Below are 56,807 nucleotides of genomic sequence, written 5' to 3' on the forward strand. Positions count from 1 at the left end.
CCCCTGTAATCTCTGCGATTTTCTTAGTCTTGTTTGGGCTTTCAATGATGATAAGAGTGTTGTTTAGTGGTTGCATTATGTATTCCTTTGTGTTATAATCTGATTGTCCATTTTGACTAAATGGTAGAAAAGGTTTAACGCCTATGTGGTGAAGTAAAAGCTCGGCTCTTTGCAGTCGGGCTTTTTTTTTGGCTGTTAAGTTGGGCGTGTGGGAGGAATTCACTTCATAGGAGTCCATAATGGATTCTCTCAACCTATTCATTTCGGTAATCGCAGTGATTATCACACTTTTTAGAGAGGAGATAAGAGAAACTCTATTCAATCTCAAAAGGTAGGTTACTGACTTCGTTAAATCTCTATCACAAGGATTAGTCGCCCTTGTGGTAGTTTTTAAAATTTGTTCCATTGTGATTCCTTTATTTAAATTTCTTTTTAATCTCTGCAACCAACCCAAAATGCAAGGCATAATTGCAATATTTTTTAGCCTCTCCTTGACTTTTTAGTGTTGTGATTCCTTTTAAATGGTATTTGTTCAAAAAAGCCTCCAAAGAATCTTTATCACTAAACAATCCAAGTGCTAAATACAAGATTTTCTCACTATTTTTAATCTCCAATACTTTTGATTTCATTTGCTCTCCTCTCTTTACTCTACTGAAGCGATTGCGTCTTTAGTTTTTTCGCCTTTTACGCTTTTCTTTCCGCTTTTCTTTCCGCTTTTCATTGCGCCCTCTATGGTTTTTGCACCGGGTAGATTTTTAGCCATTGCACCAAGTCCTCCTTTCATCATACCTGATGAGAAACTTCCACCTTGAGCTTTAGCTAACATTCCTCCTGCAATACCTCCTGCACCTCCTGTTGCTCCTATTACACCAGCTCCTGCCATTGTAGCGACACCCGTGCCTACACCTCCACTATTAAGCCCTTGCACTCCCATAACTTGTGATACCCAATTTGGAATTTGAAGTAAGAGGTAAATGCAGAGAACAGATAAAATTAGTCCTGATAAAAAATGGTATAAAATACTCCAAAATCCTGTGGCTATGGCTTCAAGCTCTGTGCTTGGTAATTCTAAGGTTTTTTGTATAACAGAAAGCGCAATACCTAAGATGATAAGAGCCAAAGGCGCATAAAGAGAATACGAAATATAAAGCTTTAGCCAAGAGAAAAAATAAGCTCGTAAATTTCTATTAAAAAGCAATGGAATCATCACGGGTGCAATGGATAAAACAATTAGGGCAATATAGCCTGAAACTTGAACGATGAGAATAATGCCAATCATTAAAAATGTAAAGGAAAGATAGAATAGTAAAAAAGGTAAAATTCCAAAAAAAGATAAAACTGCGTTAATTTTAAGATTAAAAAGTCCTTTTATTTCTAGGTATTTATAATTTTCCATTAAAGCCTTCCACAATCTCCCATTCAATTCAGCCAATTTTTTAAAGGTTTGTGTAACTATATCTACAATATTATCTCCCTCTATCAAACCACCTGTTGCATTTCTCAACCAATTTGCAGGGAGACTTAAAAGTTTGATAAACTCTATATATCCTGCATAGGAATAAAAAATAGCATAAATAAAGCAAACAAGCCCTACCCATTTTCCTGCTTCAAAGAGTTCCTCTCGTGTAGGATAACCTGTTTTTAAAAGCCTAAATAACCAAAAAATTACCACTAAAAGAATAATGGTATAAGAAGCTTGATGATAGAGTGTATTTTGCACTGCACTAAAAATCGGTTCATAGGAATGTTGAATCACTTTATGCAAAGCCCCCGCCACTTCATTAAGCAATTCTTTTACATTGATTTCCATTTTACCTCCTTCCTCTTACTACTTCTTGGCTTTTAACCACTCTTTTCAAAGATTGTTTATTTCCCAATGGAATAATCTCTATTGTTTGCGTAATTTCTATGTCTTGATTGTTAAAAGATTCTTGTTTTTTTAAAGAAATGATTTGATGTTCTTGTGTAGAATCCTCTATCAAAGAATCTTGTGTTTCAATTTTATATGGAATATTTGAATCTTTTTTATTGTCAATCTTTTTTGTTTTTGAATCCACTTTTGGATTGAATATCTCTAATCCTAAAAACTCAATTAATCCTAATAACATTTCTATTCCTTTTCTAAGACAACTTAAGGATAAGAATCCTTAAAGGGTTGTCTATGATTTATCTTAAAACAAACTTGCCTACTTACTTCCAAAGATTACAAACTTCTACCCATTTCTTGTTTGTTTTGCTCTCTGACTTGCGATTGAAGCTGGTTAAGACTTTGCCCTTTAATTGGAGTGTAGTCTAAACCTTTCATTTCTGCAGTCAAAAAGTTTTTCAAATGAATAGTCGTCTCTTTGTCTAATCCAAGATTATCCAAGTTTTTTGGTCTTAAGTCGTAATTGTTTTCCTTTTGTTTCGCACGAAACTCTTGCAAAGGCTCTAAATTACGCTCTTTTAACTTGCTAGTATCAAGACCTTCAAACTGACTTGGGTGGTAAAGAGTGATTGTTTCAAGTCGTGGTTCTTTTAAGAATATCTTTTCTTTTACAATCTCGGTAATTTCCTTTCCCTCTTTGTCAAGTTTAGGATTTCCCTCTTTATCTCGGACGATTCTTGTCATTTCCTTGCCCTTACTATCAAGTTTTGGAACATAGTCATATCTTTGTAAAAATGCGACTTTTACTCCTTGCTCGTAAGCGTCTTTACCATTTTTGGTAAGGGCTGGATTGCCATTCTCATCTAAGGCTCTCTTGAGCTTACCACCCATAAAATTGCCTTGTTGCATTGTTATAAATTGTGGTTCTTTATAACCTTTTAACTCGGCTTGTGTTCGTAAAAGCAAAGAATCTATACCGCTAAAGGTATGCCCTGTGGAAGCATTATAAGGAATAGAGTTGTCTAAGTCTTTTGCACTCTGTTCTTTATTCCAAATTTGCTTTTTTTCTTTGATACTATGTAAAAGAATGCTTTTAACATAGCCATTAAAGCTTTCCATTCGCTCCACATTGCTTTTTTGTTCCCAAGCAACATAATTGCTTTGCTCTGCAACTTGTGTTGCAACTTCTTGATTTTCTAATTTGTCTGCTTTTCTTGCCATAATTTATCCTTTTAAAAGTGAAGTTCTTAACTTGTGAATTGTCTAGCTCACAAGTGATTTTTTATTTTAAACTTAAGTAACAAATACATTATTCCACCACTTCATTTGGAAGCAGGAATGGATTGCCATTGACATTTTTATCAATATCAAGGTAATCGTATTTTTCCTCAATCAGTTTTGCTTCCTCTTGTGTTAATGGAATACTTGTATCCTCCGCCTCCAAGTAAGCATTGACTGCATTTTGTTCAGCTAATCGCTTAGCCTGTCTCTCTGCATTCTTTTTAGCTACTGCTTCAGATATTGTCATAGTCTCTCCTTTAGGAATCTTTCGGGTATATTGCTATACCCTAAGTTAAGCTTCTTAAAAAACCTAACTTAGAGTATAGAGAGAAAATCCTCACTCTATTTTTATGCCTAGAGATTTGTATTTCTCTTGCAACTCCTGCTTTTTATTGTCTTTTTGCGATATTTGCGTTGCGCTTCCTGTATTCGTGTGATTTTCACTCTCATTCTTTGATTTGTTTTCATATAAATGCTCTCCTCTATTTTGGATTCCATTATCCTCAAGAGAAGTTGATTTGTTTGAGGTGGTTGTGTGATTTGCACTTTCACTCTCATTCCTGTTTGTTGATAAATCATTGCTACTAGATTCATTTCCATTTGTCTTAAATCCATTATCACTATCCTCCGCTAGATTTGTGTTGTCCTTAACCTTGTAATCCACGACACATTTAAAATTCTTATCTTTTGGATTATTCCATTCTTTATTCTTAAACCAATAAGGCACTTTGCAAGGCACAGGTATTTTATAAAATCCTTTAATCAGCACAATTAAATCATCACTGCTTAGATTTTTTAAATCTTGTGGGCTAAGGAGTTTTTTAGCTTCTTTGGATTTACTCACATTGCTTTTAAAGAAATCAAAACTGCCTTGTGAGATACTCGCTTTCTCGTGGGTAAAGTCTCCGATTAAATCGGAAGTTGCCTTAGCGTCCTCCTCGCTATTGAGTGTAAAAATTACTTGATAGCCACTATTGTTTTTTAAAACTTTCATTCTTTCTTGTCCATAAGTAATAGCAATTTGCTCATAACTTTGTGAAATATAAACAGGCAAGATTCCATAACTTCTACAAAGAGCGGGAGCTTCTAATACAAAGTTCATTGCTCCAAATCGCACAAATTCATCTAAATACACATAGATAAATTTATTGGGGTTGGGGCATTCTGCACCACTCATTAGCTTAATAAAGGTGCTTTCTGTAAAGATTCTAATAAGAGGTTTTAGCACTTCTATATCCTCTGTTTGAATCACAACATAAAGAGAGATTTTTTTCTCTCGTAAATCCTCATAAGTAAAGCTCATTTTAGAGGTAGCATTTTTTACTTGTGGATTGGAAAAGACTTTCATATAAGTATCAAAGGTAGATTTTACACTTCCAATTTCTGTTCCACCTAGCATTCCTATATAAGCGTTTGCTTGGTTTCTCGTGTTCGTGTCTAAGGATTCGTCCTCGCTGACTTGTTGTAAAAAAAACTTCTCACAATTCACTTCATAATTTCTCTCTAGCTCTCCATTGTCTGGATTTTCAACCATTACTTGGTCAATCCATCTCTCCTCTAGCATACTAAAATAATCCATTTTAGGAGATTGGTAAATTTCATAAAGAGTAGTGTGTTTGTTCTTTTGCATATAATATTCCGCCCAAAACACAAACAAGGTTTTAGCACTCACAAGCCAATGGTCGCTTTCTTTGCCTTTTTCTCCTACAAAGATTAAAGTGGCTACTTGCTCTGCTAATTTCTTAATTAGCACATAGTCATAATCCTTGATAATCTTGTTATCAAAAGGATTGTAATAAAGCGTGTTATCCCAAGAAAAAGGTGAGAATTTTTGAATCTCATTCTTAAAGACTTCTTGTCTGTAACCTGCTGTTTTATCATAAAGCTCACCTTTAATATCAAAAACAATACAAGAATTAGGCACAACAAGCAGATTGGGGATAATAATCCCCGCAGTCTTTCCGCTTCCCGGACTTGCAATTACCAAAGTTGCTAAAGGCTTTCCTGCACGAATGAATTTGTATTTATCCTTTTCTATGAGCGTTCCTAGAATCAAGCCTTTATCGTGGCTAATTCCTAATTTCTCATAATCCTCTTTTTCTGCAAATCTTGCACTTCCATAATCCTCTGTTGAGCTTGGACGATTCATAAAAAACCAAATCACTACTAAAAGAAAGGGAGCAAAAAGCATAAACAATGCAAAATATGCCTTTAACTTTAAAGCTGGATTTCCAATATTGCTAAAAATTTGTAATGCCACTTTTGGAATGGCTAAAATATCGGGATTAAAAACAATTTTAACCATTAAAAAATACATTAAGATTCCTAGAGGAATCGTGCTTAAAAAGATGATAATCCATTTTTTAATTGTTATTTTTTGTTTATCCATTAGTTTTTCCTCTTTTTTAATAGATTTTCAATGGTTTTTTTATTGTCATTTAAAAGCTCTTTGACTTCATTCATCAAAGGAATAATGGTCTCTCCTGCTTGTTTAGTCGTGCTTATATCAGTGTTTAAATGGTAAGCAATTTGATTGAGGTTGCTTCCATATTTAGAAATTTGATAAAGTATTTCGCTTAAAATCTCATTGCTCTTTTGCAATTCTTGCAACACATTTTCATAGTTTTTAGCTAGGATTAGAATCCTTATCATTTGGCTTTCGCTTTTATTCTCTTTTTTTGCAAGGGCAACAAGCATAGAATTTGTTTCTTGTGTGAGGTGGATACATTTTGTGATTTCTACAATTCTCATATCTCATTCTCCTCCTCGTCCTCCTCTTTGATATAAGGAATCCCTAGCTTTTGGCTTAGCTCTTTTTTAACATTGACAACATCTATAATTACTCTTTGTTTTCCAATTCTTTTGATTTGAATAATGTATTTAATTGCAGTCTTAATCTGTCTAAGTAGCATATTGGTATCGGCATTACTTAATCCTCCACCTAAGATAATATTAGAAATAATCGCTTCAATCGCATCCTCTGGAGAGTTTGCGTGAATCGTGCTTAGATTCCCCGCGTGTCCTGTATTACAAATTCTAAGGAATGTAAAGGTATTTCTAATATCAATCTCACCTAAGAATAATCTATCGGGTCTTAAACGCATTGCATTATTAATTGCCTCTGCATAGGAATAGATTTCATTCTCCGTCTTTGGCACTGCAAGTTGGGTTTTATTTGGGTTTTTGATATGTAATTCTTGAGAATCCTCAATCGTTACGATTCTCTCATCTAATGGAATCTCACTCATTAAAGAATTTAAAAAACTCGTTTTTCCGCTTCCTGTTCCACCGCTTACAAGTGTGTTGCGCTTTTTTCTAACAATATTTCTAATTTTCTCATAAGTGATACCTTTTTCTAGGCATAACTGCCCTAAAGCAAAGCTTTCTAGCGGGAATTGTTCCTTGCTTGGAATCCTAATACACAAAGCAACCTCACTATTAAAGAGTGAGCTTTTGTGTTGGGCTTGGACACGATAACGCAAAAAGGGTGCTGGTAACTCACAAGAGAGATGACAATGCTTTTCATCAAAGAGTTGATTGCGCTTAATTGCCAATTCAATTAAGAAATTCTCCAAGAAGTTATAATCTAATCTCTCGTCCGTGATTGTCTCCCACTCTCCACCCTTATCTACAAAGATTTCTTTTGGTTTGTTAAAGATTAACTCGTTTGCTTCTAGGTTTAAATAGGGTTCTAGCACACTTAGGGCATTATTTAAAAGCAAGGAATTATTCATTGATTGCCTCTTGTGTCTCTTTTTGTTCTTGCTTTTGTTTTGCATTTTCAAAAGAATTTGCAAAGCTACTTAGCTTTTCTTTTTCGCTTAAAAGTTTCGTGAGCTTCACTCGCTCTTTTAAAAGCTCTCCCTCTGCCTTTTCCACCGCTTTAATCTGCTCTAAAATCTTTGCATTGAGCCTTTCCTCTTTTTGTTTGTTTTTTGCAAGGGTGGAATATTGACTTTTGATATTTAAAAATTCCTCTTGTGAAATAGTTTTTGTAACTTGTTCTTTTTGTTCTTTCATTTGTTCTCCTTTAATCTACAAAGTATTTCATCAACACTTCATTGTTTTTAGGCTTTGAAAACCACATATGATTGGTTGGCACAATAAAGATTCTACTACCACTTTTGATTTCAATCGTGGGTTGAATCTGCTGACTTCTTGAAATAATGTCTTGCACAATAGTGTTAATATCGCTTTTTGCTTGAGAATAGACTTCCTCTGAATAGCCATTATTGGCATTATCAATCTTACCTGCAACACTAAGTAAAAGCACATTCGTAAGTGTAGAGATTCCATAAGCAATCCCGTATCTTTCTAAAAATTTGTTATTCACGCTTCCTACTGCCCCACTCATTCCCATATTGTCTGCTACAATGGCATCGGTTAATAGGATATTCACTCCTTGAGGCGTGATAATCTCTCTCCATTTAATCTCTAAGCGTTTTTGTCCCATTTTCACTTCATTGTTGTAAAATCCTATTGCTTTGCTTCCTCTAGGAATCAATACTGCCTCTCCCATAGAAGCGTAAATATCTTGTTCAATTTGAGCGGTTATGATTCCGCTTAAATCACTAGAGATTGCGCTTGTTAAAAGAGCTGGGATTAATCGTCCTGCACGAATGCTTCTATAAAGCCTATGCTCATTGGTGCTAATATCTAGTGATTTTTGATTAGAAAAGCCATCGCTTCCAAATTGAGAGTTTTGATTGAAAGTGTTGATTTCTGAATTTCTCTCACTTAAAATAGATGCTCTTAAAAGTGCTTTTAATTTTTGCTCCTCTGTGAGTTGCACTTCTTTAGCGATTTGTTGATTCTGTGCCTTAAGCTTTTCCTCTTGTTCTTTGGTTTTTCTTAATTGTTCTTGCGCTTTTTCCTCCTCACTTTGCTCTTGTTCTTTTATTTCTTGGGTGTTGATTTGCTCTTTGACTTGTTCTTTTGCATTTTCATCTTCAATTAAAGAAAGGATTTCTTGCAACGCTTCCTTTTCGTTGGGTTGTCTTTTACCCGCTTTGTAAATGTAATCATCAACAGGAAATTTGGTATCAAAGAGGTGTTGCAAATTTTCTTTATGGATTTTAGAATCTTGAGAATCTTGCTTTTTAACCTCTTGTTCCTCTCGCATTTGTTTTATCACTTCTTTGGCTTGTTCTTTTGCGTTTTGGGATTCTAAAATATCCTCTGCTGCAAAGAGTGGTTGCAAGAGCAAAGAAAGGGATAAAAAACAAGGAATGAATGGTGTATTTTTCATTGAGGAAGTCCTAAAAGTTTTCTGTGGGTTTTAGAATATTTATGATTGGAATGACTATCAATCTTTGGTTCTAAATTTGCATTTGCTTCTTTTTCTTTTGTAGGTGTAGGCGATTCTACTCTCTCTACACACACATAAGAATCCCCGCTTTTAATGCTCCATTTAGGATTAATGCTCTCTGCAATGAGATAATCTCCTATGATTCTTGTTTCAATCGGGCTATCTTGTTTGTCAATCACCGCAAAAATACTTGGCACTTGAGGCATTTTGTCTTTGGAATATTTAAAGTAAGTAAATTTCTTATCACTAAAGATTTCCTCTGCTAGTAGCCATTCATTTTTCTTGAGGGCTTTTTGTCTAAAGTTTCTTTGAATCTCCTCTTTTTTCACTTTCACTTTAGCAATTCCCTCCTCTATTATGAGATAATCTCTCTCTAGTTCTATTTGCTTTTCTGCTTTCTGTGCTTTTGCGACTTCATCTTGAATATACACGATTAAATCGGGATTGCTTCTGTTTCTGTAATCCGTAGAAAAGAGATAGAAATTGTGGATTCTTTTGTCTTTGGTAAAAATCGTTAAACTTGTATCTACACCAATTAAGAGAGGTTTAATAGCAAGGGCATTGGCAATATTTGGAATTTCATCAATCTTAAAGCCTGTGCTATCTCCTAAGATATAACTTTCAATTTCATTTTCAAAAATTAATGTAGTTGCCATTGCAAAGCGGGTGCGGATTTTTTGTGTTTTGTTATTTTCAAATTCAATTTCTCTTGTGTTTTCAAATCCGCTATATTTTTTCTTGAAAAAGCTTTGCTGTAAGGCATTGAGATTTTGCGCTCTTAGGGAGGCTTTGAGTAAATTAAGTTGTTCCTCGCTTAATTCCCCATAGTTTTGCGCGGTTTGGTAATTGTCATTATAATATTGCGATTCGCTCTGCCTAATTCTTAGATGAGAATCTGCATAGTTTTTAGTAGTTTGGTCTTTCGTGGCTAAAACACTTTCGCCTGTGTTTGCACTATTAATCGTGGATTCTACATTATTCAAGAGAGATTCCTCCGCAGTGAGCATACAAGAAATTAGGCTTAAGGCTAAAAGTTTCTTTTTCATTATTGTTCCTTTGCTAAATTGGATTTTAAATCAATAGCTGTGAGGGCATAGTTTTTGACGATGAATCCTGTGGGATTCTTAATGGTTGTGTTGTAAGTATCTACCTTTGGTGCAAAATCAAATTCCAAAGAAGCACGATAATTAAAAAATTGCGTTTCTGTTCGTGTTTTATTGGTCTGCTCTATGGCAAAGTCAATGGTTGCTACATTTTTTGAAAGAAGCGTAACATTTAAGATTCTAATGTTGCGGTAGAGATTCTTTGTTGTATAAATGGAATTTTTTTGCGTTACAAGGCTTTGAAAAGCTTTCCAAACATTTAAATCGCTTTGAATCCTTGTAATCTCATATCTCTCCTCATCGTTGATACGATTAATGGTCTCGCGATTTAGCACATAACCACTAAGGATATTTTTCATCAAAGCTTCATCGCTTCTAATGGGATAATTTGCCTCTGTAACTTTGACAAAATTATTTTCTCCATTAGAAAAGAATACCAAATAGGGCTTGGTTTCTTTGAGTGGCATTAAAAAGATTAAAGACAGGGCTAAAAGAGTAGAAATCAAGGCTAAAATAAGAATGATATAAAGCATATAGGCTTTAAGGTTTCTCTCTAGCAAAAAGAGATAATTTGGGTCGGTTTTTTTCTCTTTAAAAAACATTGCTATCCCTCCATTTTTACTATTTCATAACAAGCACAAGGGCTAGTGGTTTCTATGTTTTTAGAGCCACAAGCACTAAAGCTTAAGGCTAAAATTCCGCAGACTAAAAAGATGATGATTTTTTTCATTGTTATTCCTTTTCCTCTTGGTTTTGTGAATCTGAATCTTGTTCTAAATCTTGGAGATGTTGTGTAACTTCCTCTTTTTCTTGAGCCTCTTTTAAGGCTTCCTCTCTTGCTTTTTTTGCAAGTTCTAGCTCTTGTTGTCTTTCATATTGCAATCTTAAATCCTCTTGCATTTTTTCTAGTGTTTGTGTGCTTGGTTCTTCCTTATCTGCTTCTTCGCTTCTTAGATAGAATTTGCGCCATTCATTTGGGTGTTCAATTTTAAGTTTTTTAATCAAATTTACATTATTGGAGCTACTAGAGAATACTTTTAAATGATTATTCAGCTTACTTAAATCCACATTTAAAATTGCACTCTCATTGCGCAAAGGCATTTTTAAAAGCACTTGCCTCGCGTTTTGCGGAGTGGTTTTTAAGAAATGCGCTTCGTGGTCTTGCAATCCGATTTTTTCTCTCATTTCCTCTATGGCGGATTCTGAATTTGTAGGGAATACAATGTAATTTGCGATATTGTCTAAAAATGCAGTCCCATTGTTTAGATTGTTAAAAAGCGATAAACTTTGGAATCCAAAGCACATTACTCCTCCTATTTTTCGCACTTCTAAAATCGCTTCTAGGATTTTTTCACTCATTACAGGGTCATTTAAATAATCCTTTAACTCATCAATAAAGCAAAAGAATCCTTTTTTCTCTGTATGATTTTTGGCTTGGTTTTTGAGTTTATGAAAGAGGTAAATCGCACTCAAAGAGGCTAGTTTTTTATTGTTTAAAATCCCGTCCATATTTAAAATAGAAAGCTGTCTATTAAAATTCAAAGCATCGTCTTGATTATCAAAAATGCTTTTTAAATAGGGTTGGAATTGCGCTTGAATCTCTTTGATTGGAATGGATTTTACAAAATCACTTAGTGTAATGATTTGTCCCTCTTGCTTATTCTCAAAGAATCTTTGCAAAGTGCTTTGCACCACATTGACTGCAACATAATCCTTATCAGGAATTTGTGCCATATCACAAAGAAAAGAGATGAGAAATTCCTTATTATCTTGCGTGGGTGGCAAAGAAAAAGGATTAAATTTAAATTCCTCACTAGAATCGTGATATTCTCCTGCTGTGTATTGCGTAAAAGCATACATTCCTCTTAGTTTATCCATTGAGAAAATATCAATGTTGTATTTAAAGAGGTTACACATTAAAAACTGCGCTAGTGTCGTCTTACCTGCGCCTGTTCCTCCAATAATCATTGTGTGTCCGCTAGGCTTATCTCCACTTGGTGTCCAATGGAAATTAAATAAATAGGGTGTGCCATTTAAATGTTTAAAATGCGTAACTGCACTATTACCCCAATCGTTTTGATTAAATCCGCTTACTTCATTTTCAAAGGTTGCAATGGTTGCAACATTAGAGATTTTTAAAGGTTTTAATCTTGCGTTAAGATTGCTTCGGCTTGGAGAAAAGCTAAAAAAGAGTGCTCTTTGATTCAGAGTTTCTCGGACAATACTTAATCCTTGAGATTCCAATAATCCTTTAAAAAGATTGCTTTTATCCTCTAGTTTTTCTAAGGAAGTATCGCTTAAAAGCATAGAATAAGAAACTTGCATAAGATTTTCTCTATCGGCTTCTACAAGTTCTAAAAGTTCGTCCAATTCCTCTCTTGCAATTTGAGGCAGAAACGCTCTTGTGTCCTTTATCTTTTTCTTAGCCTTTTCTTTGGAAAAAGGGATAATAGTAATAAAAGCCATAAATTCGTTTTCATCTTTTAGAATATTGCTTGTTATTAAGCTTTTAATTGCCTCTGTTTCATAGGCTTTAATGCTTAAGAATCTTGCATACAAAGGAATCCCATTATTTCTATAATAAACAAAATAATCTTTAAAAAACTCCAAATCACTTGTGAGATAACAATCACTCAAAAGCTCGTGCGTATAGCTTAGATTTGTTGTGTTGCCATTCCAATAAGAAGCATAGAAATTTACAATTTCATCGTTTTGCATAACTCTTGGTTTAAAAGTAGCAAGTTTGCTTTTACATTCTAAAATCACTTCATTTAAAAGATTGATTTTAGTAGCAAAGCTTATGTCTTGATTGCTATTCTCTGTGGTAGCTTTTTGTTTAAAGGATTCTAAAGCTCCTGTGATTTTTTTCTCTAAAGTAGAAAACATTAGAAAATATTTGATTTTATAAATGTTTGGATTGGAATTCCATTTTTGCGTAATTTCATTCACAAAAACATTGGAGCTTTTTAAAGATTCGTGTGTGTTTTCCTCAAACTTTTCTTTTTTGATGATGATTTTTAATTCAATTTCACTGCTTAATTTTTGCAAAAAGCTAATTCTGGAATCTAAAAAACTCAATTCATTCTCTAAACTTAAAGCGGAATAACTTGCACCTTTTAATTCAATGCCAATGCTTATATTATTGTCTCTTGTTAAAAGAAAAATGTCTTGATATTTACACGCAAGATTGTTTTCTTTTGCAAGAGTAAAAACTTCAGGTTCTTTTAGTGTTAAAATTTCATCTGCAACTTTATTTATTTGATTGAGATTCAAACTTTTAAAAATGTTTTGATGATTTTTAATAGATTTTTCTTGTTTTTTTGATTTGAATAAGTCAATGATTCCAGCCATTAAAAAACCTTTAAGCATAATATTTTTTACGAGAAATTTTCAAATTCAATTCTAAGATTTGATAAATATCCTCATCAAAATATTCAAGTAAAAATAAAACTCCATACAATAAAGCAACAATCACGAGTGAATAAAGTAGAAAAATAAACCAACAAGCAAAACCAACAATAATCAAGATTAACCACGAAGTCGTAGTCAATCCTTTGATTTTAATTTTTCTTGTTAAATCTTGAAAACAACTTGTGCTAATCATTACATTATCGCCGCAGATAATCCATAAACAATGCCGATGATAATTATCGCACCGATTAAACTTTTAGCGTGATTTTTAATTGCTTCAATGTTAAAGAAAGCCATTAAAAGCATAATAATTATCCAAATCACACCCATAACAGTGGCAAAAGTATTGATTCCACTTGCGATTCCACTTCCTGCGTCTGTTACTTGGTCATTAAAACCACCTACAAGATTATCTACGATATTGCCACCTTTTGCAGCAAATAAAAATGCAGGAGCTAACAAAAAAGCCAACCAAATTTTTTGAAAAAAACTTTTCATAAAAATCCTTTGAGATAAATTTGTGGAAGTGTAGTGGGAAAGGGAAAGAATGTCCATTATAACTTTTTGCTAGATTAAAAATAAAACAAAGTCCTTAAGGTGTGGAATTTTAAAACCTTAAAAAATAATAAAAATTTTATATTTTTCTTGATATTTTTAATAGCGAAATTTCGTAAAATATTATATTTTCAAAAGGATTTTATTTAGCAAAAAGTTATAATGCAAAATTTTTGAAAAAGTTGGAGCAAAGCTTATGTTGTTATGATTTTACTTCTGTTGAAAAACTTTTACTCGTGTTATTGGAATTTTTTACTTCTGCTCTTAAAAATTTGCTTATGTTATAAAACTTTGTTTGCGTTCTTGAATCTTTTGCTTGTATTGTTTAAACTTTTGCCAATGTTGTTAAATTTTTACTTGTGTTCTCAAAAAAAATACTCGTGTTATTTTAAAAATGCTTGTGTTGTTAGAGAGTAACTTATTTTGTATTAAATTGCATTTTAATAAAAATTTAAGGATTCTTTTCTCTCTTTTGCCTTAAAAGAGAATCATCAAGACTTTTTCTCTCATTTTAGATTTTTGTAAAAACTCTAAAATCTTGCCTTGTAATTCCGATACAATCGGTATTTTAGGTAAAAAGTAATATCACAAAAGGGTTATCCTGCATATTGCTAAGGGTTCTAGTTTTTGGCTATACTTTTTTCTATTAATTTTTACAAAACTTTTGAGGAATTTTTATGCACTTTGATGAAAATTTAGATTTTGATTTTACAAATTTAAAATACAATCCTGATACTTTTTTGGAGGATTATAAAAAAATTAAGTCAGCTTTTTCTAAAGAGATAAAATTCCAAAAAGCAAAATTAGTCTTTGGAAAAAGTTTGAATTATAATTTTTCTCGTGCAAACAAATCTCAAGCAGTGGTTGTAAAATTGCTTTCAAATCTAGGTAAGAAAGGGGTAAAAAATGCACTTTCTTATTGCATTAGAAATTCTGAAAGTTCTTTTGCAATCAATGAAAATGGAGAATCTCTTAGCGCAAAAGAAATTCTACAAGAGTGGGGAAAAGATTTTAGCAATAATGAAAATTCTAAAGAATCTTGGCATTTATGTTTCTCTATTAAAGAGAGAGCCACGCAGAAAAATTTAGAAAAATTACAAGCAAGTGTAAGTGAAGTAATGCAAGAAAATTTTTTTGGATACAAATACGCAATGATTCTACACACTCATCAAAACAATCCGCATATTCATATCATTGTCAATAAAAGAAACTTTCTAACCAATAAAAAAATCCATTTTAAAAACAAAGGAGAGATAAAAGAATTTTTCTCTGACATTAGAGATAATTTTGCTTATTCTTTAAGAGCAAGAGGATTAAATTATGAAAACAAAAACGCATTAGAAAGAAATTTAGAAGCTTCATATCAAAGAAAAAAAGAAAGAATGGATACTCTAAAAACAGATTTTAGAGAATTTTTTAAAAGCTATTATGATGAGTATGATTTCATCATCAAAAACAACAAAAACCTAGAGGATAAAAGAGAAAAAATTGCAAAGTTTATGCAAGAGCAAGACAATCTCTACAAACAAAAATCAAATTTAATTGATTTGCTTGTGCAATACACAGAACAAAAGAATAAGAAAAAATATCAAGTGCTAAAAGAGATTAAAAAAATCAATGAATCTCTAAGAGAGCAAAAATTTACCATTGCAAGAGAATTAAAAAATTTAAACTTGCTAGAAAAACAACAAACAAATTTTAAAAATATGCAAATAAAAGTTCTCTATGGCACAGCACACAATGTTTTTATTCAAAAAGATTTTATTAAACATTATGAAAATTTGTATCCCAATCACAAAGGTGCAAGTAAAACACAAATCAAAGAATATTTCTTAGTGAAATCTGCTATCAAGAAACAAGCCAAAGAAATTGAAATAAATTATCGCAAAGTGATGAAAGAAAATGACTTGGATTTTTTAAAGACTTACAATCCTGCGCTAAAAACAAATGCGTTTAAACTTGCAAAAGGATACAAAGAATTGGAAAAAAATATTTACCTCTTGCAAAATTCCCCGCTAGAATCCTATGAGATAAAAAGCTACATAGAAAATTTACAAAAGAATCAAAAATTTATTCAAAAATTAATCAATAATAGAAGTCAAGAGCTAGAAAAGAAAATCAAAGAAAAAATGCAAAAGGATTCAAAGATTCAACATTTAGAAACAAGAAGTAAAAGCAATAATTTTTTAATTAATGAGTATTCTTTTACTTGTCAATTCTTACAAAAAGAGAGCTTCATTAAACTGAAGCCAAGAGATTTACAAGAAACAAATGCTTCAGGTGCAAACACACAAATGCAAACCAAAGAAGTAGAGCAAGAGCAAACAAAGGCAAAAGAGCAAAGCGCAGAAATGTTTAAGCAAAAAAAGATTGAGGCATTTCGCAAAATGCAAGGGAGAGAGGTTTAAAATGCAATGAGAAGCATTATTTTGAGTATTTTTAAATCAAATACGGATTCCTATGAAAAATGATATTTTCATAAAGGAATTAAATTAGCATTAAAAATCGTCCTTGTATAATTCTATATTATTTTAATGGAGCAAAAATGGCAAATATTCAATACAAATTTTTTAGCGAAATTGATTTAAAGGATTCTTTTTTTGATTCTTTGAGGCAAGATTATCAAGGCTTTGATAATTGGTATAATAAAAAAGCCTTGCAAGGTGAAAAAGCCTATATTCTTTACGAGGAAAATAAATTAGTTTGTTTTCTATATCTTAAAGAGGAAAATCCTATTGATAATACAGGCATCATACCGCCTTTAGATTCAGCTAAAATTTGGATAAAAGTTGGGACTTTTAAGGTTATTCCACATAGAACAAAGCTTGGTGAGCGTCTCATTAAGAGAATGTTTGACTTTGCCATATCTAGAAATATTTTTAACCTCTATTTAACTATCTTTTCAAAACACAAAGCATTAATCAACCTACTAGAGCAATATGGGTTTAAACAATGGGGCAATAAAGGTGATGAGCTCGTCTTGATAAAAAACATTGCAACAACTTCAAAAGAGATACAACAAGATATTTGTCTTGATTTCCCCTCAATCAATACTAAGAATGTTAGTAAATATATTCTAGGTATTTATCCGCAGTATCATACAAGAATGTTTTCAGATTCAATGCTTAAGAATGAAAATTTTAGCATACTTCAAGATTCTTCGGAGGCTAATAGTATTCATAAAGTTTATATTGCGAAAATGCAAGGAATTGAGAATCTCAAAAAAGGCGATTTATTGATTATCTACCGCACAAAAGGCGAAAAAGCTTCTAATGCTAATTATTCCTCTGTTGCTACTTCTTTATGTGTAGTAGAAGAGTATAGGCATATTAGTAGTTTCACAGAGGAGGAGTTTATCAAATATTGTAAGCCTCACAATATCTTTACTGAAACAGAATTAAAACAATATTACAAGACTAGACAATTCCCAAAAATCATTAAGATGACTTATAATATTTCCTTTAAAAAGAGAGTTATACTGGATACATTAAGAGGAATTGTCAAAAGAGAAAGTGAGCCTTATTGGGGATTTGTATCCCTAAATGATGATGAATTTCAACAAATTCTAAAGGCTGGAGAAGTGAATGAAAGCATTATTATCCATTAAGCCTGAATTTGCCGAAGCTATTTTCAATGGCAAGAAAAGATTTGAATATCGCAAGGTTATATTCAAAGAAAAAGTTAAATATATACAAGTTTATGTTACAAAGCCTGTGGGGAAAATTATTGGGGAGTTTGAAATAGGAGAAATCGTCAAAGACAATCCTGCAAAAGTTTGGGAAAAAACGAGGAGACACTCGGGCGTTAAAAAATCTTTTTATATGCAATATTTTCAAGATAGGCAAGTAGCCTATGCAATAAAAATCAAAAATATCAACAAATACAAAGAGCCCCTATGCCCTTATAATGAATATACCAATTTTACCGCCCCACAATCTTTTAAGTATATAAGAAGTTAAACTACTTTTAATAATGTTGAGTTTTTAAAAGGCTTCATTTTGGGTGGCATTTGCGGATTTATTAGTATGGTTTCTTGGCGTGAAAAGCGCATTAAAAAGCTAGAATCCGATAGAGAAAGAGATATGGAATATTATATCAAACAAAGAGAAGCCGATAGAGAATACTTTGTTAAAGAGATTAAACGATTAAAGAAAGGAAGTGCAAATTTAATTATGAATTCAAATACAAAAAAACGCAAATGCTAATAAAACCTATTAAAAAACCTAAAATCATCATTAGTAGCTCCTTTTAAAGATATTTTGTAATTATACATTGTTAAATTGGTTTAAAGCCACTTTCCTTGCGCTCTTTTCTCCATTGCCTCTCTTTCTCTTTCTTTCTTGATTCTTGCTTCTAAATTCTCATAAGACTTTTCTAGGCTTTTGGTGGGGAGATAATTTTCAATTTTTGGTTTGAGCGTTTTAAAGAGTGGAATCTCTTTTAAACTTATCTCTAAAATATGCGTTCTTTTTGCTTCAGGCGTTAAAATATCCCAGCTCTTATTTAAAAATTCACTCTGTTTTTCCCATTCTTTTAGAATATGATGCACTTTCTCCTTTGTATAAGAGAAATCAAGCTTTAAAGTTTTTGCAATCTTTAAATCATCGTTAAAGTCTTTAAAATTTGGTATTTGCACTTTTGCAACTTTAAAAATTTTCTTTGCAATGTTTGCAAATTCTTTACCTTTTGTATCATTATCAAAGCAAAGATAAACTTCTGCTCCTTGTGTGTTCTTGGCTAGATATTCAAAGACTTTTTTATGCTCTTGTGTGATTTGTCCATTGGTTGCGCATAAAAGCATATTCTTTGGTTCTATTTTCTTTAATTCTATAAAACTTAAAGAATCAATGCTAGATTCTGCAATAATAAGCGTTTGCACATTACTAAATTTCTTAGTTTCTCTTGTTTTTAGAATCTCTAAGCCTTTTTTACCATAACAAAGTTGCTTAATGAATTTCTTTTCTTTCGTGTCGGGATTCTCTTTCACAATAGGGTGATTGAGATAACTCACATAGCCTTTTTGTTTTAAAAAATCTTGTTTGCTGTTTGTGTATGTGTCTAAAGTATAGCTTGGCACAACAATATTGTTAAAATCATCTTGCTTTAATCCCATAATCTCTTGGAGCAAATCGGGATTCAAATCTCTTTTGGAAAACAAAGGGTTGTTAAAGGGTAATTCGTTAAATTCATTAAAAACATTGAGAATCTGTTGTGCTTTTTCGTCCTCTTGTGTTTTAGCAAGAGGTTTAAGGGTGCTAGTTGCTAGTTTTTCTTGTAAGTTTTTAATATCTAGCGCATTGTAATCAAATTTAATCCCGCGATTCTTACAAAAATTGTAAAGATTGCCTCTATCTGCATTGTTGTTTGGATTAAAATAGAGATAATCTCCATTTTGTTGTCTTGAGACAATAACGCAATCGCCTGTCTCTAAGTTTTCTAAGGCTCTGTAATTTTTAGAATCCTTGTCTTTTTTAACACTCCAGCCATTGCTTAATAAAATCTCATCAAGAGGCAATTTAACAAGATTTGTTTTAGTCATTTATCCAGCAATCTTTCTTAATGAGGATTTTTTGATAGAAAACTTCAACAATTTTGTTATATTGTGAAAAACCACTTGCGTTGTATGTGATTTTACGCTCATTAGGCGGTAATTTGTAAAATTCACTTCGGCTAATAGGAATCAACTTGCTTCCTTGCTCTCTCTCACTCTCTTTGAGTGTAAAATAGATATTTTTTGAGACTTCTTTTAATTCATAACCACGATTCCAACTTGCTTCATCATAAAATTGCTTGTTGCAAGTGTATTTCAAGCGATAATCTGTGTAAGCAGAGGAAGCAAGGAGGGCGCAACTTCTAGGTAGATTTGGATTGGTTCTAAAACCATAAATATTTATTTCTTTGAAAGTAGCACAACCACCATTATCACTAACAACTGCACACACTTTCTCTAGTCTTACAACTTGTTTTTCCACTCTTTTATTTAAAGTGGGAATCGTGCATTCAGAATCTAAATTCGCAACGACTTGGTCTCTATAATAAACCATTTGTGAATCGCTATTATCCACAGGACAAAGCTTTAAGAAATTCTTTCGCTTGGTAATCGTATCTTTCCATTTTTTTGCACTAATTCCAAAATATCTTGCAAGTGAGGGGGCGCATTCGCTAGGTTTGATTGGACTTGCAAGACACAGCAGAGCTTCACAGGATAATTTTGTATCTCCACTTAGAGTTTGAATTTTTACGCCATTAGAGAGGCTTTGCGCATTTAAAATACTTAAACTTCCTACAAGCACAAGGCTTAGAGTTGCTTTTGTTAAAAATTGTATTTTCATTGGGTCTCCTTTATTTAACTGAATCTAATGTGATGATTGGGAATCCTAAAGAATCTGTTTCAAATTGTGAATCTTGGTATTGATAATTTAGGAATTTATCGTTGATTGTGGGCTTTGTGTAAGTGCTTTGATAGCTTTCCTCTGTAAGGTCGCTTTTGTGTTCTTGCATTTTAAAGGCGGTCATTGTTTTATAAAATTCCAAATTCATCTCATATTGCCTATGATTGGATTCTAAAATCTTTAAAAGCAAGGAATTGGTTAGGGCTTGGGCTTGTTTTTGATTGTTTGGCTTTGTAAGAGCTTTAGATAACTCTCTTAAATCGGAATTGTGTTTGCTTTGAGAATAAACATTGTTGGCATTCTCCTCTTTATAGGTGTCATAAAAGGCAAGTATGCGATTGGCGTTTTCCTCGTTTTGTTTTTGTTGCAAAAACTCATTTGCGATTTTCACATTTTCAATTTCTTTCATTATCTTTTGATACTCATCAAAATCGGCAATCTTATCGGCTTGTTTCATTAAATCCTCAATGCTTTTGCTAATGTTTGCGGTATTGGCAATGGCAACAGAGCAACGATTCACTCTATTTTTAATTCCATTGATTTGATTCATTTTTGTTTTAAAATAGCTACTTTTACTCTCTAAAAAGCTACAAGCATTCTGCACTTTACTGACATCGCCTAAAATATCATCAGGAATAGAGACAATAGAATCATAAAGATTCTGCATATCACGCACCAAGTCTAAAGTGTTGCCTAAAATTTCATTCACACTACTCATATTTACGCCCATATCGTCCATTTGCTTTTCAAAATTCAATGTATCTTTCACCATTTGCTCGTATTGCTTAATCATCTGGTTGTAATTTAAAACTGCTTGTTGGATTGCAGCAACATCTACGGTCGGGATTCCACCTGCGTTTGCATTAGAAAAAAGCATACAAGCAAGACTTAGAGAGATAAAACTTTGTTTTAACATTACGCACTCCTTTCCCTTGTGTTTTCTTGTTGTTTCTCTTTTTGTTTTTGTGGCTCTTTTAGTGTAGATTCAAGCTCTTTGTAGAATTTTGAATAATTGTCCTTGAAAGTGGGGTGTCTTTCCTCTAAGGCTTTTATTTCGTTTTCTAATTCGGTTTTAGCTTTTCCATTGCCTTTGAGGCATTCTTTTTGCAGTTTTTCTAGGTTTTGATAGCATTCTTTTTGTAATTCTAGCTCTTTGCTTTGCTCTTTTACTTCCTCGCGATTTGCGTGTAATTCCTTTACAAACCCACTTACTGCTTCTTTGACACTCTCATTTTGCATTGCAAGTTCAAGCTTTTCAATGCGTTGTTTTGCTAAGAGGTCGCATTCCTCTTTGGTTTTCTTTAAAAATTTCGCAAAGGCTTCATCAAATGTTTGCAAGTTTTTAAGCAAGTCTTTCACATCTCCTTGTTTGATGAGATTCTCAATACTTGCTTGAAAGTTTTTTTCTAGCGTTTCTTTTTCTTTTTGCAGGGATTCTAGCTCTTTTTGGTGCAATTCTTGTTGTTCTTGTTGTTGTTTTTGCAAAGCTTCATCAATTTCAGAATCTAAAATTGTTTTAGAGGGAGAGGAGGAATCTTTTTCTTGCTCTGCATTTATCTCTTTTTCTTTCTTAGCAATTTGTGCTTCCACTTCATCAAGTTTCTCTAAAATCTCTAAAGATTCTTTGATACTTGGGGTAATGCCTTTATCCACAACTTCCAAAGTTTCATTCAAAAACTCTCTTTTTTGCGCGGGATAAGTTAAATCCACTTCTTGCTTCTCCTCTTGGCTTTGTGATAAATCTTGCTTCATCTTGGCTAGAGAGTATTCAAGCTCAATTTTCTCTTGCTCCATTTGCAAGGAATCTAAATATTTTTGATACTTGTCATCTATATCATACTCGTCCTCTGAAGCTTCTTTGTTTTCCACTTGCTGTGTTGATTCAGTTTCTTTTGTTAATTCAGGCTCTTTTTCATCATTTTGCGCGGAATTTTTCAAAGCCACTTGCTCTTGTAAAGAATCCAACTCATTAAAGCCAAACTCACCAAACTCAAACTCTTGATTGTCTAATTGATTCTCTGTATCCATTCAAATGTCCTAAAAAATAAAATTTGCAAAGATTGTAGAAAAAAAGGGAGAGAATGTCCATTATAACTTTTTGCGGAATATTTTTTAAGATGAAACATAGGATTTTCCGAAGTTTAACAAAAAACTCTAAATAAAAATTTTCATCTTTTTGAATTTTTTTAATCTTTTAAAAATCTCTATTTTACGAACTTTCTTTTATTTTCTATTAGCAAAAAGTTATAATGCAAAATTTTTAAATTTTTGTTTATAAAATCTTAAATCAAATTCAATTCTAAATATTCAAGAATTATATATAATATTAAACTTTTATTCCCTTTAATATTTGTTTTATATATAGAAAGGGCATTATAACTTTTTGCTGAACTTAAAAAAACAAAAATCCTAAAATTTAGGGATTTGTGAGTTTGTATTTCATTTTGCATTATAACTTTTTGCTGAACTTAAATTTTTTCAACCAAATTTAGCTTAAATCAATATCTTAACTTATTTTATGATAATTTAAAGGATTTAAACAATAATATTATACAAGTATCTTAATATTTATATTTAATATAATGATTTAAGTTATCATTTTAAAAAGCTTTAAATTCCACAAAATAGGAATTTAAGTTTCAAAAACATTAATCTTATTTAAGTTTAAGATTCATAAAACTTAAAAAATAAAATTAATTGTTTTTACTCTGTAAAAATCTTTTAATTCCATAGAATAGGATATTATCAAGCATTTTAAGGAGTTTGAGCTAACACAAATTACAAGAATCATTTAAGTAAAAAATTTCAATTAAACTTGCATTAAGTTTCGTCCAAAAGCAATTTCGCTTTAATTTAGCTTAAAATTTTACTTAAAACCCTTTGTAAGCTCGTTATATACGATGATACAAAAAACTTAAATTGCCTCCTTTGAATTATGCTATAATCTTTACTTCACTTTCTATTTTGTGAGATTTTAATGAAAAATATTTACATTAGAAACAATACAATCTATATAGATTACTACAAAAATGGCAAACGCTTTCGCAAATCAACAGGGATTAAAAAATCTCCCCAAGCCATTGAATTTGTAGAAACGAATATTTTGCTTTTTCAAGATAATCTAAAAGAGGCTAGTGCTAAATATGAAAACCTTAATGATGATTCAAGTGTGGTTAGCAAAGAACAAGAACCTTTCACTTTTAAAGCAGTCTCTGAAAATTTTTTAAACGAAAAAAGCTTTTTGAAAGAAAGGACAAAAGATTTTTATGGTTCTGTGATTAAGGGCGCATTGATTTTTTTAAAGGAATTTAACCTTATTTTTTTGAGTGATTTTAAACGAAAACACAATGTATTATTTTTAGAATTTTTAATGAAAAGGGGTTATAGCCAAAAAACAATTAAACTTTATTTCATTATTTTTAAATCGTTTTTTAAATATGCTATGGATAATGATTTAATAGATAAAAATCCTATATTTCTCCCCAAAATGAAACAACAAACTCCAAAAGAGGCGATTAATCCTTTTTCACTAGAGGAAGCTTTGAATCTCATTAAAAAGGCACAAGATGATTTAAAGACTTATCTAATTTTAGGATTCTTTTGTGGAGCTAGGACAGGTGAGATTTTAGCTTTAACTTGGAATGATATTAACTTTCAAAAAAGAGAAATCATTATTAATAAAAGTTTATCAGATAAAGGCATAATAGACAGCCCTAAAACTCTTTCAAGCAACCGCGTGATTGATATGTTAGACATAGTCTATAAACACTTAAAAACCTTAAAATATCAATCCTTAAAACAAAGAATCATTATTCTACCACGCTATAAAATAAGAAGTGATTTTTATGCTTTGCAAACCCAACTAGGACTAAAAAGGCGTAGGCTTTATGATACAAGACATTCTTTTGCAAGTATTATGCTAAGCAAAGGGGAAGAGCCTATGTGGGTGGGGTGTAAGATGATGGGACATAAGGATTTAACAGAAACTTATAAAACCTATGCAAAATATCTCCCAAAACCCATAACACATAGGGCTACATTTTTGCAAGACATTGAAATATAAGACAATACCTTACTTTTACTTTATATTTGCTAGGGCAGTCAAGAATGTATCAACGAGGAATTTAATCAATGCAAAATTTGCACCAATAATTACGACTGCGGACATTACGCCTGTGCTAATAATAAGCCACATTTGCTTCCTTTGGGATTCTGCAATTTCTGTTCTAACTTCTGCAATTTCTAATTTTAATTCCTGTTTGGCTTCCGCAATCTCTGTTCTAACTTGATTAATTTCTGCCCTTACAAAATCTTTTGTAGCTAACTCGCCTTTGAGCTTTTCCTCTAGCTCCTCTTTAATAGCCTTTGCATTAATAGTTTGCTTATGAGAAATTTCATCTGCTACCACCTTAAGAGATTCAATAATGATTTGCTCGTTTTTCTCTTGTCCTAATTCTTTAATCTTTTGCTTTAGGAATGCTAAAAGCATTGGAGAGAAAATTTCTCTGTTTTCCATATTTGCATTAACCTGTATCTTTGCTGCTTCCATTGTTTTTCCTTTTAAATTTTATTGTATCATATTTTTATTTTATTTTTTCTCTAGGGTTGCAAGGGGGATTAAGACTAAAACCACCCCCGCTTAAAGTGGCTTTAGATTGCAAGGGATTTAAGGCTTTTATAAGCGGAAGTGGCATACAATCACAATGACTTAATTATTTACAGCTTATCTAGCTTTTTACAGCTAGGATAAGCAAAAGTGTAACAACAAGAACAATTATAACTTCTGCCATATCGTCTCCTTTTTAAGAAAGCCGATACCCTAAATCCACAAGAATTATACAAAATCCTTGCTTTAAATATCCTTACTTAAGCCCTATTTTTAGGGATTTGTTCTTAATTTAGAGATAGAATTTCTTAAAAATTTACTCCTCCTCACCTAAAATACATTGCAACACTTTTTTATATGCAAATAACTTAGCCTTAGCTTCTACTTGCATTAAGGCTAAAGGTGCATTGATTTCTACATTTTCAACTTTGCCTTTTGTATATCCTGAATCCTCAATCTTTTGAATCTCAAGATTAATGGCTTTTTCTAGGCTCTCTCCTTTTCCATATGTTCTTAAAATCCACTCTTTAAGAGATTTGCTAAATCTTAAGCTCTCAAAAAATTCTTTTGCGGTTTCTTGATTATTCCAATTATGAATACTGCTTAAGTTTTCTACTAAAGAGGAATCAAAATCTTTTACTTCATCAATACAAACTAAAGATTCTAAAAAACTGCGCTTAGATACTCTATTTCTTATCTCGTCTAATATATCGCAATCGTCAAATTCATCTAAATCAACATAAACATTTAAATCTATATAATCACCAGCCATTTTTGCCCTCCTAATAACCTAATAACTCGGGGTTTTCGTGGATATTGCCTATAACAACTAAATCTATTTGTTGTGAATAAGAATGAACTTCAGAAAAAGGAATTTCTTTACCAACGCAAACCTCGTCCTCATCGTAAGTTTTAATAACTTTCATAAAGAAACCTCCTTGTTGCCAAATAACCACCGCTTCTATGGTGTCTTTGAATCTGTGATTTGTTATCTCCACAATATCTCCCTCATAAATCTTTGCATTATTTAAATCTCTAAGCCCTGTCCAAAATTCAACTTCTTTTTCATCATCTCTTTCATCAAATTCAATAAAAGGAATTGCTCTATCGGCACGATGAACCTTAGCAGGTAAAACAGAACCTAATTTAGCTAAAGCAGGATATTCAATATACCCATTTTCTAATTTGCTCCATACTCTAAAATCAATGTCTTTTAGTTTCATTTTTGCCCTCCTATTTATCTACGATTATGACTATTACCTATTTTATGAGAATGGCGCAAAAGATAGCACATTTCAACTCTATATCTGCGCCCCTCACCATTTTCTATACCCTTAACGCCCAAATCCATAGCGTAATTTATGCCATTTTCCCTAAAAAGCACCATTTTATCGCTAGGGTCATCATCGGACACAACAACATCGTAACTATAAACTGCTTTCCCTTTGGAATCCTCACCCAAATAATCCTCAATTTGATAATCTTTAGAATCTAAGCCTATGGAATCTATAAGCTTCTTGCTAATCCTGCTTAAATAAACTTGATTTTTGTAATCCCAAACCCTTAAGTTTCTGGATTTAATTACCTTTTCTTGAAACATTTTAAACCCTTTCTCTTTCTAAATTTTCTTTAATTGCAATCTTGATTCTATCCATAATACCCCCTAATATCGGGGCGCAATAAGAAGTGTCAAATTCACCTGTTGAAAGCTCCTTATAGGTGCGATTCTGCCCTTTGGCTTTAGCTAAAACTTGATGAAACACAACAATTTCTTTAAGCCCTCTTTGTTTGTAAAGCTCTCGCATTCTCTCCATTATGGAAGCTTCTTTTTTATTCCATTCTTGCAAGGCAAAAAAGTTAGAAAAAACAATCACTAACTTTTGCCCTTTTGCAAAGCTTCGCAATTCAATCCGATACACAAATTCTCTTAGCTCTTGCAAGGAATCAAAAACCAATTCCCGCAAAACCTCTTGTTTTGTAACCATTTTTACCACCCTTATTTTAAACACTTACTATTTCTCTAAATTTTTCTACCACTTTCAAGACAACTTCCGCTAAATGTTCGCACATTATGCGTATATCCTCGTTAGAATCTCCGCTACTCTCTACAATCTCCGCATAAAAATTAAAACTTCCTATGCCCCTGCTACTTTCAAGAATCAAAGGTTCTTTTGCGTCCCCTAAACAAAAATCATTTTGTCTTAACTCTAAAACACATTCTTGATAATCTATATCACCTTCAATAGAAAAATCAAATTCAATATACCGATTAACGCTTAATTGCTCCTCTAAATCTGAAACTTCTTTACAAGCAAATTTAAACATATCACGATTAGGATTTAAACACACAAATGCGCCCTAGCTCTTTATAATAAAGCATATACCCCCTAACTAACACATTTACTTTAACCTTTGCCTCTTTTATTACCATTTCTAGCATTTGCATTTCTTTTTCGCAATGCTCTTGCAAATCTCGCCAAGCACATTCTGGCATTTGCATTTCATCATAAAACTTTGAAACTTCCATTTTAAAAAAGTTCCTTAAAGACTTTTTTTGCCAAGAATCAAGATAAAAACCGCTTCTCATTTCACAACCTTTCATTCTCATTTTTGTTGCTGAAATTATAACAAAACCCCCGCAAAACAACGCAAAAACCAATATAAACCCACAGCTTTTACCCCCTTTATAGACATTTACAAGGTAAATGTCGGCAAAATCAAAAGCCAAACCAATCCAAACAAATGAATGCTTTTAAATTATCATTTTTGTATCTAATTTTATATTTTTGCAGAGAAAGAGAAGTAAATTTTAAACATTATTAAATATTTAAAATATATTTTAAAATGTTAAATTGTATTTATAAAACAATTATTAATTTATTTATAAAACATTATAAACTTTAAAAAACATTTTAAAACTAGAATTATTAGGGGGCGTTGCGGGGGAATCCCCCGCTTAAAGAGCAGAAAAATAAAGACAAGTGAAGTAAAACGAAGCGTAGGCTTTATTTTGCCCTTAAGACATAGGCTTAAGGGCACACCAAACACTACCAAACACTACCAAATATTTGTATCCGCTGTCCAAACAAACAAAGACATAATTACAAAGCTATGCGGGTTTTATCGTCTGAAAACTTATTTCAAACTTTTTAATCATTCCACCCTCTTTAATCTTTTGATAACTAACATTCTTAAAGCTTTGTGAGCCTTTATTCAACTCATCTATCGCTGGAATTAGAATCTTTTTATCAACATACATTGACATATTATTTGTATATTTTTCAGGACAATTCATAAACTCCAAAAATTCTTGCTTCTCCATTACAATATTTTTCAAACCATTTACAGGATTCTCATTCACATTCTCATACTGCTTCAACAATCTAAACAATGTCTTTGTATATTTATTCTTAATAGAACAAAACTCATTTAAGTCAAACTTTGTAAAGTAATTGAAATTAAAAAGAGCTTTTAAAACTAAATCCCCCATAACAATAGTTAAAGTTTTCGTCTTTGAATCCACCAAAGTTTCTCTAGCAAAAAAATCACTTTTTCCTAATGAGTTGGATTCGCCATTTTGAGTTATTTCATTGGTTTCAATGTCAATGGTTATTTTTCTAAGTTTTCTTGCAAATTTCACAATATCATTATAAAATCTATTCAGGTTCATTATTTTGTTTTGAGGGATAAACTTTTTTAATTCATCAAATGATAGAGTTATTTTTTTGATTTGTGATTGTTTTTGTTTATTATTTATAAACCAACAAATACTGAAAAACAAATTAAAATCTTGAGCTGTAAAATCTATAAATTCTATGGAATTTATCTCATTTCCATACTTCAACTTTGCACTTGTTCGTCTATCTCTAATCAGATTCAAAACATATCCTTTGGTAAAGCTATCATAACCAAAATCAATCAAATACATTTGAAGTCCTTATTTGTGATAAATTTTTTAAAGATAATTTAAACAAATTTTAACACAATAAAGTTTAAAATTTATGTTTTAGAATCAAACAATATCATTTTAGGGTTAAATTTTCTATTTTTAAGGAAGTGTGAGTATGGATTTAGGTTCAGTTGCGGGTATCTCATTGTCATTACTACTCTTAGGCACAGCGATGGCACTTGGTGTAGGGATTGGACCTTACCTTGATGTTCCTTCAATCTTAATTACCATTGGAGGTTCTATTACAAGTTTGTTAATTGCTTACAAAATGGAAAGTATGAAAAAGTTTTTCACTTTTTTTATGATTGCTTTTAAACCTCAAACTTTTGATGTTCCTGGTCTTATTAAAAAACTCGTAGATTATTCCACACAAGCAAGACGTGATGGGATTCTATCGCTAGAACAACAATCCAACCAAGAAGAAAATGAGTTTTTAAAACGTGGATTAAATATGGCAATTGACGGTGCAGAGCCTGATAGTATCCGTGATTTATTAGAAACTGATATGGATAGGACATTAGAGAGACACAAAGACAATGCGGGGATTTTTGATACTTGGGCTGCCTTTGCGGGTTCGTATGGAATGCTAGGAACACTAATTGGTTTGGTTGCAATGCTTTTGAATATGTCTGACCCAGCTTCTATTGGACCTGCGATGGCAGTTGCATTGCTTACGACTTTTTATGGTTCATTTGTTGGAAATGTTGTGGGTTCTCCTATCGCGAATATTCTAAAAGTTCGTGCCGCAGATGAAGCATTAGTAAAATTACTAATTATTGAAGGGATTATGTCTATCCAAGCGGGTGATAACCCACGCGCACTAGAAGCAAAATTACTCACATTCTTGCCGCCTAACCAACGTGTTAGCCAATTTGAATAGAGTCTTGATAAATGGGAAAAACTCGTTGCCCTCCTTGTGATTGTCCTCAAGTTTTGCCTCTATGGCTTGGAACTTATGGGGATATGGTTACACTCATTCTTACTTTCTTTATCCTCATTCTTTCTATGGTAACCTTTGACGCCAAAAAATTAACCGAAGCTGAAGGGAGTATGAAAGGTGCGATGTCTTTGCTAAGTGGAGGAATCAAAGTAGAACCAGATAACACAAGAATCCAACAACAAGCAGATATGACAACGGAACCGGAAACTGCAGAAGAAGTTAAGAAAATTGAAAGCGAAATTTTGGATTTTAAAGAAAATGTGCGTGTCTCTTTAGGACCATCTAACATCATTGATGAAGGAAGTGAGGGCTTTATATTGCGTTTTAGTGGAAAGCTACTTTTTGAAGAAGGTGCAATAACCTTAAACAATGCAGATGAGATTCTATTTTTAAAACGTCTTGCACTTATCTTACAAAAAATGCCGTCTAATCTACACGCAGATATTATTGGCTATACAGATAATTCACCCATAATTCCTACCGAAAAATATAAAGATGATATAGGTTTAAGCGCGCTTCGGGCGCTTAATGTTTCTAAAATTCTAATAGAAAACAAAGTTAATCCTAGAAAACTTACTTCTCTGGGTAATGGAGCAAGCAATTTTATCTTACCAAACACAAATGAAGAAAATCGTGCGAAAAATCGCCGCGTGGAATTTAGATTTTATCCCGATGATAAACTTTTACACCAAAAGCAAAATATTTTAGATAAAACGATTGAACAAAATCATCTCAACAAAGAAAACAATGGAGAAACCACTCCAAATCAAGAATTCAAAATGCAAGATAACATTATTCAGCAAAACCTGCAAACCTCAATAAATCATCTTGCATTTCCATCAAGGAATCTTTAGTGCTACGATTCCTATTTATTCTCTTTTTTGGCACACTTTCACTTTTTGCAGCACCACCTCAATTACCCCAAAGCCCCACAATCCCAACGGTGGATTTAACGCTTACTGCCCCCACAGAGCCAGGTGATTTGGTTACCACACTCAACATTGTGGCTATTTTAACACTGCTCGTTTTAGCACCCTCTTTAATTCTAATGGCAACGAGTTTTGCTCGGATTATTATTGTTCTTGCCTTTTTACGCACTGCAATGGGAACACAACAATCGCCTCCCACACAACTTCTCGTTTCTTTTGCTTTAATTTTGACATTTTTCATTATGGAACCTGTTGCAACAGAGGGTTACAATCAAGGCATTAAGCCCTATATTGCCAAAGAGATTCCTTATGATGAAGCATTTTTGCGTACTTCTGCACCTTTTAAAGACTTTATGATTCGCAACACGCGTCCTAAAGACTTAGCATTATTTTATCGTATTCGTAACATTCAAAATCCTCAAAATGCACAAGATGTGCCATTAAGCATCGCATTACCTGCTTTTATTATTAGCGAAATGAAAACTGCATTTCAAATCGGGTTCTTACTCTATTTACCTTTCTTGGTTATTGATATGGTCATTAGTTCCATTCTTATGGCAATGGGAATGATGATGCTACCCCCCACAATGATTTCTTTACCTTTTAAAATCCTTGTTTTTATTTTAGTAGATGGCTTTAATCTGCTGACAATGAATCTAGTGCAAAGCTTTCGGTAGCAATGACTTGTAAATATTTAGGACAATGCGGTGGTTGCTTAAGTGTAAGTTTAGAATCCAAAGTAGCACAAGCAAAAGATTTACTCAATCTCTCTGAATATGAGGTATTTAAAGGATATGACTTTGGCTTTAGAGCACGTGCAGAGATTGGAATCTATCACCTAAACAATAAAATCCATTTCGCAATGCGCCGTTTAAATCAGGTAGCAAATAAAGAATCTCGCTTCGTTTTGATAGAAAATTGTCCCAATTTACTCCCTAGCCTTCAACAAACATTATCTATTTTAAGAGATTTACTAAACTCTCCTGAATTTTATCATCTTACAAGGCGCCTTTTTAGCTTAGAGATTCTTTCCTCTCAAACCAATACCATACTTTTAACCTTGATTTATCACCAAAACTTAGCAGAATCTTGGAAAAAAGAAGTTAAATCCTTGCGTGAAAAGTTACAACTTACTTTAAATTTTGAGATTCATCTTATTGGGCGCTCTAAAGGAGTTAAATTAGTTGTAGGTAAAGATTATGTAATAGAATCCTTAAAGATTCTAAATAAAACCTATCGTTATCAATATTTTGAAGGAGCTTTCACGCAGCCTAATCCGTCAATAAATATCCAAATGATTACTTGGATTTTGCAAAATTTAAAAAATTCTAACCATCAAGATTTACTAGAAATGTATTGTGGGTGCGGTAACTTCACGATTCCACTTGCGCAAAAATTCCGTCAAGTGCTTGCGACAGAAATTTCTAAAACTTCCATCAAAGCAGCGCAATTTGCTACATCTATGAATGGAATCACAAATATTCATTTCGTCCGCTTAAGTGGTGTAGAATGTATGCAAGCTTTAAATAGAATGAGAAAATTTTATCGCTTGAGAGAAATTAATTTGGACTTCTTTGATTTTTGTGCAGCATTGATTGACCCTCCACGTGCAGGTTTAGGGATAGAAGTCTGTCATTTTTTACAACATTTTCAAACAATTATTTACATCTCTTGCAATCCTATTAGTTTAAAGAGTGATTTAGAAATTCTCACTCAAACACATACGATTCTACACTGCGCATTTTTTGACCAATTTCCTCATACGCAACACTTAGAATCTGGAGTAATTTTAAAAAAGGTGGAAGTTTAATTCTCTATTGGGAGCAAGAAAATGAAAGTTTATAGAATTTATCAAGTGGATTCCTTTACCAAAAATAAATTTTATGGCAATCCTGCTGGGGTTATCCCCAATGCTGATGGCTTAAGCAATGAACAAATGCAACAAATTGCAAGAGAATTAAACAATTCAGAGACTGCCTTTGTCTTCTCTCCTATTGCACCTAATTATGATATGGAAGTACGATTCTTTACTCCAACCAAAGAAGTTCCAATTTGTGGACACGCTACAATAGCTACCCATTATATTAGAGCTTTAGAAGGAGAAAAAATAGGAAAAGTTTTACAAAAGACAAGAGCAGGGATTCTACCTGTAGAGATTATACAAGAAAAGGATGATTTTAGTATCACAATGACACAAGGAAAACCAAAGGTGGAAACTCCACTAGATAGACAAATAATAGATGAGATTATCCACGCTTTAGGGCTTAAGATTCAAGATATTAGGCAAGATTGCCCTGTTGCAATTAGTTCTACAGGGCATTCAAAGGTTATGATTGGCATTAAAGAGAATCAATGTTTGAATACTCTTAAACCAAATTTAGAAAGTTTAAGTGTTCTTAGCTCTAAACTTCACTGCAATGGATATTATCTTTTCACATTAAACTTTAATGAAAAGCCATTCATTCGTGGGCGAATGTTTTCTCCTGCAATTGGCATTGCAGAAGACCCTGTTACAGGCAATGCTAATGGTGCATTAGGTGCTTATTTGGTTACTTATCGCATTGCAAAACATTTAGAAACTCCAAATAATCTTTCATTTGAAATTCTGCAAGGGGAAGCTATCCAAAGGCTAGGTAGTATGTGTGTGAATGTAGAAATCAAAAATGGCAAACCTTTTTTAGTGAAAATTACAGGAAAAGCAGTTGTTTGTTTTAAAACAGAGATTTCCATTTAATTGTGTTCCAAACATATCAATCACCCTTAACTATCTCTTTGACGGATTCCCTCATAAAGCACAATTCCAACACTTGTTGCAAGATTTAGACTACGCGCATTATTTCTCATAGGAATTGTATAGCAAAACTCTTGATTGGCTTTTAAAATTTCTTCACTAAGCCCTGCGTCTTCACGTCCAAAGTGCAAATATGCTCCACGATTCAAGGGTGCTTGATAGTAAAGATGGGAGGCTTTGGTTGTCAGATAAAAATGCGGAATCTGCAATAATTTAGAATCCCAAAATGCTTCTAGACTTTCCCATTCATAGACTTCTAAATCTTTCCAATAATCCATACCTGCACGTTTGAGTTCTTTTTGAGAAACTTTAAATCCAAGTGGATAAATAAGGTGCAATACAGAATCACTAGCAAAACAAAGTCTACCAATATTACCTGTATTTTGCGGGATACGAGGCTGATGTAGGACAATATGGAATCGCATAACTATCCTTCAATATTCAAAGGGAATGCATCAGAAGAACCCAGTTTAGATTCCACACTTTGAAGAGACTCTTTAGAAGTATTTTCTTGTGATTTGATTTTGTCATTATTTGGTTGTTGTTTCAAAGTTTGAGTTTGATTTATTTTAAAATCTTTGCCATTAATTTTACTATTTTGAGATTCTTTTTGTAGTTTTTGTTGATTTTTCAAGTTATCAGAATCTTTTATGCTTTGACAGAGCAAACCATTTGTATTGCAATCTTGCAAAAATTGAACTTTAGAATAAAGAATCTCTCCTCGCATCAGTGCTTTAAAAATTAATGCAAGAGCAGTAGCATTAGCTTTACAAAATTTAGTTAAATGATGTTTGATGATATTTGCGCGTATGTCTCTAATTTCTTCTGTTTTGTTTCGCCCATTAGGAGTATTTTCACTAGTTAAATTCTCTTCTAACTTGGCAATAGAATTTTGCATAATCTCTCCAAAAAGAGAAATTATAACATATTAAGAGCATTTATTAGCAAGTTCTACGCGGGCTTTTTTACGATTTAAAGCTTTCTCAAAACGTCTTTTCTCTGCTTCAGTTTTTGGCTCTAAGGGTGGTGCGGACACGGGCTTACCATTTTCATCTACACAAACCATTGTAAAATATGCACTATTTGTGTGCATTACAGTGCGCTTATGAATATCCTCTGCAATTACTTTGATTCCTACTTCAAGCGAACTTTTCCCTGTATAATTAACAGAAGCCAAAAAAGTAACAAGGCTACCTACTTCAATCGGATATTTAAAAGTTACTCTATCCACAGATAGAGTAACAACATATTTTCCACAATAACGCGAAGCGCAAGCATAAGCAACTTGGTCAAGAAGCTTTAATAAATCTCCTCCATGCACCCTACCTTTAAAATTCGCTACTGCTGGGGTCATCAATACAGACATTGTAAGGGATTTAATATCAAAGACATTTTCCATATTATCCATAACAAACTCTCCTAAATTATCGTTGTGCTTATCTTAGCATTTTTTTACAAGATTTCAATAAAAAGTATTAAAAAATTTTAACTTTTTGCAAAACTTACATAATTTTAACCTATTTTATCAAACTATGCACTAAAAGTGTGAAGCTATGTTACAATTTAGATAAATTTTATAGCTTTAAACTTTGAGGGATTCAAAATGAAAGTGGTGATTACAGGTGGCGGCACGGGAGGACATTTAAGCGTAGCTAGAGCTTTTTTAGAAGAATTTTATCAAGAAGGATTTGAATGTATTTTTATCGGTTCTCAGAAGGGTCAAGATAAAGCATATTTTGAAACAGATACGCGTTTGAAACAAAAATATTTTTTACAAACCTTTGGTGTCGTCAATCAAAAAGGATTCCATAAACTTAAGTCATTATGGCAACAAGCCAAAGCACTTCAAACTACACTTAAAATATTAAAAAATCAAAAGAAAATAGATTTTATTTTATCTGTTGGTGGCTATTCTGCTGCACCAGCTTCTTTTGGGGCAGTATTGCTTGGGATTCCACTAGTTATCCACGAACAAAATGCCAAAATTGGGAGATTAAATAGGATCTTAAAACCTTGTGCAAAAATATTTTTCTCCTCTTATTTGCAATCCTCACCGCTAAAATTCTACCCCATTCGTCAAGTCTTTTTCGCACAAGCAAGAGTGCGCAAAGTCGTAAAAAATTTGCTCTTTATGGGAGGTTCGCAAGGTGCTAGAACTATCAACAACTTTGCGCTTGCTCTAGCAGAAGACATTAAACAAAAAAAGCTATGTATCTACCACCAATGTGGCAAAACAGAATTTACACGCGTGCTAGATGAATACTTAAAGCTCAATTTTAAAATTGGAATTTTAAAAGAAAATTTAGAATCTTTAAAAGACATAAAATCCCCAAATATACAAATTGGAGAATTAGAAGAATTAAAAAGTGTTGATATCGTGCTATTTGATTTCAGCAATCAAATGCCAGAGATTCTAACAAAATGCGATTTTGCAATTTGTAGAGCAGGAGCTAGTTCTCTTTGGGAATTATGCGCAAACGGCTTACCTGCACTTTTTATCCCCTACCCTTATGCGGCAGATAATCATCAATACCATAATGCAAAGTTTTTAGAAGAAAAAAAACTAGGATTTCTATGTTTAGAACAAGATTTGTTTTGTGAGGTTTTGTGGAATAGTTTAGAGATTTTGCAAGAGAAAATCTCACAAATTAGTCAAGATTTACAAAAGGAATGTTCCAATCAAGCAGTGAAGCAGATGTGCGAATACATAGTATCTAATCTACATTAATTAAGAGGATTTAAATTCTCTAAACAAATAACCCAAATCTATTCTTCTTAAAAATTTATTTTTATAAAGGTCTTCCAAATTTCTAGCACCCTCTATTAATTCCTTACTTTTAATTCCGTGTTCAATAGAAATTTTGGCTTCCAAAAAGGCACTTAAATGATCACAGTATTTCAAAAATTCTCCAAAAATTGGCTCATCAGATGATTCTAACTCTATTTCTTGTAAAAATTCTTCTCCTTTTTTAGAACTCAAGAAAATTTCATCATCTTTTTTATAACGATTAGTAAATTCATTTTGCGTATAATATACAATCTCTTTTGCAATGGAATTTGGAACGATCTTTAAGATTTTTTCTTGCACCGCTTCTTCTTCAATCTGCTTAATAAATTTATCTAAACCCTCTACATTATTCTTAATAGGAGAAATGATATCACGCGTTAAAATTTCAGGCAAATCGTGAAATAATCCACAGAAAAAATGTTGCACTTGCATTTTTGGAGAAAACTTCAAATCATAACCCAAAAGATAGGCGCAAAGTGCAACTATAAGTGTATGTCCAAGCACAGAAGTGCAAGGAACTCTTGGCGTCTGACTCCAACGCTTTTGAAATCTTAACTGCCCAAACATATCTACGATTTCGCACAACTCCTCATACATTATTCGCTGAACACCTGCTAAATGGTAATACTCATGCACTTGTTTATCAATAGCATTTTTAATGTTTTGCACATCATACATTCTTGGATTAAAATGATAAATAATATCAAATTCCCATTTAGAAGCATAATAGTGTGAAGCTTTCAAAATCTCTTTTTCAAGATTATCAACCTTTCCATAAAGATACTCACGCATAGTTTCTAAAAAGCCAAATCCTTTCAAATCTTCTTCTAACTGCGCACAAACAAAATCTACAAGTGCTTTGTTGTGATGTTTAACTAATTTGTGAAAAACGGGTGGCTTAATATCCGTTAAAATAATACGTTCAAAAAACTCGTAGCAAAACTGCAAAATCAATCGTTCAAAATTAATGGTTTGCTTATTTTCTAATATCTCAAAATGTGCAAGTAAATAAGCAAGGACAATCTTATGTGCTTGCTTATCAATCTCCAAAAACTCTACAGGTGTAGCTTGGTCATTCCAACGGCGAATATTAGCTGCTACAAAGATTTTATGCAAAAGCTCAAATCCTAAATGTGGTTTCTTAAGATTTTCCATATTTAATTCCATTTATTTTTTTCAATTATACCAAAGTTTGCAGAGGCTAAAACCAATTTTAACTTATCTTAATTAAGCAAATATTTATTTACCTAAGCAAAAATCTCCAAACATTACATCTAGCATTTGAGAATATTCGTAAGGTTTTGTAATTGATGCAATGGCCCTTAATGCTTCATTGATTTGAAAGCTGAAAATTTCTAATTCTGTATTTTCCAAAGGGAAAATAGATTGTTGTAACGCTTCAATACAAGTCTGCACTGCTTGGAATTGATATTCTGAAGCTAGAAGCAAAGATTGTGATTCTTCTTTGGAATCCAATAAAGATTCAAGGTATTTTTTAAAACTCTCTAACAAAGAATCTTTAGCATACAAATCGCCTTTTAAACAAAGTTTTATAGGATTGAAATCCTGCAAAATTGTCCAATCCAACTTATAATCCAAATCCACCTTATTCAGTAAAACAAAAATTTTTTTGCTCTTTTGATAGGTTTTTAGTAGATCTATAATTTGAAAATCCTCCTGTGTTATAGGAGATGAAATATCAAAGAGAGCAATTAACAAATCACTCTCTTGCACCTTTTCTAAACTTCTTTTAATACCCTCTGACTCTATAAAATCTTTAGTTTCGTGAATCCCAGCAGTATCAATAAGACGCAATAAATGCCCTCCTAGCATAAAGTTCTCCTCAATACTATCCCGTGTCGTGCCTGCTATTTCACTCACAATTGCACGATTACTATGCAAGAGTGCATTTAAAAGGGAACTTTTACCCACATTTGGTTTCCCAATAATACAAAGTTTATAACCTTCAAACATTGTGCGCTTTGCTTTAGATTGCTCCAAAAGACAATGAAGCGTGTTAAGAATTGATTGCAATTTACCTTTTAAATTTTCTAGTAAATCCTTAGGTAAATCTTCCTCCGCATAATCTATAAAAACCTCACTATGCGCAAGTAAGGAAATCAAATCTATACGCAATTTTTCACAAAAATCCTGCATTTCTCCTTTTAGATGACGCATAAGCATTTTGTGTGCTTGTGCGCTTTGGGATTCTATTAGTTTAGCAACTGCTTGTGCTTGGGATAAATCAATGCGTCCGCCCAAAAATGCTCGTTTTGTAAATTCACCTGGATTTGCTAAACGAGCACCATATTGTAAGCACTCTTGCAAAATACTTTGAGCAATAAAGTTTCCGCCGTGGCATTGAAACTCTACTACATCTTGCGTTGTATAACTATGGGGCGCTTTAAAATAGAGTAAAATACATTCGTCTAGTAAATCCTCATTACTAAAATAAATCTTTGTTAATTTTGCACAACGTGCAGGCAAAGAAAGCATAAGATTTTCTGGAGTAGTTCTAGCAAGCCTTGCAGCGATTTTTAAAGAATCTTTACCACTCAAGCGCAAGACATTTAATGAAGACTTCCCATAAGTTGTCGCGGGAGCAATAATTGTATCATCATTTAACATACAATACTCTAGGAATGATGAAAATCGTTAATAATAATATAACGTTCCCCCTCATTATTTAGACGAAAAGAGATATACTTATCAGGAAATTGTTCCCGTAACTGCTTTAATGCAATATGAGCCAATACACCATCAAGAGGTTTTGTTTGAGCTTTTCCAAACATTTTAATGCTTTCAATCGTAGGTAATAAATAATTTGCAATCATCTCTTCTTGATTGCGCAAAAATTCTGCAATTTCCAACCGAATCATCACTCCATAAACGTGATTTACCCAATTAAAAATCAAATAAGAAATCGCCTTATAACGATAACCTTCTTTCCCAATTAACAAAGCAGAATCCTCACCATCAATTTTAATATAAAGCGTATTTTCATCATAAGGTTCAACGAGAATTTCACTTAGCTGGTAGGGCATCAAACTCAAAAGTTCTTGAAGTTCTCTTTGCACCTCTTTTGCAACATTCTGTAAATCTAGTTGTTTGTGTTTGATATGATTTGGAATCTTGCTTACAAATTGCACATTAAAGTCTCTTGGATTATTCTTAAAAGCTTCTTGAGAATCATCTTTCTTTGAAGATTCTAGTGAAAAATACTTCAATGATTCCAATCTTCTAGTCTCTTCATCTGCAATTAATGGTTCATTCTCTTCTCTCATCTTCCCTGCGCTTTGAAAACTTTCCTCATTGATTGAATTAAAAGTTGTTTTAACTTCTATTGATGAGGAATCTACCTTTAATAAAATTTTTGGTTGAGCGCAAATAATTGCATGTTTTTTACCAATCCCTAAAAAGCCTTTAGAGGGATTTTGAATAATTTCATATTCCAAATCTACAACAGAACACCCAAAATCATTTGATGCAATTATCAAGGCATTTTCTAAAGTTTCTGCTTCTATCTTCTTCATTTTTAATCATCTTTATGTTTATGTTCTGCAATTTCACGCGCTTTTTTACGCTCTAATGCTTTATTGATAAGTAATTGCTGAACAATGGAAAAAATATTATTTACAAACCAATATAATACAAGCCCTGAAGGAAAAGTTACAAAAAAGATTGTAAAGATTAAGGGTAAAAATTTAAAGATTTTTTCTTGCATTGGGTCGCTAAAGGCTGTAGGTGTTAAATGCTGCTGGAGATACATTGTGCCACCCATTAAAATTGGCAAAATGAAATAAGGGTCCATTGCAGATAAGTCATTAATCCAAAGTAGCCAACCTGCACCCTTTAGCTCAATCGCATTAAATAAAACACGATAAATTGCGAAAAATACTGGCATTTGCAAAAGAAGTGGCAAACAACCTCCCATTGGATTCGCTCCGTGTTTTCTATAAAGCTCCATCATATGTGCTTGAAGCTTTTGTGGCTCTCCTTTATACTTCTGTTGCAGTTCCTTCATTTTTGGCGCAAGATCTTTTAGCTTCTGCATTGACACCATACCTTTATAGGTTAAAGGATAAAGCACAACCCTAACAATCAGTGTCAATAAAATAATCGCCCAACCCCAATTTCCACATAAATCATAGAGTTTATCAAGTAGCAAAAAAAGAGGTTTAGCAAAAAAAGTAATCACACCATATTCTACTACATCTATTAAGTTGGGATTAATAGACTCAAGCAAACGATAATCTTTTGGACCAATATATCCTTCTAGCTTCAACTCGCCATTTGCACTAATAAATGGCATAGGATTCTCACTTGGGTTGCTCAAAATCGTTGCGTTAAGCGCATTATTTTTACTAAAAAACAAAGTAGCATAATAACGATCCACTGCTGCAATAATACTTGCATTTGCATAATTGTTTTGCCCTTGCGCATCTCCATCTTCAATGGTTGTAATAGTATTATCCGATTCTTTAACAATCACACCCTTAAAAACATAAGCATCATTTTCCACACTAGGGCGCATACCGGGTGATACAAAATAGGTGTAATTTTGCGGAATATTAATTTGTGCCTCATAATATCCATTGGGATAGAAAGTGAGGACTTTTTCTACTTTCACATTATCCAATTCTTGAACCAATATAATAGATTGTGGTTTATCTTGAATGGTTAAAGAGGTTAGATTTGCATTATAAGGGGTATTAAAAGCTTGTTGATTTAATAAAGAATCCGAAAAGCGAATTTCTAAAATCTTTGGATTGTTTGTATTTGCTACGTCTTCTGGAAACAAAGATAATGCAGCAGAATCTTTTTGGTATTTTTCCGCTTTCAAATTCACTCCTGCGATTCTACCTAAGCGGTCAATCTTATAGGTGAAATTTTCAGATTCTATTGTTGCAATGATAGTGCTATTTTGCTTTGGTGCTTTCACGATATTTTGTGCCACTTGATTAGAGGCATTGGTTGTAGCAACACTTTGCATCTCTCTTGTTGCAGTTTGCTGCGTTTCATTATTTTCTGCTACTTGCGGTTGATAGAAGTAACTATAAGGCACAAAAAATGCAAGTGCTAGAAGCACAGCAATTAAAACTCTAGTTTGAGAACTTAGATTATCAATTTTATCAAGCACAGGAAGCCTTTGAATGTTGTTTAATAATAAAAACTTTTTGGATTTGCAAGTTTAATGAAATTCCATTTGGAATATTTTTAAAATTGTATTTTTGAGGCTTATTCGGAATCAACCAATATTGGATGTTAATAAGATAAGGATTACTAAAATGAGATTGAATCTTTAAAGAAACTTGTGGATAAGCAACGCCACCTTCAAAAAACTGATTGCAAGAAAAAATTCTTATCAATGTTTTCCAAACAGCCACCAAAGGGTTTTGGAACAGAAAAATCTGTTTAGAATACTCTGAACAACTTGGATAATAACGACAAGTAGAACCCAAATAAGGAGAGATAAAATACTGATAACAAGAAAGAATCTTTATGCAAAATTGTTTTAACATTTTTAAACTACCAAATTAAGTCGCATTAAAGCGTGTTTATAATTATCTCGCAAAATTTTATATTCCACTTTATCTAAACCAATTTTTGCTAACAAAATCATATCCCCATTTTTTAAGTTCAGTATAGACTCTCTATAAATACTTCTCAAGCGACGCTTAATAAGATTCCTACAAACAGCATTTCCTACTTTTTTAGATACTGAAAATCCAATCCTTTTTGCTGTTGTATGAGGATTTTCTTTAAAAAATAGAATGAAATGAGAGTTATGCCACCTTGTTTGGCTTTTATAAACATTATCAAAATCTTTTTTTGTGTTTAAGGTTACCAAAGCCGATTCCACAAATTAGATTGCAAGCCTTTTTCTACCTTTAGCTCGCCTTGCATTGATAATTTTACGACCATTTTTAGTTTGCATTCTAACTCTAAACCCGTGCGTGCGCTTACGAGGCGTATTATGTGGTTGATATGTTCTTTTCATTTCTAAAACCTTCTAAAAAAATAAACGCAAATTCTAATGCACTTTTACTTAAAACTAGATTTATTAATGATTCTGCTCTAAAGCACTCGTCAATGCCACTGCAATCGCAGCAACTAAATCACTATCGTCTTTGGTCTCTTGTGGCAATAAATCTTGCACTTTTTTCTCTAAATAAGAAGTATCAAAATTTCCACGCCTAAAATCTTTGTCATTGCAGATATTAACGAGAAAAGGGATTGTAGTTTTAACTCCACGAATTTTAAATTCGTTTAAAGCGCGTTTAAGCTTATTAACTGCCAAGTCATAACTTGTCGCACGAACAATTAATTTTGCTATCATAGAATCATAAAAGGGTGGAATTGTAAAATCCTTATAAACATAACTATCTACTCGTACAAAAGGACCTAAAGCCGGATAATACGAAGTAATTATTCCGGGATTTGGCACAAAATCATTATGCACATCTTCTGCATTAATTCGTGCTTCAATTGCAAATCCTTGAGCGCGAATATCATTTTGTGTAAGGTCTAAAATCTCACCATTAGCGATTCTAATCTGACGTCCAATTAAATCATATCCTGTAATTTCCTCTGTTACTCCGTGTTCTACTTGAATCCGCGTATTCATTTCCATAAAATAAAAATTGTTATAATCATCTACTAGAAATTCCACAGTTCCGGCATTTGTATATTTTGCAGCCTTTGCCGCCGCAACTGCTACACTTCCCATACGGCGGCGTAAATCTATACTCATTGTAGGACAAGGTGCAATTTCAATGAGTTTTTGATGTCTTCTTTGAATAGAGCAATCCCTTTCTAACAAATGAATCACATTACCATAATTATCACTTAGAATTTGAAACTCAATATGACGCGGATTTTGAATGTATTTTTCCATAAAGACATCTTCATTTTTAAAGAAAGTTAATGCTTCTCTTTTACAAGCTTCAAAAGAAGATTCCAAATCTTTTTCTTCCCAAACAACACGGATTCCGCGTCCGCCACCTCCACTACTTGCCTTTAAGATGATAGGATAACCAATCTTACGCGCAATTTTTTGAATCTCATACAGACCTAAAGCATTAAGAGGTTCTGTTCCAGGCACAACCGGGATTCCATTGGCAATCATTAAATTTCTTGCAGCATTCTTATCTCCCATTTTCGCAATCACTTCAGTATCTGGACCAATCCATACAATCCCAGCTTCTTTAACCTTTTTAGCAAAAAGTGCATTTTCACTTAGGAATCCATAACCTGGATGGATTGCCTCTGCTTCCATTTCTTTAGCAGCTTGGATAATCAAATCTGGATCTAAGTAACCCTTAATAGGGTCCTCACTAATAGGATAAGTATGTGTCGCCATTTTTACGTGCATACTATCACGGTCTGCACGAGAATAAATTGCTATGGATTCTATATTCAAATCATTACAAGCGCGAATAATGCGAACAGCAATCTCACCACGATTTGCAATTAAAACTCTCTTAAACATAAAAACTCCAAAAAGAAATTAACACATTTTATAATTTTATTTTTGATTTATAGTTGAAGTTTTACAAACATTTGAAAAAAAATCATCAAAATATGCTAAAATTCACGCATTTTTACACATTTTAGTTATTTGAGGCTTCTTTATGGATTTATTAAATGCTGGAATCTTAGGCATTGTTGAAGGATTTACTGAGTTTTTACCCGTTTCTTCTACGGGACATTTGATTTTAGCTTCAGAATTACTCGGAATTCCACAAAATACATTTCACAAAACTTTTGAAGTCGTCATTCAATTAGGCTCTATTTTAGCTGTTCTTTTTGTCTTTTGGGAAAAATTAACCACAAATAGCCTTAGATTATGGATAAAATTATGTATTGGATTCTTGCCTGCTGGAACTTTAGGCTTTTTATTCTATTCTCATATTAAGGCACTTTTTGCTCCTATCACAGTTTCTATTATGTTGATCATTGGTGGGATTTAATTTATTATTTTGTAAATTTTTCATATATAAATGTAATAAAACATTATAAATATAGATGAAATCTCTTATATTCAAGCGCTTTGGATTGGGTTTTTTCAAGCTCTTGCAATGATTCCAGGCACTTCACGGAGTGGTGCGACAATCATAGGCGGTTTATTATTTGGCTGTAATCGTAAAGTAGCCACAGAATTTTCCTTTCTCTTGGCTTTACCTGCGATGGTTGTTGCAAGTTCTTATAGTCTTTATAGGAGCTATGAGTCTATTTATATGGATAATATAATGATACTTGGTATCGGATTTGTTGTGGCATTTTTAAGTGCTCTCTTAGCAATCAAACTTTTTTTAAACTTCATTTCTCGCTTTAATTTTATTCCCTTTGGAATCTATCGGATTATTCTAGGCGTGATATTTTTATTTTATTTAGATATTCTTTAATGATTATCAATATTCTTGATTGTGTTTGCATATAGGTTAAAATAAACATAAAAATTTAATTGCGTTTGGATTAAATAGTAGTTTAGGTGTCAGTGTTGCAAGCTAGAATCCCAAATAAAATATAAAAAAGTATTTAAAAACTTTTTTCTTTAGGAAATTTCGAGCGTTTTTTATAGAATTTATGGTCGTTTCGAATTGACATATAGTATTTAATTTATATAAATGATAAATCACAGGCATTAGGTAGTTGAGATAAGATTTATACAGAAGAAATATTTATTTTTCTGTATAAATAAACCATAAAATAGGGATTCTAAAAATTTATTTAAAAACAGAAATTAAAATTCCAAAATAAAGGCTAAAGAATCTACCTTTTGTATTACGCCAATAATCATTAGCCCCAAAAGTCCAGCAAAAAATCCAGCCAATAAATCATCCCCCATCACACCTAAACCACCCTTGACTTCTTTATCAACCCTACCAATTATAGAGGGTTTCCAAATATCAAATAATCTAAATAAAACAAAAGATAATACCAATCCAAAAAAACTATATCCAATCATAGAAACACTAATCCACACCCCCGCTAGCTCATCAATCACAATTTCACTACAATCGTGTGCCATTCCTTGTTTCTCATAATCATTAATAATTTGAATTGCAATCACAGAAATAAGCAATGCTAAAAGCAATAAAGTGCTAGATGCGATATAATAGCCAATAGCCCAAGCAAAGGGTAAAGCAACCAATGTGCCGATCGTTCCGGGTGCCTTTGGGCTAAGTCCGCTAAAAAACAATGTCAAAAAGCCCTTCTTGCAAAAGTCTTTAAAATCAATGAAAGTTCTAAAAAAACTATGCTGCATTAAAAAAACCTTAACTTAAAGACCGTGTTTGATAAATATTTATCAATTTTAAATAAAAATCTTCATCATCTTGCTCTTCAATCACTCCATTACTTGCAAACATTGCTCCAAATTGTTGAATCAATGGACTGAAACGTTTGGGAAATAAATAACTTAAAACCTTAGCTGAAACTTCTTTACGCACTAAAATTGTAGGTGGAATTAATCCAGCTTGCAGGATACCTTGCAAGAATCCAGAGTGATAATCAATATGATAATGCTTACCGTGGGGGCAAGTCTTAGGACTAACAATCGTATTACATTGATTACAATACACAAATTCGCTTAATAATTTTACTTTAATTTTAATATCTTTTGTCATATCAAAAATAGAATAAATCTTTTGATTATCGTAATAAATTACCAAATCAGGATAATTCTCTCCAATAGCGATTCTATCGCAACCAAGATTCTGTGCCAAAATTGCGTCTAAAATAATCCCGTGTGCGCCAGCGAACAAATAAATATCATCTAAAGGAAAAATAACAATGCAATGCTTTGGCAAATAATTGTCAATCACAAACTCTAAACAAATTTTACGAATATAAAAGTCCAATAAACCCTCATTTTGCCTTCTAAGCAATAACAAAACAAGTAAATGATTCTCTTCTAAGATAAATCTAAAAATGCGTTCGTGAATCCGTGTAATAGGGGAAGCATCTAACACCATTGCTGTTACACCCTGTGCATCATTGGTTTTTTTAAATTGCGCAATCGCCTGTTTTGTTGCGCGGTCTCTAAAAGCAAAAATTTCAGATTGCAAATATAATGTATATTCTCCACAAAGTGCATAATTACCAAGACGATTATAAAGATGTTGAGCTTTTTTAGAATATATATCTCCGCTCATTATTTTAAATAATCGCTCTTGTTTATTGATTTTAAAAGCAGAATCTACAATTAGTTTGCCACATAATTGATTCTCACATATCAGTGCGATTTCATCGCCTTTTTTAGAAGATTTCATTACCTCCTCATTACGTTTTCCAGCAGGTGCTAAAATAAATGAAAAGGGGAAACTTTGCCCTTCAAAAAGTCCTGTATTATCTACTTCAATCATTTCTTTTTCATTCATCAAATGACTTACAGGGGCAAGCAAACCCTCTTGACATAAAAGAAGTGCAAAAACTGCTTCTTTATCTATAAATAAAGTAGAAAGATTATTTTTTCTTTGTGATTCCATATTTTTTTCGCTTTTCCCATAAACTTTTACGCGACATACCAAGTCGCTTACTAAGCTCTGTATCTGGATACCTATCTTCAAATTTTAAAATCATTGTTTTAATGTATTCATCTACACTTAAGACATCTTCTTGGAATCCTTGAGAGATTTCTTTAATATTAATCTCAAACACATTCTTAAAATCACTCAAATCTCCACCCAAACAAGATAGAATCACTGGAATATTTTTAAAAGTTCTAATACATTCCTCTTTCTCTTCTTTTCGCAATGTTTCAAAACCTACAATGTAGGTTAATTGTGTTTTTGAAACATTTTTGAAAATTTCTTTGTAGTTGTGATTTTTATAAAGGGAGATAAAATTAATGGCAAATTTCTTATGAATAGCATAATTAACAACACACATATCAATTGCCTTCTGTGATACACTTTTTACAATTAGAGGAAAGGAAATTTTTGTATTGATTGTATAAGTTGGCACCAATAAAGAATCACAAAAATAATCCCTATAAAATGCTACTTCTTTTTGTAGCTGACGAAAAGCAATATAGTGTTCAATTTTACGAATCAACTCATCAATCATAAAGGGCTTCACAATATAATCACTTGCTCCTGCTTTTAAAGGACGCGTTACCATTTCATCATTCACATAAGGAATCATTAGAATAATAATGGAATCTTTAAACTTCTCAATCAAAGAATAAAAGTTTTGACCCGGTATATTGGCTGAAAGCAAAATAATATCTGCCACCTCCATTTGCAAAGCCTCTTCAACGCTTGGTATCATCTCGCACGTAAATCCAAAATGTCCAAGCTTTGAAGCAATACTTTGAGCTAAATAAATTTCATTTTCTACAATTAAAATTTTCATTTCCTTATCCTAAACTAAATAAATCTTTTCCAATCAAAATACTCTAACACAACATTTGTTTGCACTAAAATCCCCTCTCCTCTACCAATAAACCCTAGTTCTTCTGTTGTTGTTGCCTTAACATTCACATAGGATAGATTAATTTGCAGAATCTCTGCAATTTTACGCTCCATTGCACATTTATAAGGAGAGATTTTTGGTTTTTGGGCAAAAATTGTTATATCTGCTTGCACAATATCATACCCCACATCACGCACAAAATTTACGATAATTCTTAATAAGTCAGAAGAATCTGCTCCTTTATAAATTGGATTATTATCAGGAAACCACTCGCCAATATCTCCGCATCCAATCGCACCTAAGAGTGCATCACTCAAGGCGTGCAAACAGACATCACCATCACTATGTGCAGTGAGTTTAAATTCACACGGAATCATAACACCTCCAAGTATAATCCCCTCTCCCTTATCTAATGCGTGAATATCACTTCCATTACCTATAAAAGTGCGAGAACTAGGATTTAATAAGTGCATATCTTGCAAATCTTCTAAAAATGTTAATTTTCTTGCCTCTACTGCCCCTTGAATAAATCCGACACTTCCACCTCTTGCATTTATCGCACTACTCTCATCGGTAAAATCACCTCTACACAAAGCCTCTTTTAATACACTTATTTTACTTAATTGTGGGGTTTGGATAATCTTAAGATTTTCTCGTCTTAAATATTCTAATTTGGATTCCCGAGAATATGCAATTGTATCAGTAAGACTTAGACAAGGAGCAACGCAATCATAATTGCCAATTTCACTTAAAATTCTCTGTGTCAAGTCTAAGGGAATATTACAGCGTGCAATATCACTCACAAACACATATTCTGCGGAATCATAAAGTGTATTAAGCGCATTTTGGAGAGACTTTTGGCGCGTAGAACCTCCCTCTACCAATGCGAAATTTAGAGAAAAGGCTTCCAAATACTTTTGCATATATTTTTTTTCCTCTAGCTTTACGCTTAAAATGCACTGCATAAAAGGATAAATTCCTTGTAAGTCTAATGCGACCTTTAGCCAAAGTGGAATCTCACCCACACGCAACCATTGTTTTTTAGGTAATCTGGGTAATTTCGTAACTCCATTATGTGCATTTCTATTCAAGCCTACATTAGAAACAGAGGCTAAAAATCGGCTACTATCCCCTGCACCTAATAAAATTAATGCAATATTTGGCAAATAAATCCCTTAGCTTTTAAAATTTTGGAATTATACATTTTGAAAGTTTTAGAATCCCTTTATTTGGGATTCTAAAAATTAGATTTTAAAGTGATTAATATGTTTTCGTAGAACGCTTGCGATATTTTTAAGCGTTTGAGCTGCTTCTGTATTGTTCTCCATTAATCCTGCAGTATTTTTAGAATCTCTTGAGATTTCATTTAATTCTTTTGATAAATTCTCCATATCTTGCACTTGAATATTGGTGGCATCAGTTACCTTTTTTGCCTTATCTAGCGAATCACTTGCTTGTAAATTAATCTGCTCTAAAATCTCACTTGCTTCATTAGCGATTTCCATTCCTTTTTCTACCTGTGGCACTGCATTTTGAATCGCCTCAACTGCCGTTTGCGTTTCACTTTGAATGACCTCAATCATTCTTGTAATTTCAGAGGTGGCTACACCTGTGCGTTCGGCTAATTTCCTAATCTCATCAGAAACGACTGCAAATCCTCTACCTGCTTCTCCAGCTCTTGCCGCTTCAATGGCTGCATTTAAAGCAAGTAAGTTAGTTTGGTCGGTAATCTCTTTAATAAGGTCTGCACTTCCACCAATTTCTTGGGAATGTTTTTCAAGCATACGAATATGCTCTGATGAAGAAGTAACCATTTGTGTAATCTGTTCAATACTTTCTACCGTTGTTTTCATTGCTTCCATACATTTGTCAGACAGATTAGCAGTATGTTCAGAATTTTCTTCTGTCTGTTTTGCAATGCTTGAAATATGATTTACAGAATCTATCACTTGTTTAACACGCTCTACGGATTCCTCTGAACTTTGAACTTGACGATAAGAAGAAGACTTAGACTCTTCAGAACTTTTTGTAACTGCGTTTGCGCGTTCATTTAATTCTTGTGCAGAACTCATAACCTCTGAAACAATTTCTCTCAATCTTTCTTGCATTTGCGCCATAGAGGCAAGCATACTTTCTTTAAATTGTGTTTTAATTGGCATATTTAAATTACCATTAGCAATGCTAAGCACTACCTTGACAACATCTTTTGGCTCTGCACCAAGAGAAGAGATAACCAAACGTGTAATATAAAAAGAAGTTGCGATTGCTACAATAAAAGCAATAATAGACAACCAAAGCGTTAAATTCAAATAACTTTCAATCTCATTGACAGCAATATCAGATAATTTTTGATTTTTGGCTTCTTGATAATCAATAAACTCATTAATCACATTCAACCATTCCACAAAGAATCCTCTAGCTTGATTGATTAACAACTCATTCGCACCTACTTTATCTGCTTGCGCCTTTTTGTTAATAATTTCGGAAATTAATGGCATTGTTTTTGACTCTACACCTTTAATGCGCTTCAAAATCTCTTTGTCTTTTTCATCTACCATATTTGCATTTTGGAAAATCTTATCCATTTTAATTGCGGAATCTTTATAAAATCCTTCTAGTTTTTGGATTAAACGCAATGTTTCTTCAATTTCTTGCACATTTTCCAATATGACAACATCACGCACTGCAATTGCTCTATCATGCACACTTCCTCTGAAATTGATTGCATAACGTTGCTTTACCGCATTAGTATCACTAATTTCTGCTAATGTATTTTCCACAAACCGAATTTTCATATAACCTGTAAAGGCAATTAAAATGATAAATACTAAAATTACACCAAATCCAATAAAAAGTTGTGTTTTTAAGGATAAATTTTTTCCAATCATAATTTTTTTCCTTTGTCTTTTCACTAAAAATCTTTACAATTATAATGAATAAAAACAAATATTTTACTTAATTATCTTTTTGGATTACTTTAGCAATTAATTCCAAAGGATGCAAAAATACAATATTCGCTTGCTCTTGGTGTAAAGCATTGCTTAACTGCATACGACAAGCACTACACTCCGCTGCGACAAAGTTTGCTTGTGTTTTTTGTATCATTTTTGCCTTTTTACTTCCTACCTTACTTGCTAACTCAAATCGTTCCGTTTGAATTGTAACACCACCAAACCCACAGCAGGAACTAGAATCTTCCATTTCAATAAGTTGATAATTTTGTTCTAACAACTTGCGTGGCTCTTTATAAATCCCAAGCACTTTTTTAGCATGGCAAGGGTCGTGGTAAGTCAAAGTTTGTTTTTTGTCTCCACGATTCTTTTGTAAAGCATTTAAATACTCCACTAGATTTGTTTTAGATTCCAAATATTTCGTTGCCATATAAATTTTTGGTAAAAGCTTTTCTATTCTCTGCTTTAATTCCAAATCTTTTTCCATAAAATGTTTCCAATCCTCTAGCACCATTGCGCCACAGGTCGCTTCTGGGATTAAAATCGCATCTATTGTGTCAATGAAGCTTTCAAAATACTCCACATTATAGCGAATCAATGCATCTACACTTGCAAAATCTCCTGTGAAATAAGCGGGGGCGCCACAGCACTTTTGCCCCTTTGCAATCTTTGCACTAATCCCCAATTTTTCTAAAATTACGAGCAAAGATTCTCCGACATTTTTGTAATTATAATTTCCCAAGCAACCAATGAAAATTGCTACTTTAGTTGGTTGAGAAATACCTTTTTTAGATACATCATCAGACTTAGAAAAATTTATCTCCTCTGGGTGCGAATTTAAGAAACTTTGCTTTGCGATTGCTCCAAAAACTCTTCTTTGGACAAAAGGCAAGGTGAAGTGAGGCTTGATAGAGTTACCATCTTTTGTTTTTTGATAGAACAAAGGAGCAAAAATCGCTCCTAATTTAAACCCAAAATCCATTATTTTTCTATGTTTTAAAAAATAAAAGAAAATGCGTTTAAACCAAGCGATTCCATATTTTTGAGCAATTTCATAGCGGATATTTTCAATTAAAGTATCTGTTGGTAAAGAATTAGGACAAACACTTACGCAAGTTGTGCATAAAAAACAAGTTTCAAGAATATTTTTTGTATCTCTATCTAATGGAATCTCGCCACGTTGATATGCACCCAAAATGTCAATAAATCCGCGCGGAGAAGTTGCTTCATCTCCATTAATGCCAAATATCGTGCAGTCAGGTAGGCATTTACCACATTTTACACACGCATTACTAGTTTTTAAATAATCATAATTCTCAAAATGTGCCATACTTTCCCTTTAATTTTCTTGCCTTTTAAATCGTCTTACTAAATACTTTTTGATTTGTATTCAATTTCTTCAAATAAGCATCAAAGGACATTGCAATATTACGAATCAATAACGCACCTGTTTGGCTCACTTGGATTCCACTCTCCTTTAAAGCAACCAATCCTTCTTCTTGTAAAGGCTTTAACTCTTCTAACGCACTTTTAAAATATTCTTTAAAATCAATATTAAATTGCGTGTTAATAGCATTGAAATCAAGTTTAAAGTTGCTCATTAATTGCATAATCACTGCCTTTCTTAATCTATCATCAAAGCTTAATTGAATCCCTTTTGCAAAAGGTAAGCAGTGATTATCTAATGCGCTTTGATATTGTGGCAAATCTTTATAATTCTGCGCATAGTATTGATTACCTCCTCCAATAGAAGTTAGTCCGATACCAATCGTTTGAGTTCCACCGCGTGTGCTATAACCTTGAAAGTTTCGTTGTAATTGCCCTTTTTGTATAGATTTAAACAATTCATCCTCTGGCTTTGCAAAATGGTCCATTCCTATCATTTGGTAACCCTTTCTATGCAAATAATGAATCGTCCATTCCAAGATTCTAAGTTTTTCTGCAGGTTCTGGAAGCGTAGTCTCATCAATCTTACGCATAGTTTTTTTAATCCAAGGCACGTGAGCGTAATTAAAAATAGCCAATCTATCGGGATTTAAACACATACAAGATTCCAAAGTCTGCTTAAAGGTTTCTAAACTCTGATAAGGCAAACCATAAATCAAATCAAAATTAATAGAATCAATTCCAAACGTTCTTGCTAAGTTGATTGATTGCCCCACAAGCTCAAAAGATTGGATTCTATGAATCGCATTTTGCACCTTTTCGTTAAAATCTTGGATTCCAAAACTTAGACGATTAAATCCCCCGAGTTTTAAAACTTTCATTTGAGATTCCTCAAAGAATCTAGGGTCAATTTCACAAGCTATTTCTGCATTTTTATCAAAATTTGGGAAAGTTTCTTTTAATAACTCAATCAAAATCTCTAATTCTTGCGCATTAAAAAAGGTTGGAGTGCCTCCACCGAAATGTAACTGATAGACAGGCTTTGTTGTGTCCATTGCATTTTTTAGTAATTGCAGTTCCTTTTTTAAATACTTCAAATAGATGGCTTTATTTTCTTCTTTGCTAGTATAAATTACATTGCAACCACAAAAGTAACACGCACTGCGACAAAAAGGCAAATGCACATAAAGCGAAAGAGGACTTGAATCCTCTTTTAAATCCTTTAAATACAAATCTAAAGTATAATTTTCATTAAATTCAATTGCTGTAGGATAGCTAGTATAACGCGGACCAGGTTTGGAATAAGTTGCAAATTGTTTAAAGTCAATCTTACTTGAATACATCAAAGAATCCTTATACTTTAGAGAGAACTAGGAATTTTAGAAATCTCAAAAAATAAATAAGGATAACGTTTTTTAAGATTCTTAACCAAAGCTTTTGGCTCTTTTTTGTAGTTTTTTATCTCCTTTAATGCAATGCACCATACATCTTCAAAATCAATAGGAACATTAGAATAAATTTCCTGCTCCAATTTAAAAAGATATTTATCTACCTCAAGTTGTTTAGCAGATTCCAAAAGTTGCTGCATATTTTTCTTAGACACAAGATAAAACTCTTGTTTATTTTTGTCTTCAAAACGATAAGTCAAATCCCCATTTAATGCAATATCAGAAATCATGGATTTCGTTTTAGCGCTTTTAAATATCTCTTGTAGAGATTCATACATATTACTTGCTTGTTGAGCCGAATTTATTTGCTTAACTAACGGCTTTGGTGTAGCCAAACCATTACTCCTTTTTGAATATGTAGGCGGTTTTCTGCCTCTTGAAAAATTCTACTTTGCTTAGATTCCAATACTTCCTCACTTACCTCTTGTCCGCGGTAAGCTGGTAAGCAATGCAAAAAAATAGCATCATTTTTTGCAAGTCCCATTAAGGTAGAATCTACGCAATAACCCTTAAAATCTTGCTTTCTTTTTTCTTTTTGTTCTTCTTGTCCCATAGAAGCCCAGGTATCAGTAGTAACGACATCCGCACCAATAATTGCTTCTTTGGGACTCTCACTTAATAAAATTTTTGCGCCTGAAATTTTAGCAAAACTTTCCGCTTTTTGCAGAATCTTTTTAGAAACTTTATAATCTTTTGGTGAAGCAATTTTTAATGTAAAACCAAGCTTAGAAGCAAGCATAAGCCAAGAATGTGCCATATTATTTCCATCTCCAATATAAGCAACAATAGGATTTTTATCTTTTCCACACTCTTGCATTGTCATAAAATCAGCTAATAATTGCATCGGGTGGAAGTCATCACTCAATCCATTAATCACAGGCACACTAGAATACTCTGCAAACTCTTCTAAACGCGAATGTTGATGAGTTCTCATCATCACTAAATCCACCATAGAGGAAAGCACACGCGCAGTATCTTTAATCGGCTCACCGCGTCCTAACTGTGTATCATTATTAGAAAGAAAGATTCCATTACCCCCTAATTGATAAATTCCTGCTTCAAAACTAACACGGGTCCTTGTAGAATTTTTTTCAAAAATCATTCCTAAAGTTTTATGTGCAAGTGGATTACTATATATACCACTTTTTACTTCGTTTTTAAGAATTTTAGCAAGACTTAAAATTTCCAAAATTTCCTCTTTACTAAAATCTGCCAAAGTCAAAAAATGTCGCATTTTGTAACCTCTAAAAATTTAAATAAAAGCTTTATCTTACCCAATCAAGCTAAAATAAAACTTTAAACAAAAAAGGCTTATCATACAATAATTCTTAGAAAAAAGGTCAAATATGCACGAATTTTCTATTGTTTCTTCTCTTATAGAATCCTGTGAAGAAATTGCAGAAACGAACAATGCGCAAAAAATTCTTGCGATTTATTTAGAAATTGGTGAGCGTAGTGGAGTAAATATTACTTTGCTTAAAAGCGCATTTGAAGAATTTAAGTTAGGTAGTCTTTGTGAAAATTCTCAATTATTCATTCAAGAATCTAAAGTAGAGCTTACTTGCAATTCTTGTCATCAAAAGAATATTGCAAAAGAACTAGACTATACACACTGCCCACAATGTGGCAGTAGAGAAGTCCGAATCATTAAAGGCAATGAAATGCTACTTTTGCGTTTAGAAATGATTTAAATGATTTGCAAATCCAACAGATTCCACTTGTGGAATCGTGGCAATCCATAATCAAGCATAAAGCAGGAGATTAAAAGGTAAGATTCCGTGTTATGGATTGCTTTGCCCTCGCAATGACAAATATGGTTTGTAGGCTATAAATCCTATCCCCTTCTCATAAACCCATTTAAAATCAATTTAGAATTGCTCCTGCAATCATAGAGCCAAACAAAGCAACAATATAAGCACAAAAGCTTGTCAAAAGAAATAAATACACGATATATTTAAATCCTCCAGCCTCCTTACCAAAAACCATTGTCGCAGCTAGGCAAGGATTATAAATCATCACAAGAAGAATGAAGGCAATGGCAGTTTGCAATGGAATCATATTTTTAATCAACTGCATTAGGCTTTCACTCTCCTCATCTACTTCACCCCCAAGAGAATAAAGCACACCCATAGTGGAAATCACAACTTCTTTTGCTGCTAATCCACTTAAAAGTGCGACACTCATTCTCCAATCAAAACCCAATGGGGCAAAAATTGGTTCAATAAGTTTGCCTGTCTGTCCTAAATAACTATTTTCAATCAAAGATTCCTCTAATGCAAAAACAAGTTTTTCCTTTTCTCTTTCATCAGTCACTTGCTCTATCTTGCTTTCATAAGCCCCTTTTGTATCCTTTTGTGCTGGATAGGAGCTTGCAAACCATATCAAAATGGAAGCAGCCAAAATAAAAGTTCCTGCCTTTTTTAAATACATTTTTGCTTTCGTATAAATTGCAAACCACACTAATCTCCAATTTGGCATACGATATTTCGGCATTTCCATAACAAATGGCTCATCTGGACCTTTAAAAGCGGTCAAACGCAAAATCTTTGCTACTACAAGCCCTAGCATTGCTCCTAAAATATAAATTCCAAAAAGCCAATTTCCTGCTTGTTGTTTTGGGAAAAATGCACCGACAAATAGCACATAAACAGGAAGTCTTGCACCACAACTCATAAAATTAATAATAAAAAGTGTTAGCAGTCTATCTTTACGACTTTTAAGCGTCCTTGTCGCCATAAATGCAGGGACAGAGCAACCAAAACCTGTAACAAGCGGGATAAAGCTTTTGCCGTGCAAACCAAACCTATGAAAAAACCCATCTAACAAAAAGGCTACACGAGACATATAACCTGTTGTCTCCAACAATGCGATTCCAAAAAACAAAATCACAATATTGGGCAAAAATAAAACTACAGCTCCTACACCTCCTATAATCCCATCTGCCAATAAAGAAGCAAGAGATTCGCTGTGAATATTATTTTTAATCAACCCGCCAAACCAATTAAAAAAATCTTCAATCATATCCATTGGCAATGCGCCAAGTGTGAAAGTAAGCTGAAACAATGCCCACATAAAAAATAAAAAAATCGGGATCCCAGCATATTTGTTGATTAAAATTTTATCAATATTATGCGTATAACTTTGTTTTTCTCTGCCTTCATAGCACACAGTTTCAGTTATCAAGCCCTGCACAAACGCATTTAAATCTTCTAAAAAAATCTCCTTATTAGAGGGGGTATCATAAACAGTATAAAGAGTATTTAAAGAATCTTGCAATCTCTTAGATAGCTCCATCCAAATAGGTTTTTTATGTAGAATCTGAAAGGTTTTTTCTTCTTGTTTTAATAATAAAATTGCAATCTGACGCTCATTTAAGCCAAGTGATTCTAAACTTGGGTCTTTTTTGCTTTTGATAAATTCCTCTAAATGCAAAATCTCTGTTTCAATCGCATTGCTATAAATGCGTTTATTTGCATTTTGTCCCTTTTCATAAGTCTCAATAATCTTATCAAGTAGAGATTCCAAATTTTCTTTTGTATGTGCAGAAACTTGCACACTTGAGATTCCAAGCAATTCACTTAGGGCTTTTACATTGATTTTTATTCCTTCATTACGCGCTTCATCACTCATATTAAGGACCAAAATCATCTTTTTTTGCATTTCAAGTAGTTGCGCACTTAA

62 protein-coding genes and 1 pseudogene (2 of these 63 only partly in view) are annotated in these 56,807 nt (G+C 32.8%); 13 read left to right on the forward strand and 50 right to left on the reverse strand.

Going from position 1 to position 56,807, the window contains the following annotated elements; all coding sequences use genetic code 11:
* The 17 genes from Q0Y61_RS01155 to Q0Y61_RS01235 form a co-directional block, all read right to left on the reverse strand.
* Window positions 1-406: the start of a type IA DNA topoisomerase gene (locus Q0Y61_RS01155; protein WP_297810039.1), read on the reverse strand. It extends 1,907 nt beyond the left edge of the window; only the first 406 of its 2,313 coding nucleotides appear in the window; its start codon is at window positions 404-406; its stop codon lies off the left edge, out of view.
* Window positions 407-416: 10 nt separating this feature from the next.
* Window positions 417-629 carry a hypothetical protein gene (locus tag Q0Y61_RS01160; RefSeq protein WP_297810042.1) on the reverse strand — a complete coding sequence of 71 codons (213 nt, stop codon included), beginning with the start codon at window positions 627-629 and terminating at the stop codon, window positions 417-419.
* Window positions 630-643: 14 nt separating this feature from the next.
* Window positions 644-1,810, reverse strand: a complete 1,167-nt coding sequence (locus Q0Y61_RS01165; protein WP_297810046.1) for a type IV secretion system protein — start codon at window positions 1,808-1,810, stop codon at window positions 644-646.
* Window position 1,811: 1 nt separating this feature from the next.
* On the reverse strand, window positions 1,812-2,108 hold the full coding sequence (locus Q0Y61_RS01170; protein ID WP_297810049.1) for a hypothetical protein: 297 nt from the start codon (window positions 2,106-2,108) through the stop codon (window positions 1,812-1,814).
* A gap of 95 nt (window positions 2,109-2,203) precedes the next feature.
* The gene (locus Q0Y61_RS01175; RefSeq protein WP_297810051.1) at window positions 2,204-3,088 is read right to left on the reverse strand and encodes an ArdC-like ssDNA-binding domain-containing protein; all 885 of its coding nucleotides are present in this window, start codon (window positions 3,086-3,088) and stop codon (window positions 2,204-2,206) included.
* A gap of 88 nt (window positions 3,089-3,176) precedes the next feature.
* The gene (locus Q0Y61_RS01180; protein ID WP_297810054.1) at window positions 3,177-3,395 is read right to left on the reverse strand and encodes a hypothetical protein; all 219 of its coding nucleotides are present in this window, start codon (window positions 3,393-3,395) and stop codon (window positions 3,177-3,179) included.
* Between the two features lie 90 nt (window positions 3,396-3,485).
* A complete protein-coding gene (locus Q0Y61_RS01185; protein ID WP_297810057.1) occupies window positions 3,486-5,537 on the reverse strand; it encodes a type IV secretory system conjugative DNA transfer family protein in 2,052 nt (683 codons plus the stop codon).
* A complete protein-coding gene (gene mobC / locus Q0Y61_RS01190; protein WP_297810060.1) occupies window positions 5,537-5,899 on the reverse strand; it encodes a plasmid mobilization relaxosome protein MobC in 363 nt (120 codons plus the stop codon). The genes Q0Y61_RS01185 and mobC overlap by 1 nt, the downstream gene beginning before the upstream one ends.
* Entirely contained in the window at window positions 5,896-6,882 is a 987-nt protein-coding gene (locus Q0Y61_RS01195; RefSeq protein ID WP_297810063.1) for an ATPase, T2SS/T4P/T4SS family, read from the reverse strand. The genes mobC and Q0Y61_RS01195 overlap by 4 nt, the downstream gene beginning before the upstream one ends.
* Window positions 6,875-7,168: a hypothetical protein gene (locus Q0Y61_RS01200; RefSeq protein ID WP_297810066.1), complete on the reverse strand. Its 294-nt coding sequence runs from the start codon at window positions 7,166-7,168 to the stop codon at window positions 6,875-6,877. Before Q0Y61_RS01200 ends, Q0Y61_RS01195 begins: the two co-directional genes overlap by 8 nt.
* A 10-nt stretch (window positions 7,169-7,178) precedes the next feature.
* Entirely contained in the window at window positions 7,179-8,396 is a 1,218-nt protein-coding gene (locus Q0Y61_RS01205; RefSeq protein WP_366517279.1) for a DNA type IV secretion system protein ComB10, read from the reverse strand.
* Window positions 8,393-9,502, reverse strand: coding sequence for a TrbG/VirB9 family P-type conjugative transfer protein (locus Q0Y61_RS01210; RefSeq protein WP_297810070.1), 1,110 nt, complete (start codon window positions 9,500-9,502; stop codon window positions 8,393-8,395). The genes Q0Y61_RS01205 and Q0Y61_RS01210 overlap by 4 nt, the downstream gene beginning before the upstream one ends.
* Window positions 9,502-10,161 (reverse strand): type IV secretion system protein, encoded by a 660-nt coding sequence (locus tag Q0Y61_RS01215; protein ID WP_273212092.1) that lies wholly within the window; start codon window positions 10,159-10,161, stop codon window positions 9,502-9,504. Before Q0Y61_RS01215 ends, Q0Y61_RS01210 begins: the two co-directional genes overlap by 1 nt.
* A 2-nt stretch (window positions 10,162-10,163) precedes the next feature.
* The gene (locus tag Q0Y61_RS01220) at window positions 10,164-10,289 is read right to left on the reverse strand and encodes a hypothetical protein (RefSeq protein ID WP_273212093.1); all 126 of its coding nucleotides are present in this window, start codon (window positions 10,287-10,289) and stop codon (window positions 10,164-10,166) included.
* Window positions 10,290-10,291: 2 nt separating this feature from the next.
* On the reverse strand, window positions 10,292-12,910 hold the full coding sequence (locus Q0Y61_RS01225; protein WP_297810078.1) for an AAA family ATPase: 2,619 nt from the start codon (window positions 12,908-12,910) through the stop codon (window positions 10,292-10,294).
* 10 nt (window positions 12,911-12,920) lie between these two features.
* Window positions 12,921-13,163 carry a hypothetical protein gene (locus Q0Y61_RS01230; RefSeq protein ID WP_273212097.1) on the reverse strand — a complete coding sequence of 81 codons (243 nt, stop codon included), beginning with the start codon at window positions 13,161-13,163 and terminating at the stop codon, window positions 12,921-12,923.
* The gene (locus tag Q0Y61_RS01235) at window positions 13,163-13,468 is read right to left on the reverse strand and encodes a hypothetical protein (RefSeq protein ID WP_297810081.1); all 306 of its coding nucleotides are present in this window, start codon (window positions 13,466-13,468) and stop codon (window positions 13,163-13,165) included. The genes Q0Y61_RS01230 and Q0Y61_RS01235 overlap by 1 nt, the downstream gene beginning before the upstream one ends.
* A 734-nt stretch (window positions 13,469-14,202) precedes the next feature.
* Between Q0Y61_RS01235 and Q0Y61_RS01240 the strand changes: the two genes are divergently transcribed.
* From Q0Y61_RS01240 to Q0Y61_RS01255, 4 genes are all read left to right on the forward strand, one after another.
* The gene (locus Q0Y61_RS01240; protein WP_297810084.1) at window positions 14,203-15,933 is read left to right on the forward strand and encodes a relaxase/mobilization nuclease domain-containing protein; all 1,731 of its coding nucleotides are present in this window, start codon (window positions 14,203-14,205) and stop codon (window positions 15,931-15,933) included.
* A gap of 137 nt (window positions 15,934-16,070) precedes the next feature.
* A complete protein-coding gene (locus Q0Y61_RS01245) occupies window positions 16,071-17,132 on the forward strand; it encodes a hypothetical protein (RefSeq protein ID WP_297810087.1) in 1,062 nt (353 codons plus the stop codon).
* Complete coding sequence (locus tag Q0Y61_RS01250) at window positions 17,110-17,484, forward strand: ASCH domain-containing protein (RefSeq protein WP_297810090.1); 375 nt, start codon at window positions 17,110-17,112, stop codon at window positions 17,482-17,484. Before Q0Y61_RS01245 ends, Q0Y61_RS01250 begins: the two co-directional genes overlap by 23 nt.
* Window positions 17,485-17,523: 39 nt before the next feature.
* Window positions 17,524-17,730 (forward strand): hypothetical protein, encoded by a 207-nt coding sequence (locus Q0Y61_RS01255; protein WP_297810093.1) that lies wholly within the window; start codon window positions 17,524-17,526, stop codon window positions 17,728-17,730.
* Between the two features lie 80 nt (window positions 17,731-17,810).
* Here the strand turns inward: Q0Y61_RS01255 and Q0Y61_RS01260 are convergent, their stop codons facing one another.
* The 4 genes from Q0Y61_RS01260 to Q0Y61_RS01275 are packed head-to-tail and all read right to left on the reverse strand — an operon-like array spanning window position 17,811 to window position 21,945.
* A complete protein-coding gene (locus tag Q0Y61_RS01260; protein ID WP_297810095.1) occupies window positions 17,811-19,064 on the reverse strand; it encodes a toprim domain-containing protein in 1,254 nt (417 codons plus the stop codon).
* A complete protein-coding gene (locus Q0Y61_RS01265; RefSeq protein WP_297810099.1) occupies window positions 19,057-19,857 on the reverse strand; it encodes a TrbM/KikA/MpfK family conjugal transfer protein in 801 nt (266 codons plus the stop codon). The genes Q0Y61_RS01260 and Q0Y61_RS01265 overlap by 8 nt, the downstream gene beginning before the upstream one ends.
* Before the next feature lie 10 nt (window positions 19,858-19,867).
* Complete coding sequence (locus Q0Y61_RS01270; RefSeq protein ID WP_297810102.1) at window positions 19,868-20,833, reverse strand: type IV secretion system protein; 966 nt, start codon at window positions 20,831-20,833, stop codon at window positions 19,868-19,870.
* Entirely contained in the window at window positions 20,833-21,945 is a 1,113-nt protein-coding gene (locus Q0Y61_RS01275; RefSeq protein ID WP_297810105.1) for a hypothetical protein, read from the reverse strand. The genes Q0Y61_RS01270 and Q0Y61_RS01275 overlap by 1 nt, the downstream gene beginning before the upstream one ends.
* A gap of 949 nt (window positions 21,946-22,894) precedes the next feature.
* Here Q0Y61_RS01275 and Q0Y61_RS01280 point away from each other — a divergent pair.
* Window positions 22,895-23,980, forward strand: a complete 1,086-nt coding sequence (locus tag Q0Y61_RS01280) for a site-specific integrase (RefSeq protein ID WP_297810108.1) — start codon at window positions 22,895-22,897, stop codon at window positions 23,978-23,980.
* Window positions 23,981-23,995: 15 nt separating this feature from the next.
* Here Q0Y61_RS01280 and Q0Y61_RS01285 read toward each other — a convergent pair whose 3' ends face one another.
* The 8 genes from Q0Y61_RS01285 to Q0Y61_RS01320 all read right to left on the reverse strand — a co-directional run bounded on the left by Q0Y61_RS01285 (window position 23,996) and on the right by Q0Y61_RS01320 (window position 28,451).
* A complete protein-coding gene (locus Q0Y61_RS01285) occupies window positions 23,996-24,466 on the reverse strand; it encodes a hypothetical protein (protein ID WP_297810111.1) in 471 nt (156 codons plus the stop codon).
* A 373-nt stretch (window positions 24,467-24,839) separates the two neighbouring features.
* The gene (locus Q0Y61_RS01290) at window positions 24,840-25,295 is read right to left on the reverse strand and encodes a hypothetical protein (RefSeq protein ID WP_297810116.1); all 456 of its coding nucleotides are present in this window, start codon (window positions 25,293-25,295) and stop codon (window positions 24,840-24,842) included.
* A gap of 10 nt (window positions 25,296-25,305) precedes the next feature.
* Window positions 25,306-25,746 carry a YopX family protein gene (locus Q0Y61_RS01295; protein WP_297810119.1) on the reverse strand — a complete coding sequence of 147 codons (441 nt, stop codon included), beginning with the start codon at window positions 25,744-25,746 and terminating at the stop codon, window positions 25,306-25,308.
* A gap of 14 nt (window positions 25,747-25,760) precedes the next feature.
* Window positions 25,761-26,123: a hypothetical protein gene (locus Q0Y61_RS01300; protein ID WP_297810123.1), complete on the reverse strand. Its 363-nt coding sequence runs from the start codon at window positions 26,121-26,123 to the stop codon at window positions 25,761-25,763.
* A 1-nt stretch (window position 26,124) separates the two neighbouring features.
* Window positions 26,125-26,508 (reverse strand): hypothetical protein, encoded by a 384-nt coding sequence (locus tag Q0Y61_RS01305; RefSeq protein WP_297810126.1) that lies wholly within the window; start codon window positions 26,506-26,508, stop codon window positions 26,125-26,127.
* A 16-nt stretch (window positions 26,509-26,524) separates the two neighbouring features.
* The gene (locus Q0Y61_RS01310) at window positions 26,525-26,872 is read right to left on the reverse strand and encodes a hypothetical protein (RefSeq protein ID WP_297810129.1); all 348 of its coding nucleotides are present in this window, start codon (window positions 26,870-26,872) and stop codon (window positions 26,525-26,527) included.
* Complete coding sequence (locus Q0Y61_RS01315) at window positions 26,856-27,110, reverse strand: hypothetical protein (protein ID WP_297810132.1); 255 nt, start codon at window positions 27,108-27,110, stop codon at window positions 26,856-26,858. Before Q0Y61_RS01315 ends, Q0Y61_RS01310 begins: the two co-directional genes overlap by 17 nt.
* A gap of 522 nt (window positions 27,111-27,632) precedes the next feature.
* Window positions 27,633-28,451: a replication initiation protein gene (locus tag Q0Y61_RS01320; RefSeq protein WP_297810137.1), complete on the reverse strand. Its 819-nt coding sequence runs from the start codon at window positions 28,449-28,451 to the stop codon at window positions 27,633-27,635.
* Window positions 28,452-28,587: 136 nt separating this feature from the next.
* Here Q0Y61_RS01320 and Q0Y61_RS01325 point away from each other — a divergent pair, with 136 nt between their 5' ends.
* From Q0Y61_RS01325 to Q0Y61_RS01345, 5 genes are read left to right on the forward strand one after another with little or no spacing between them, the layout of a single operon-like run.
* A complete protein-coding gene (locus tag Q0Y61_RS01325; protein ID WP_297810140.1) occupies window positions 28,588-29,352 on the forward strand; it encodes a MotA/TolQ/ExbB proton channel family protein in 765 nt (254 codons plus the stop codon).
* 11 nt (window positions 29,353-29,363) lie between these two features.
* Window positions 29,364-30,266 (forward strand): flagellar motor protein MotB, encoded by a 903-nt coding sequence (locus Q0Y61_RS01330; protein WP_297810143.1) that lies wholly within the window; start codon window positions 29,364-29,366, stop codon window positions 30,264-30,266.
* A gap of 17 nt (window positions 30,267-30,283) precedes the next feature.
* On the forward strand, window positions 30,284-31,018 hold the full coding sequence (gene fliP, locus Q0Y61_RS01335) for a flagellar type III secretion system pore protein FliP (RefSeq protein WP_366517280.1): 735 nt from the start codon (window positions 30,284-30,286) through the stop codon (window positions 31,016-31,018).
* Between the two features lie 2 nt (window positions 31,019-31,020).
* Window positions 31,021-32,151, forward strand: coding sequence for a tRNA (uridine(54)-C5)-methyltransferase TrmA (gene trmA / locus Q0Y61_RS01340; RefSeq protein WP_297810149.1), 1,131 nt, complete (start codon window positions 31,021-31,023; stop codon window positions 32,149-32,151).
* Between the two features lie 21 nt (window positions 32,152-32,172).
* Complete coding sequence (locus Q0Y61_RS01345) at window positions 32,173-33,075, forward strand: PhzF family isomerase (protein ID WP_297810152.1); 903 nt, start codon at window positions 32,173-32,175, stop codon at window positions 33,073-33,075.
* Between the two features lie 26 nt (window positions 33,076-33,101).
* Here the strand turns inward: Q0Y61_RS01345 and Q0Y61_RS01350 are convergent, their stop codons facing one another.
* From Q0Y61_RS01350 to Q0Y61_RS01360, 3 genes are read right to left on the reverse strand one after another with little or no spacing between them, the layout of a single operon-like run.
* On the reverse strand, window positions 33,102-33,557 hold the full coding sequence (locus Q0Y61_RS01350; protein ID WP_297810155.1) for a tRNA (cytidine(34)-2'-O)-methyltransferase: 456 nt from the start codon (window positions 33,555-33,557) through the stop codon (window positions 33,102-33,104).
* A gap of 2 nt (window positions 33,558-33,559) precedes the next feature.
* Window positions 33,560-34,030 (reverse strand): hypothetical protein, encoded by a 471-nt coding sequence (locus tag Q0Y61_RS01355; RefSeq protein ID WP_297810159.1) that lies wholly within the window; start codon window positions 34,028-34,030, stop codon window positions 33,560-33,562.
* Between the two features lie 30 nt (window positions 34,031-34,060).
* Window positions 34,061-34,540 carry an acyl-CoA thioesterase gene (locus Q0Y61_RS01360; RefSeq protein WP_297810162.1) on the reverse strand — a complete coding sequence of 160 codons (480 nt, stop codon included), beginning with the start codon at window positions 34,538-34,540 and terminating at the stop codon, window positions 34,061-34,063.
* A gap of 195 nt (window positions 34,541-34,735) precedes the next feature.
* Here Q0Y61_RS01360 and Q0Y61_RS01365 point away from each other — a divergent pair, with 195 nt between their 5' ends.
* Window positions 34,736-35,860 carry a UDP-N-acetylglucosamine--N-acetylmuramyl-(pentapeptide) pyrophosphoryl-undecaprenol N-acetylglucosamine transferase gene (locus tag Q0Y61_RS01365; RefSeq protein ID WP_297810165.1) on the forward strand — a complete coding sequence of 375 codons (1,125 nt, stop codon included), beginning with the start codon at window positions 34,736-34,738 and terminating at the stop codon, window positions 35,858-35,860.
* Here Q0Y61_RS01365 and Q0Y61_RS01370 read toward each other — a convergent pair whose 3' ends face one another.
* The 8 genes from Q0Y61_RS01370 to Q0Y61_RS01405 form a co-directional block, all read right to left on the reverse strand.
* Entirely contained in the window at window positions 35,861-37,075 is a 1,215-nt protein-coding gene (locus tag Q0Y61_RS01370; RefSeq protein WP_297810168.1) for an HD domain-containing protein, read from the reverse strand. It abuts the gene before it with no gap.
* 84 nt (window positions 37,076-37,159) lie between these two features.
* On the reverse strand, window positions 37,160-38,548 hold the full coding sequence (mnmE, locus tag Q0Y61_RS01375; protein ID WP_297810171.1) for a tRNA uridine-5-carboxymethylaminomethyl(34) synthesis GTPase MnmE: 1,389 nt from the start codon (window positions 38,546-38,548) through the stop codon (window positions 37,160-37,162).
* Between the two features lie 8 nt (window positions 38,549-38,556).
* Window positions 38,557-39,453, reverse strand: a complete 897-nt coding sequence (locus tag Q0Y61_RS01380) for a Jag N-terminal domain-containing protein (RefSeq protein WP_297810174.1) — start codon at window positions 39,451-39,453, stop codon at window positions 38,557-38,559.
* 2 nt (window positions 39,454-39,455) lie between these two features.
* A complete protein-coding gene (gene yidC / locus Q0Y61_RS01385; RefSeq protein WP_297810177.1) occupies window positions 39,456-41,060 on the reverse strand; it encodes a membrane protein insertase YidC in 1,605 nt (534 codons plus the stop codon).
* The gene (yidD, locus tag Q0Y61_RS01390) at window positions 41,053-41,442 is read right to left on the reverse strand and encodes a membrane protein insertion efficiency factor YidD (protein ID WP_297810180.1); all 390 of its coding nucleotides are present in this window, start codon (window positions 41,440-41,442) and stop codon (window positions 41,053-41,055) included. Before yidD ends, yidC begins: the two co-directional genes overlap by 8 nt.
* A 2-nt stretch (window positions 41,443-41,444) precedes the next feature.
* Entirely contained in the window at window positions 41,445-41,783 is a 339-nt protein-coding gene (gene rnpA / locus Q0Y61_RS01395) for a ribonuclease P protein component (protein ID WP_297810183.1), read from the reverse strand.
* A gap of 3 nt (window positions 41,784-41,786) precedes the next feature.
* Window positions 41,787-41,921, reverse strand: a complete 135-nt coding sequence (rpmH, locus tag Q0Y61_RS01400; protein WP_006801736.1) for a 50S ribosomal protein L34 — start codon at window positions 41,919-41,921, stop codon at window positions 41,787-41,789.
* Between the two features lie 63 nt (window positions 41,922-41,984).
* Window positions 41,985-43,412, reverse strand: coding sequence for an acetyl-CoA carboxylase subunit A (locus Q0Y61_RS01405; RefSeq protein WP_297810194.1), 1,428 nt, complete (start codon window positions 43,410-43,412; stop codon window positions 41,985-41,987).
* 142 nt (window positions 43,413-43,554) lie between these two features.
* Between Q0Y61_RS01405 and Q0Y61_RS01410 the strand changes: the two are divergent.
* Window positions 43,555-44,328 (forward strand): annotated as a pseudogene (locus Q0Y61_RS01410) (undecaprenyl-diphosphate phosphatase).
* Window positions 44,329-44,666: 338 nt separating this feature from the next.
* Here Q0Y61_RS01410 and Q0Y61_RS01415 read toward each other — a convergent pair.
* The 9 genes from Q0Y61_RS01415 to argF form a co-directional block, all read right to left on the reverse strand.
* On the reverse strand, window positions 44,667-45,191 hold the full coding sequence (locus Q0Y61_RS01415; RefSeq protein ID WP_297810197.1) for a phosphatidylglycerophosphatase A: 525 nt from the start codon (window positions 45,189-45,191) through the stop codon (window positions 44,667-44,669).
* Between the two features lie 10 nt (window positions 45,192-45,201).
* Window positions 45,202-46,413 (reverse strand): sulfate adenylyltransferase, encoded by a 1,212-nt coding sequence (locus Q0Y61_RS01420; protein ID WP_297810201.1) that lies wholly within the window; start codon window positions 46,411-46,413, stop codon window positions 45,202-45,204.
* Window positions 46,391-47,281 carry a response regulator gene (locus Q0Y61_RS01425; protein ID WP_297810204.1) on the reverse strand — a complete coding sequence of 297 codons (891 nt, stop codon included), beginning with the start codon at window positions 47,279-47,281 and terminating at the stop codon, window positions 46,391-46,393. The genes Q0Y61_RS01420 and Q0Y61_RS01425 overlap by 23 nt, the downstream gene beginning before the upstream one ends.
* 14 nt (window positions 47,282-47,295) lie before the next feature.
* On the reverse strand, window positions 47,296-48,507 hold the full coding sequence (locus Q0Y61_RS01430; RefSeq protein ID WP_297810207.1) for a bifunctional 2-C-methyl-D-erythritol 4-phosphate cytidylyltransferase/2-C-methyl-D-erythritol 2,4-cyclodiphosphate synthase: 1,212 nt from the start codon (window positions 48,505-48,507) through the stop codon (window positions 47,296-47,298).
* 78 nt (window positions 48,508-48,585) lie between these two features.
* Window positions 48,586-50,229: a methyl-accepting chemotaxis protein gene (locus Q0Y61_RS01435; protein ID WP_297810211.1), complete on the reverse strand. Its 1,644-nt coding sequence runs from the start codon at window positions 50,227-50,229 to the stop codon at window positions 48,586-48,588.
* Between the two features lie 67 nt (window positions 50,230-50,296).
* Window positions 50,297-51,622 (reverse strand): (Fe-S)-binding protein, encoded by a 1,326-nt coding sequence (locus Q0Y61_RS01440; RefSeq protein ID WP_297810214.1) that lies wholly within the window; start codon window positions 51,620-51,622, stop codon window positions 50,297-50,299.
* A 25-nt stretch (window positions 51,623-51,647) separates the two neighbouring features.
* Entirely contained in the window at window positions 51,648-53,021 is a 1,374-nt protein-coding gene (gene hemN / locus Q0Y61_RS01445; protein ID WP_297810217.1) for an oxygen-independent coproporphyrinogen III oxidase, read from the reverse strand.
* A 17-nt stretch (window positions 53,022-53,038) separates the two neighbouring features.
* Complete coding sequence (locus Q0Y61_RS01450; protein ID WP_297810220.1) at window positions 53,039-53,461, reverse strand: DUF2603 domain-containing protein; 423 nt, start codon at window positions 53,459-53,461, stop codon at window positions 53,039-53,041.
* Window positions 53,440-54,360 carry an ornithine carbamoyltransferase gene (gene argF, locus Q0Y61_RS01455; protein WP_297810223.1) on the reverse strand — a complete coding sequence of 307 codons (921 nt, stop codon included), beginning with the start codon at window positions 54,358-54,360 and terminating at the stop codon, window positions 53,440-53,442. The genes Q0Y61_RS01450 and argF overlap by 22 nt, the downstream gene beginning before the upstream one ends.
* Before the next feature lie 112 nt (window positions 54,361-54,472).
* Between argF and hypA the strand changes: the two genes are divergently transcribed.
* The gene (gene hypA, locus Q0Y61_RS01460) at window positions 54,473-54,817 is read left to right on the forward strand and encodes a hydrogenase/urease nickel incorporation protein HypA (RefSeq protein WP_297810226.1); all 345 of its coding nucleotides are present in this window, start codon (window positions 54,473-54,475) and stop codon (window positions 54,815-54,817) included.
* A 172-nt stretch (window positions 54,818-54,989) separates the two neighbouring features.
* Here the strand turns inward: hypA and feoB are convergent, their stop codons facing one another.
* Window positions 54,990-56,807: the 3' portion of a ferrous iron transport protein B gene (gene feoB, locus Q0Y61_RS01465; protein WP_297810229.1), read on the reverse strand. Its footprint extends 309 nt past the window's final position; the window shows 1,818 of its 2,127 coding nt (coding positions 310-2,127); its start codon lies beyond the right edge, outside the window; the stop codon is at window positions 54,990-54,992.

Source organism: uncultured Helicobacter sp. (assembly GCF_947367035.1).
In the GTDB taxonomy this organism is placed as follows: Bacteria; Campylobacterota; Campylobacteria; order Campylobacterales; family Helicobacteraceae; genus Helicobacter_D.

Excerpts from the sequence above, each read along its gene's own strand:
- Q0Y61_RS01160 (WP_297810042.1), bottom strand. The coding sequence starts at position 629 with ATGAAATCAAAAGTATTGGAGATTAAAAATAGTGAGAAAATCTTGTAT.
- Q0Y61_RS01165 (WP_297810046.1), bottom strand. The coding sequence starts at position 1,810 with ATGGAAATCAATGTAAAAGAATTGCTTAATGAAGTGGCGGGGGCTTTG.
- Q0Y61_RS01170 (WP_297810049.1), bottom strand. The coding sequence starts at position 2,108 with ATGTTATTAGGATTAATTGAGTTTTTAGGATTAGAGATATTCAATCCA.
- Q0Y61_RS01175 (WP_297810051.1), bottom strand. The coding sequence starts at position 3,088 with ATGGCAAGAAAAGCAGACAAATTAGAAAATCAAGAAGTTGCAACACAA.
- Q0Y61_RS01180 (WP_297810054.1), bottom strand. The coding sequence starts at position 3,395 with ATGACAATATCTGAAGCAGTAGCTAAAAAGAATGCAGAGAGACAGGCT.
- Q0Y61_RS01185 (WP_297810057.1), bottom strand. The coding sequence starts at position 5,537 with ATGGATAAACAAAAAATAACAATTAAAAAATGGATTATCATCTTTTTA.
- mobC (WP_297810060.1), bottom strand. The coding sequence starts at position 5,899 with ATGAGAATTGTAGAAATCACAAAATGTATCCACCTCACACAAGAAACA.
- Q0Y61_RS01195 (WP_297810063.1), bottom strand. The coding sequence starts at position 6,882 with ATGAATAATTCCTTGCTTTTAAATAATGCCCTAAGTGTGCTAGAACCC.
- Q0Y61_RS01200 (WP_297810066.1), bottom strand. The coding sequence starts at position 7,168 with ATGAAAGAACAAAAAGAACAAGTTACAAAAACTATTTCACAAGAGGAA.
- Q0Y61_RS01205 (WP_366517279.1), bottom strand. The coding sequence starts at position 8,396 with ATGAAAAATACACCATTCATTCCTTGTTTTTTATCCCTTTCTTTGCTC.
- Q0Y61_RS01210 (WP_297810070.1), bottom strand. The coding sequence starts at position 9,502 with ATGAAAAAGAAACTTTTAGCCTTAAGCCTAATTTCTTGTATGCTCACT.
- Q0Y61_RS01215 (WP_273212092.1), bottom strand. The coding sequence starts at position 10,161 with ATGTTTTTTAAAGAGAAAAAAACCGACCCAAATTATCTCTTTTTGCTA.
- Q0Y61_RS01220 (WP_273212093.1), bottom strand. The coding sequence starts at position 10,289 with ATGAAAAAAATCATCATCTTTTTAGTCTGCGGAATTTTAGCCTTAAGC.
- Q0Y61_RS01225 (WP_297810078.1), bottom strand. The coding sequence starts at position 12,910 with ATGGCTGGAATCATTGACTTATTCAAATCAAAAAAACAAGAAAAATCT.
- Q0Y61_RS01230 (WP_273212097.1), bottom strand. The coding sequence starts at position 13,163 with ATGATTAGCACAAGTTGTTTTCAAGATTTAACAAGAAAAATTAAAATC.
- Q0Y61_RS01235 (WP_297810081.1), bottom strand. The coding sequence starts at position 13,468 with ATGAAAAGTTTTTTTCAAAAAATTTGGTTGGCTTTTTTGTTAGCTCCT.
- Q0Y61_RS01240 (WP_297810084.1), top strand. The coding sequence starts at position 14,203 with ATGCACTTTGATGAAAATTTAGATTTTGATTTTACAAATTTAAAATAC.
- Q0Y61_RS01245 (WP_297810087.1), top strand. The coding sequence starts at position 16,071 with ATGGCAAATATTCAATACAAATTTTTTAGCGAAATTGATTTAAAGGAT.
- Q0Y61_RS01250 (WP_297810090.1), top strand. The coding sequence starts at position 17,110 with ATGAAAGCATTATTATCCATTAAGCCTGAATTTGCCGAAGCTATTTTC.
- Q0Y61_RS01260 (WP_297810095.1), bottom strand. The coding sequence starts at position 19,064 with ATGACTAAAACAAATCTTGTTAAATTGCCTCTTGATGAGATTTTATTA.
- Q0Y61_RS01265 (WP_297810099.1), bottom strand. The coding sequence starts at position 19,857 with ATGAAAATACAATTTTTAACAAAAGCAACTCTAAGCCTTGTGCTTGTA.
- Q0Y61_RS01270 (WP_297810102.1), bottom strand. The coding sequence starts at position 20,833 with ATGTTAAAACAAAGTTTTATCTCTCTAAGTCTTGCTTGTATGCTTTTT.
- Q0Y61_RS01275 (WP_297810105.1), bottom strand. The coding sequence starts at position 21,945 with ATGGATACAGAGAATCAATTAGACAATCAAGAGTTTGAGTTTGGTGAG.
- Q0Y61_RS01280 (WP_297810108.1), top strand. The coding sequence starts at position 22,895 with ATGAAAAATATTTACATTAGAAACAATACAATCTATATAGATTACTAC.
- Q0Y61_RS01285 (WP_297810111.1), bottom strand. The coding sequence starts at position 24,466 with ATGGAAGCAGCAAAGATACAGGTTAATGCAAATATGGAAAACAGAGAA.
- Q0Y61_RS01290 (WP_297810116.1), bottom strand. The coding sequence starts at position 25,295 with ATGGCTGGTGATTATATAGATTTAAATGTTTATGTTGATTTAGATGAA.
- Q0Y61_RS01295 (WP_297810119.1), bottom strand. The coding sequence starts at position 25,746 with ATGAAACTAAAAGACATTGATTTTAGAGTATGGAGCAAATTAGAAAAT.
- Q0Y61_RS01300 (WP_297810123.1), bottom strand. The coding sequence starts at position 26,123 with ATGTTTCAAGAAAAGGTAATTAAATCCAGAAACTTAAGGGTTTGGGAT.
- Q0Y61_RS01305 (WP_297810126.1), bottom strand. The coding sequence starts at position 26,508 with ATGGTTACAAAACAAGAGGTTTTGCGGGAATTGGTTTTTGATTCCTTG.
- Q0Y61_RS01315 (WP_297810132.1), bottom strand. The coding sequence starts at position 27,110 with ATGAGAAGCGGTTTTTATCTTGATTCTTGGCAAAAAAAGTCTTTAAGG.
- Q0Y61_RS01320 (WP_297810137.1), bottom strand. The coding sequence starts at position 28,451 with ATGTATTTGATTGATTTTGGTTATGATAGCTTTACCAAAGGATATGTT.
- Q0Y61_RS01325 (WP_297810140.1), top strand. The coding sequence starts at position 28,588 with ATGGATTTAGGTTCAGTTGCGGGTATCTCATTGTCATTACTACTCTTA.
- Q0Y61_RS01330 (WP_297810143.1), top strand. The coding sequence starts at position 29,364 with ATGGGAAAAACTCGTTGCCCTCCTTGTGATTGTCCTCAAGTTTTGCCT.
- trmA (WP_297810149.1), top strand. The coding sequence starts at position 31,021 with ATGACTTGTAAATATTTAGGACAATGCGGTGGTTGCTTAAGTGTAAGT.
- Q0Y61_RS01345 (WP_297810152.1), top strand. The coding sequence starts at position 32,173 with ATGAAAGTTTATAGAATTTATCAAGTGGATTCCTTTACCAAAAATAAA.
- Q0Y61_RS01350 (WP_297810155.1), bottom strand. The coding sequence starts at position 33,557 with ATGCGATTCCATATTGTCCTACATCAGCCTCGTATCCCGCAAAATACA.
- Q0Y61_RS01355 (WP_297810159.1), bottom strand. The coding sequence starts at position 34,030 with ATGCAAAATTCTATTGCCAAGTTAGAAGAGAATTTAACTAGTGAAAAT.
- Q0Y61_RS01360 (WP_297810162.1), bottom strand. The coding sequence starts at position 34,540 with ATGGATAATATGGAAAATGTCTTTGATATTAAATCCCTTACAATGTCT.
- Q0Y61_RS01365 (WP_297810165.1), top strand. The coding sequence starts at position 34,736 with ATGAAAGTGGTGATTACAGGTGGCGGCACGGGAGGACATTTAAGCGTA.
- Q0Y61_RS01370 (WP_297810168.1), bottom strand. The coding sequence starts at position 37,075 with ATGGAAAATCTTAAGAAACCACATTTAGGATTTGAGCTTTTGCATAAA.
- mnmE (WP_297810171.1), bottom strand. The coding sequence starts at position 38,548 with ATGTTAAATGATGATACAATTATTGCTCCCGCGACAACTTATGGGAAG.
- Q0Y61_RS01380 (WP_297810174.1), bottom strand. The coding sequence starts at position 39,453 with ATGAAGAAGATAGAAGCAGAAACTTTAGAAAATGCCTTGATAATTGCA.
- yidD (WP_297810180.1), bottom strand. The coding sequence starts at position 41,442 with ATGTTAAAACAATTTTGCATAAAGATTCTTTCTTGTTATCAGTATTTT.
- rpmH (WP_006801736.1), bottom strand. The coding sequence starts at position 41,921 with ATGAAAAGAACATATCAACCACATAATACGCCTCGTAAGCGCACGCAC.
- Q0Y61_RS01405 (WP_297810194.1), bottom strand. The coding sequence starts at position 43,412 with ATGTTTAAGAGAGTTTTAATTGCAAATCGTGGTGAGATTGCTGTTCGC.
- Q0Y61_RS01415 (WP_297810197.1), bottom strand. The coding sequence starts at position 45,191 with ATGCAGCATAGTTTTTTTAGAACTTTCATTGATTTTAAAGACTTTTGC.
- Q0Y61_RS01420 (WP_297810201.1), bottom strand. The coding sequence starts at position 46,413 with ATGGAATCACAAAGAAAAAATAATCTTTCTACTTTATTTATAGATAAA.
- Q0Y61_RS01425 (WP_297810204.1), bottom strand. The coding sequence starts at position 47,281 with ATGAAAATTTTAATTGTAGAAAATGAAATTTATTTAGCTCAAAGTATT.
- Q0Y61_RS01435 (WP_297810211.1), bottom strand. The coding sequence starts at position 50,229 with ATGATTGGAAAAAATTTATCCTTAAAAACACAACTTTTTATTGGATTT.
- Q0Y61_RS01440 (WP_297810214.1), bottom strand. The coding sequence starts at position 51,622 with ATGGCACATTTTGAGAATTATGATTATTTAAAAACTAGTAATGCGTGT.
- hemN (WP_297810217.1), bottom strand. The coding sequence starts at position 53,021 with ATGTATTCAAGTAAGATTGACTTTAAACAATTTGCAACTTATTCCAAA.
- argF (WP_297810223.1), bottom strand. The coding sequence starts at position 54,360 with ATGCGACATTTTTTGACTTTGGCAGATTTTAGTAAAGAGGAAATTTTG.
- hypA (WP_297810226.1), top strand. The coding sequence starts at position 54,473 with ATGCACGAATTTTCTATTGTTTCTTCTCTTATAGAATCCTGTGAAGAA.